The sequence below is a fragment of the Mesorhizobium sp. LHD-90 genome, from assembly GCF_030929505.1.
In the GTDB taxonomy this organism is placed as follows: Bacteria; Pseudomonadota; Alphaproteobacteria; order Rhizobiales; family Rhizobiaceae; genus Kumtagia.
On record NZ_JAVFVV010000019.1, the window covers coordinates 55,885 to 109,701 of the forward strand.

Genomic DNA, 53,817 nt, shown 5'->3' on the forward strand with positions numbered 1-53,817 from the left:
CTGGCGCAAAACGGCCGGCGTGGGGAACAGGTCGCCGCCAAGGAGGATGGTGAAAAGGCTCATGCGCAAGCGCTCTATCACGCGCGCGTCTGAAAACGGAAGCCGACAAAGCCGCTTGCGCGCGACTTCGAGCGGGCCTAATGTCCGCGCCGCTCTAACGGGGTGCCGGCTGCACGATCTTGCGGACCGGCTGAGAGGCGAGACGCCAACCCGCTGAACCTGATCCGGCTCGTACCGGCGGAGGGATTAGAAGCGATCGGAACATCCGGCGCCCAATTCCCTTCAATTCGAATGATGGAGGCGCCGATGCGCAAGATTGTTACGATATTGTTCCCCGCTCTGCTCGCTTTCGGCGTCTCGCCGGCCGTCGCGCAGGAAAAAACCCTGACCGTCTACACCTATGAAAGCTTCACCTCCGAGTGGGGCCCCGGCCCGCAGGTGGAGAAGGCGTTCGAAGCCGAATGCGGCTGCGACCTCAAATTCGTCGGCGTGGCGGACGGCGTCGCGCTGCTCAACCGCGTGAAGCTGGAGGGCGCCGGCACCAAGGCCGACATCGTGCTCGGTCTCGACACCAACCTGACCGCCGAAGCCAAGGCCAGCGGCCTGTTCGCACCCTCGGGCGTCGACACGTCCGCCGTCCATGTGCCGGGCGGCTGGATCGACGACACATTCGTGCCTTTCGACTACGGCTATTTTGCCGTGATCTACGATTCGGAAAAGCTGCCCGATCCGCCGAAGAGCCTGCACGAACTGGTGGACGGCGACTCGGCCCAAAAAATCGTCATCCAGGATCCGCGCACCGCGACGCCGGGTCTGGGGCTGCTGCTGTGGGTGCGCTCGGTTTATGGCGACGAAGCGCCGGCCGCCTGGGCAAAGCTCCGGAAGCGCGTGCTGACGGTAACGCCCGGCTGGAGCGAGGCCTACGGCCTGTTCACCAAGGGCGAAGCGCCGATGGTGCTGTCCTACACGACGTCGCCGGCCTACCACATCATCGCCGAAGGCACTCAGAAGTATAAGGCCGCGCCGTTCTCCGAAGGCCACTATCTGCAGGTGGAAGTCGCCGGCATGACGACGGTTGGTGCCGCAAACCCGCTGGCGAAACAGTTTCTTGCCTTCATGACCGGGCCGAAATTCCAGGACGTCATCCCCGAAACCAACTGGATGTTCCCGGCCGGAAAGACCGACAAGCCGCTCAATGCCGCCTTCGACACGCTGGTAAAGCCGGAAAAGACGCTGATCTACAATTCCGAAGAGGTCGAGAAGAACCGCAAGGCTTGGGTCGACGAGTGGCTCTCGGCGATGAGCGAGTAAGCTTACGGGCGTATTGAGATGGCCGACCGCCGCGTTCTCGCGGGCATCGCTGCGCTAGCCTGCCTCGGCCTGCTGATCGGCGGAGCTTTCCTTGGCCTCGTACTGGAAGGCGCCGGCGATTGGTCCGGCGCGTTGGCCGCCTCGGACGCCTACCTGCTGCGTGTGAGCCTGTTCACGCTGTGGCAAGCGGCGCTCTCCACGCTGTTGTCGGTCGCGCCGGCGATGCTTGTCGCCCGCGCCTTGTCCCGTCATCCCTCGTTCCTCGGACGTGCATTGATCCTGCGTCTGTTCGCATTGCCGCTGGCGCTGCCGGCAATCGTCGCCGCGCTCGGACTTCTCGAGTTGTTCGGCCGCGCCGGCTATCTCGCCGGTGTTCTCGGCTGGCTTGCGGGTGGCGACTGGCCCGGCATCTACGGCCTGTCCGGCATTCTCGTCGCGCATGTGTTCTTCAATCTGCCACTGGCGACACGCCTGTTCCTCGAAGCGCTGGACACCGTGAGCGCCGACCAGTGGCGGTTGGCGAGCCAACTCGGCATGCGTGCCGCGCCATCTTTCCGCTTCATCGAGTGGCCGGTGCTGCGTGCGTCACTTCCTGGTGTCGCCGGCCTGGTCTTCATGCTCTGCATCACCTCTTTCACGCTGGTGCTGATGCTGGGTGGTGGCCCGCGCGCCACGACGCTGGAGGTCGCCATCTACCAGTCGCTGCGCTTCGATTTCGACCCGGCGCGCGCCGTGATGCTGACCGTGTTGCAGATCGGGCTCACCGTCGCGGCCGTGTACGCGCTGTCGCGCCTGGGGGCCAACATGACCGGCGACGCCAATCTCAGCGTGGCGTCGCCACGCCCGCCGGCGGCGGGTCCTGGTGAGACGGCCTTCAACGCCATCCTGCTCGGCGCGGCGCTGCTGTTTGTCGCAGGACCACTGGCCGCGACGGTCGCCTCCGGCTTGCAGGCCGATCTGGCGCGCCTTGCCTCCGAGGCAACCGTGCGGAAGGCGACGGCGACGAGCCTCGTGCTGGCGCTGGCGGCGTCCGTGTTGGCGGTGGCGCTCGCCTGGTCGCTGGTGGCGGCGCGCCGTGCGCTGGCGGCGTCCAGGCGCTCCGGCTCGCTGCTGGAGCGGGCGATGGACACCGGCGCCGGCTTCGTGCTCGTGGTGCCGCCGATCGTCATCGGGGCGGGCTGGTTCATGCTGGTGCGGCGCTATGCCGACGTTTTCGCCATCGCGCCGGCAATGGTCGTCACGGTCAATGCGGCGATGGCGATGCCGTTTGCGGTGCGCGCCATCCGGCCCGCCTATGACGCCGCCGCCGACCGTCACGACAGGCTCTGCGCCGCGCTCGGCATTACCGGCTGGACGCGGCTGACGCTGATCGACTGGCCGGTGCTGAAACGCGCGCTGGCGACGGCTGGCGCCTTCGCCATGGCTCTGTCGCTGGGCGATCTCGGCGTTGTTGCGCTGTTCGGCAGCGATTCCGTGCAGACCTTGCCCTATCTGCTGCTCGCGCGCATGGGCAGCTACCGCACCGCCGACGCCGCCGGCGTAGCGCTGCTGCTCGGACTGCTCTGCCTTGCCTTGATGATGGTGGCCGACCGGTTCGGCCGTGGAACCGTGCGATGAACGAAACGCTATCCGGCATCGCTCTTGAGGACGTGCGGTTTCGCTATCCCGACATGGAGATGCACTTCGACATAGCCATTCCGCCGAATGCGATCACCGCCGTCATGGGGCCGAGCGGTTCGGGAAAGTCGACGCTGCTCGATTTCATCGCCGGTTTTCGCGCGCCGGAAAGCGGGCGCGTCCTGATCGGCGGCGCGGACGTCACCGGATTGCCGCCGGACCGCCGGCCGGTGTCGATGGTGTTCCAGGAAAACAACCTGTTCGCTCATCTCGACGTAGCGAAAAACGTCGGGCTGGGGCGATCGCCATCGCTCAAACTGTCCGCCGCCGACCACGAGGCGGTGGCGGATGCTCTGAGACGAACCGGCTTGACCGGGAAGGAAAGACGGCTGCCGCGCGAGCTTTCCGGCGGCGAACGCCAGCGCGTCGCGATCGCGCGTGTCCTGGTCCGCAACAGGCCGGTCCTGCTGATGGACGAACCCTTCGCGGCGCTCGGACCGGCCCTGCGCGAGGACATGATGGAACTCATCGCCACGCTTCAGGCCGAGCGCGAGCTGACCGTCGTGCTGGTTACGCACCATCCGGAGGACGCCCGCCGCGTCGCCAGCCACATCGCCTTCGTCGAGAACGGCACGGTCGCGGCGTCTGGCCCGGCCGCCGATTTTTTTGCACCCGATGGACCCGAGGCGTTCAGGCGCTATGTCGGAGAAGCGGTTTCTGCTGGCGATTTGCCGAGATTCGCCCGGAAGCCGACATAATTGCGAGGCAGACGGGGTCACGGCCACATTTTGCGCACGTCGCGGCTGGACCATAATGGCGTGTACGCGCGACGCCTGAAAGGCGATACACTCGGGCCAACGAATCGAAAGGAAGCGACCCTGCCGGACGTCCTGAACAGACGCGACAATTCGTGCTGGTTTGTGGGTGCGAATGCCCGGCATCTGGCGGCGCTGGCTCTGGCGGTCTTCCTGGCCGGCTGCGAGAGCTTTCCGTCGAGCGTCGCGGAATCGAACTTCCAGCCATCCGACAAGCCGATCACCGTCGACACCGTTACCCGCAACGACCGGATGGCCGCGCTGGCGCGGGCCCAGCATCCGCGCATCCTCGCCACCTATGGCGGCGAATATTCCGATCCGAAGCTGGAACGCATGGTCGCCAAGGTGGTCGGCAGCCTGACCACGGTCTCGGACAATCCGACCCAGAGCTACCGCATCACCATCCTCAACTCGCCAAACGTCAACGCCTTCGCGCTGCCGGGCGGTTATCTCTACGTGACGCGCGGCCTTCTGGCGCTCGCCAACGATTCGGCGGAACTTGCGGCCGTCATCGCTCACGAGATGGGCCACGTCACCGCCAATCACGGGCTGGCGCGCCAGCAGAAAGAGGCGGAGGAAGTGCTTGCCAACAAGGTGGTGAGCGACGTGCTCGGGGAGACGCCGGTCGCCAAGGTGGCGCTGATCAAAGGCAAGCTCAGGCTGGCGCAGTTCTCGCGCAACCAGGAGCTTGAGGCGGACGCCATCGGCATCAAGACCAGCGGGCTCGCCGGCTACGACCCCTATGCGGCCGCGCGTTTCCTGCAGTCGATGGCCGACTACAGCAATTTCCGCTCCATCAGCGGCGCGACCGACCCCAGCCTCGACTTCCTCGCCAGCCACCCGAACGCGCCGCAGCGCATCGAACTGGCGCGTGCGCATGCCCGCCAGTTTGGACAGCCAGGCACCGGCGCGACAGACCGCACCTCCTTCCTGGCCGGCATAGACGGACTGCTCTACGGCGACACGCCGGAAGAAGGTTATGTGCGCGGCAACACCTTCCTTCATCCCGGACTGGGGATTTCCTTCTCCGTGCCGTCGAACTTCGTGATCGACAACAGCGCAGCCGCGGTGACCGCAACCGGGCCGGGCGACATGGCGATCCGTTTCGATGGCGTGTCGCTCGACCGCAAGGTTTCGCTGGCGGATTATATAAGTTCGGGCTGGGTGACCGGGCTCGACCCATCCAGCGTTCGCAGCGAAAAGATCAACGGCAACGAGGCGGCGATCGCCAGCGCGCGCGCCGAAGGCTGGCAGTTCGACATCACGGTGATCCGCGTCGGCGCCCAGGTCTATCGCCTGCTGACGGCCGCGCCGGTGGCCAATACGACCATGAATGTGGTGGCGCGGCAGGTCGGATCCAGTTTCCGGGCGCTCAGCGCCGGCGAGAAGGCGGCGCTGAGGCCGCTGCACGTGAAGGTGATCGCGGTGAAGCCCGGCGACACGGTCGGCACGCTGTCGGCCAAGATGGAAGGTGTCGACCGCAAGCTCGACCTCTTCCGCGTGCTCAATGCGCTGTCGCCGGTTGCCTCGGTTTCGGCCGGCGACAAGGTCAAGATCATCACCGACAAGTAGGGCAGTCTCAGGCAAGGAAAGCGGCGTTCTCGCTGACCAGCGCGACACGCAGCTTCTCCAGCGCGCGGCTTTCGATCTGGCGCACGCGTTCCTTGGAGATGCCAAGCGACGCGCCGAGCGATTCCAACGTGGCGCCATCGTCCTGCAGCCGGCGTTTGGCGATGATCTGTCGCTCCCGCTCGGTGAGTACGCCCAGCGCCTTGCGCAGCCAGCCGGAGCGCCGCTCGACATCGATGGTCTCGCCCACGATCTCGTCTGGAAGCGGGTCGTCGGATACGAGAAAATCCATGCGGTCGGCCGATCCCGCACCTTCGTCGCCCACTGGCGCATTCAGCGAGGAATCCGGGTTGGAGAGGCGGCAGTCCATCAGCGCCACATCGGCCTCCGACACGCCCAGTTCCGAGGAGATTTCCTTGTAGAGCGCCGGCCCGGACAGCATGCGGTCGCCACTCGCCAGCCGCGCCCTGAGGCGACGCAGGTTGAAGAACAGGGCCTTTTGCGCGGAGCTGGTGCCGCCGCGCACGATCGACCAGTTGCGCAATATGTAGTCCTGCATGGAAGCGCGAATCCACCATGTCGCGTAGGTAGAGAAGCGCACATCGCGCTCCGGCTCGAAGCGGGCGGCTGCTTCCAGCAGGCCGACATGGCCCTCCTGGATCAGATCGCCCATCGAGAGACCAAAATGGCGGAACCGCGCGGCCATGGAGATGACCAGCCGCATATGGGCGATGGTGATGCGGTGCATGGCGTCCTGATCTTGATGATCGCGCCATCGCTGCGCCAGGGCGCGTTCCTCGGCGCGCTCGAGATAGGGGGCGGCCATCGCCGCATTGATCATCGACCTTCTGGCTTTGTCGTCCATGACCGTCGTCCCGAAAAAGAGGTCGTCCCCGCCCCCGGAAATCTAGAACTGGCGGATCGGGAAGGTTCACGGGCCGGACGAAATCACGTTGGCGTGAGGCAATACGCGCGCGCCGGCCCGGAGTTTTTCATGCTCCGCACTAATCCCAAAACGCTGGGTTTCCGCCTTGGTTCCGGACTTTGCGTCGCACGACTTCGTGAACAGCGGTACCTGCCGGACGAGACATAGCGAGCGCGAGTTCGCCCCCGAACGGTCAATGCCGGCGCGACAATTCCCTGGTCGCCGCGTCGAGACCGGCAAGCGTGAGCGGATACATGCGGTCGGCGAAGGTTGCGCGGATCAGCTCGATCGAGTGGGTATAGGCCCAGTGCTTTCGCTGCACCGGGTTCAGCCACACCGCGTTCGGCCATTGCCCGAGGACGCGGCGCAGCCAGACCGCGCCGGCTTCCGGGTTCCAGTGCTCGACCGAGCCGCCCGGCAGGGAGATTTCGTAGGGGCTCATCGAGGCATCGCCGACGAAGATTGCCTTGTAGTCGTGGCCGTATCGGTGCAGCACGTCGAAGGTCGGGATCACTTCGGAGTGGCGGCGACGATTGTCCTTCCACACGCCTTCGTAGAGGCAGTTGTGGAAATAGAAATATTCGAGCTGGCGGAACTCCGCCCGGGCCGCGGAGAACAGCTCTTCGACGATACTGATGTGGTCGTCCATGGAGCCGCCGACGTCGAAGAACATCAGGAGCTTGACCGCATTGCGCCGTTCCGGCCGCGTCTTCACGTCGAGATAGCCGTGCTCGGCGGTGGCGTGGATGGTGCCGGGCAGGTCGAGCTCCTCCTCCGCGCCCTCGCGCACCCAGCGGCGCAGGCGCTTCAGCGCCACCTTGATGTTGCGGGTGCCGAGCTCGACCGAATCGTCGAAGTTCTTGAACTCGCGCTTGTCCCACACCTTGACGGCGCGGCGGTGGCGGCTTTCGTGCTGGCCGATGCGTATGCCTTCGGGATTGTAGCCATAGGCGCCGAACGGCGAGGTTCCGGCGGTGCCGATCCATTTCGAGCCGCCCTGGTGGCGGCCCGTCTGCTCCTCCAGGCGCTTTTTCAGCGTCTCCATCAGCTTTTCCCAGCCACCGAGCGCCTCGACCAGCTTCTTCTCGTCATCGGTGAGGTGCTTTTCGGCGAGCCGCCGCAGCCATTCCTCGGGCAATTCCGCGACATCGATCGCCGCCTCGCCCGTCAGAACCTCCACGCCCTTGAAAACATGCGCGAAAACCTGGTCGAAGCGGTCGATGTGGCGCTCGTCCTTCACCAGTGTCGAGCGCGCCAGGTAATAAAAGCCTTCGACGTCATAATCGACGAGGTGTGCTTCCATACCTTCGAGCAGCGTCAGATACTCGCGCAGCGAGACCGGAACTTTCGCGGCTTTCAGTTCGAGGAAGAAGGGGAGGAACACGGCCAGGCTCAGTCCTTCGCTGCCATATCGGTTCGCCCTGCGGAAACCAGCCGCGCAATCCAGAAACCGATGAACATGGCGGCAAGGAACACCAGCGCGCCGGGCTGGCCGAGACCGAGCGCCGTCAGCGCCGGGCCGGGACAGAAACCGCCCAGGCCCCAGCCGATGCCGAAAACCGCTGCGCCGCCCAGAAGGCGGCCATCGATCGCGGTTTTCGTCGGCACCTTGAAACCGTCTGCCATCAGCGGCCGGTCGCGGCGCAGAACCACGCGATAGCCGATGAAAGCGACAAGCACCCCGCCTCCCATCACGAAGGCCAGCGAGGGATCCCAGGTCCCCGCGAGATCAAGGAAATTCAGCACCTTGTCTGGATCCGACATGCCGGAGACAACCAGGCCGATACCGAACAGTAGCCCGAGCAACACATTCACGATGAGAGACATCTTCAGGCCCCCACAACGTGACGGACGACGAAAACGGTCAAGAATGCCGTTGCCATAAACGTGACAACCGCCGCCAGAGACCTCGGCGAAAGGCGCGACAATCCGCAGACGCCATGCCCGCTGGTGCAGCCGCTCCCCAACGCCGTGCCGAAGCCGACCAGCAAGCCGGCGGCTCCCATCAACGGCAGATTCGAGGAAACGGTTTGAACGATCGGCACGCCCGTCACTGCCATTACAGCAAAAGGCGCGGCCACGAGTCCCATGACGAAGCCGAGGGGAGCGAGTGGCAGTCCACCGCGAAAGGGCGGCAGCAGCCGCGCGGCAATGCCGCTGACGCCGGCCACGCGGCCCTCGATGGCCATCAGCAACACTGCGGAAAGGCCGATCAGAGCGCCGCCAATCAATGACGCCAAAGGCGTGAACTCAGTCATCGTGCAATCCTGGGTGGGAGGTGGCGAGTCGCGTCCGCATCACCGCCATATCGGCCTACAAAAGGTCGTACTCGATGAACCCCGTGCGGCGCGCGACATGGTCGTAGAGCCGCCGCGCGGTGGCATTGGTTTCGTGGGTCATCCAGTAGACGTTGGTGACGCCCTTTTCGGCGGCGGCTTGGCGCACCGCTTGGATCAGCGTAGCGCCGACGCCCTTGCCCCGGACCTCCGGGTCGGCGAACAGATCCTGCAAATAGCAATTGTCCGCCTCGGCCCAGCAGGAGCGATGAAATAGGTAGTGGGTCAGCCCCACCGGCTTGCCGTCCAGAAGGGCGAGAAGGCCTTTCGGCTCGAACACGCCGCCATCGAAAAGGCGCTGCCAGGTCGACGCATAAACCTGTTCCGGAAGGACGGTATTGTAGAAGGTCAGGTAGGCGGTCCAGAGGCGGCGCCAATCCGGATGGTCCGACTGCTGGAGAGGGCGAACGACGATGGGGGACATGCTTTCTCGCGATCCTTCAGGACAGGTTCTGGACCTTATAGGCGCTGCCGCTCGCCGCGACGATAGTGCAGCCGCATCATATCGTTGCCATCTACACGTTCACGTCCGGCCTCTGCGGAAGAACGCTCGCTTCGGCAAGCGGGCGTGGACACGGTCAGATGGCACCCTTCGGCGCGGCCAAGGCTTTTTTGATGGCCGGCAGGAAACGTTCGACCATCAGGTCAACGCCGGCAGGATTGGGGTGCATGCCGTCTTCCAGTTGCAACTGCCTGTTGCCGGCAACGCCGTCGAGAAAGAACGGATAAAGCACCAGGCCGTATTTCGCTGCGAGATCGGGATAGATCGCATCGAAGGCGGCCTGATAGTCGGCCCCGAGATTGGGCGCGGCGCGCATGCCGGCAAGCAGCACCGTGATGCCGCGCTTCTGCAATCGCATGATCATCTGATCGAGGTTCTTGCGGGTGATGTCGGGCGTTATGCCGCGCAGCATGTCGTTGGCGCCGAGTTCGAGGATGACGATCTCGGTCCCGTCCGGCACCGACCAGTCGAGCCGCGCCAATCCGCCGCTGGAGGTGTCGCCGGAAACCCCGGCATTGGTGATCACGACATCGTGACCTTTTGCCTTCAGCGCCGCTTGCAGCCTGTCGGTGAAGCCGAGGCCGGTATCCAGCATGTAGCCGGCCATCAAACTGTCGCCGAAACCCACGATTTTGCGCGGCTCGGCCCATGCCGGTGCAAGACCTATCACCGCCGCCATCATCGCCGCGGCGACAAAAAGCATGAAACGTTTGAAAGCCATGCACAAAAGCCCATATGACGAAAACGTGCCGCCGATTTCCCACCGAATATAGGGCTATTCCGTGACCGCAGAAGCCGTCATCGAACTTCGCGACGTGTCGTTGACGCTGGGCGAAGGCGCCTCCTCAGTGCATGTGCTGAAAAACATCAGCCTCGATGTGGTGGCCGGCGAGACCGCCGGCATCGTCGGCCCGTCGGGTTCCGGAAAATCAACGCTGCTGATGGTGCTGGCAGGCCTCGAGGGCGTTGACAGCGGCACGGTGCGCATTGCCGGAAAGCTGCTCAACGGCAAGAGCGAGGACGAGATCGCAGCCTTCCGCGGCCGCACCATCGGCATCGTCTTCCAGTCCTTCCACCTGATCCCCAACATGACGGCGCTGGAAAACGTCGCGGTGCCGCTGGAGCTGGCGGGCCATGCGGATCCGTTCGGCTGGGCGGCGCGTGAACTCGCGGCTGTCGGCCTGAGCGAGCGGCTGACGCATTATCCCGGCGAACTGTCCGGCGGCGAGCAGCAGCGTGTGGCGATCGCCCGCGCGCTGGCGCCGTCGCCGCGCATCCTGATCGCCGACGAGCCGACTGGCAATCTCGACCAGGCGACCGGGAGGCAGATCGCCGACCTGCTGTTTTCCGAGGCCGCCGAGCGCGGCACCACGCTGGTGTTGGTCACCCACGATCCGTCGCTCGCCGCCCGCTGCTCGCGGCAGATTTCCATGCGCTCGGGGCGCATCGAAGCGGGTGCGCCTCGGCTCGCGGTGTCGGCGTAAGAGTTGGACCGATGGCGGCTATCGTCCAGCAAGGTATGGCTCGCGACCAGCGGTCGACAATGCCGCTGCGCAATCTCAAGCTCGCCCTGCGCTTCGCGCTGCGCGAGATGCGCGGCGGCATGTCCGGCTTCCTGATCTTCCTGACCTGCATCGCGCTGGGCGTGGCGGCGATCGGCGGCGTCAACTCGGTGGCGCAGGCGATCACCGCTGGTGTTGCGGCGGAAGGCCAGGCGTTGCTCGGCGGCGATATCCGCTTCGAACTCAACCAGCGCGAGGCGACCGAAAGCGAGGCCACTTTCCTGAACGGGCTGGGCACGCTCGCCGTCAGCGCCAACATGCGCTCCATGGCCCGGCTGGAGGACGGCTCCGATCAGGCGCTGGTGGAGGCCAAGGCCGTTGACGGCGCCTATCCGCTCTATGGCGAGCTGGTCACGGAGCCGGCGCAGTCGCGGCAGGATCTGTTCGGCGAGAAGGACGGCGTGTTCGGTGCGGCCGCGCCCGACCTTCTGTTCGAGCGGCTCGGCTTGCAGCCGGGAGACCGGATAAAGCTGGGCAACGCCACCTTCGAACTGCGCGCAAAACTGACAGGCGAGCCGGACGCCATCTCCGACGGTTTTGGTTTTGCGCCGCGGCTGCTGCTTTCCATGGAGGGGCTCCGCGCGTCCGGCCTGGTGCAGCCGGGCAGTCTTGTCGAGCATGCTTACAAGATCCGGTTGCCCGCGGGGACGAGCGATGCGCGACTGAAGGAAATCCGCGAGGAAGCGACGAAAAAATTCCCGGAAGCCGGCTGGAGCATCCGCACTCGCAGCAACGCCGCGCCGGCGTTGTCCTCCAATATCGAGCGCTTTTCGCAGTTCCTGACGCTGGTCGGGCTGACCGCGCTGGTGGTGGGCGGCGTCGGCGTCGCCAACGCCGTTGGCGCCTATCTCGACGGCAAGCGCGGTGTGATCGCCACCTTCAAGAGCCTCGGCGCGTCCGGCGGTTTCGTCTTCACGCTGTATCTGGCGCAGATCATGATCATCGCGGCGATCGGCATCGCTTTGGGTCTCGTGCTGGCGGCGCTGATGCCGTTCGCGGCGAGTGCGGCACTTTCCTCGCTGATCCCCGTGCCGACCGAAGGCGGCATCTATCCAGGTGCGCTGGCGCTGGCCGCCGTGTTCGGCGTGCTGGTGACGCTGGCCTTCGCCATCCTGCCGCTGGGACGGGCGCGTGACGTGCCGGCGACCGCGCTGTTCCGCGAGGCGGGCATCGGCGGACGCGGGCTGCCGCGCTGGATCTATCTGGCGACGACGCTCGGCATCGCAGCACTTCTGGCCGCCCTGTCGGTCTGGTTCGCGACGGACCGGCGCATCGCCGCGATCTTCGTCGGCGCGGCGCTGTTCGCCTTCATCGTGCTGCGCGCGGTCGGGCTGCTCGTGCAAGGACTGGCGCGCCGCGCCCCGCGCGTGCGCTCCACCGCGCTCAGGCTGGCGCTGGGCAACATCCATCGGCCGGGCGCGCTGACGCCGTCGGTGGTGCTGTCGCTCGGCCTCGGCCTGACGCTGCTGGTGACGCTGGCCCTCATCGACGGCGATCTGCGCCGGCAGATTTCCGGAAGCCTGCCCGAGCGCGCGCCGAACTTCTTCTTCGTCGACATCCAGGCGGCTGACGTCGACGCCTTCAGCACTCTGGTCGGCACGCTGTCGCCCGAGGGCAAGCTGATGCGGGTGCCGATGCTGCGCGGCCGCATCATGGCGCTGGACGGCGTCGACGTGCAGCAGGTCAAGGTGCCGCCGGAAGGGGCCTGGGTGCTGCGCGGCGACCGCGGCATCACCTATTCCGCGACGGTGCCTGAAAACGCCACGCTTTCCGAAGGCGAATGGTGGCCGCAAGATTATGCCGGCGAGCCGCTGGTGTCCTTCTCCGCAGAGGAAGCGCGGCAGATCGGCCTGAAGATCGGCGATACGGTTACCGTCAACGTGCTCGGCCGCAACGTCACCGCAAGAATCGCCAGCCTGCGCGAGGTGAAGTGGGAATCGATGGGCATCAACTTCGTCATGGTGTTCTCGCCCAACACCTTTGCCGGTGCGCCGCACGCATGGCTGGCGACTCTGACCGCCCGCGACGCACCGCCCGCGGAGGAGGCGCGTATCCTCAACCAGGTGACGCGGGCCTATCCGGCGGTGACCACCGTTCGGGTGAAGGATGCGCTCGACATCGTCAACCGGCTGGTCGAGCAACTCGGCACCGCGATCCGCGCCGCGGCAAGCGTAGCGCTGATCGCCTCGGTGCTGGTGCTGTCGGGGGCGCTCGCCGCCGGCAACCGGGCGCGCATCCACGATGCGGTGGTGCTGAAGACGCTGGGCGCGACACGCAAGACGCTGATCGCCGCCTTCTCGCTGGAATACATGCTGATCGGGCTGGCGACGGCGGTGTTCGCGCTGGCCGCCGGCGGCGTGGCGGCCTGGTTCGTGGTGGCGCGCATCATGACCCTGCCGTCGAGTTTTTCGCCGGCAGTGGCGGCGGGCACCGTAGCGGTCGCGCTGGTGCTCACCGTCGGCATCGGCCTGATCGGCACCTGGCGGGTGTTGGGGCATAAGGCGGCGCCGGTGTTGAGGAATCTGTAGGGGAGTAGGGGAGTAGGGGAGTAGGGGAGTAGGGGAGTAGGATGGACAGGTCTCCCCGAACCGAAAAGCACTTTGTGATCGATCAGCATCCCTACTGCCCTATTCCCTTACTCCCCTACTCCCTTGGCGCCGCCGCAGGCGGCACCCCATCAAATTCGTATGAGATCGTAGAAAATCGTTGCCTCACGCGGGGTTTCAGCCGGTAACGGCTCTTGTCCTTCGCCGCGAGACGCATCATATTCTGCCCTAGGCATGCTGGAGCCCCGCCAGCGGCGCCTGGGCGTGACCACGCCTGACACCCGACGGGGCAGAAGCAACAGAGGAAATCTATGGCTGACCTTCGCAACTATCAGGCGCGCGTCGCGGCGGGTTCCCGCGCTGACGCAGCCATCGACGAGGGCCTGCGCGCCTATATGCTCAAGGTGTACAACCTGATGGCGCTGGGCCTCGCGATCACCGGCTTCGCCGCGCTCGGCATCATCATGATGACCACCACCAACGATCCGGCTGCTGCCGCCGCCACCCTCGGCAACGGCAAGATGCTGACCGCGTTCGGCGTCACCTTCTTCACCTCGCCGCTGAAGTGGGTGGTCATGCTCGCCCCGCTCGGCATGGTGTTCTTCCTGAGCGCCCGCGTCCATACGCTCAGCGTTTCGGCCGCGCAGACCTCGTTCTGGATCTTCGCCGCGCTGATGGGTCTGTCGCTGTCGTCGATCTTCCTGGTCTACACGGCGCAGAGCATCACGCAGACCTTCTTCATCACCGCGGCCGCCTTCGGCGCGCTGTCGCTGTTCGGCTACACCACCAAGCGCGACCTGACCGGCTGGGGCACGTTCCTGTTCATGGGCATGATCGGCCTGCTCATCGCCATGGTGGTGAACATTTTCCTGGCGTCGCCGGCCCTGCAGTTCGCCATCTCGGCGATCGGCGTGCTGGTGTTCGCGGGCCTCACCGCCTACGACACGCAGAAGATCAAGGAGATGTACTGGGAAGGCGACGACACGCTGGTGGCCGGCCGCAAGGCGATCATGGGTGCGCTGACGCTCTACCTCGACTTCATCAACCTGTTCACCTTCCTGCTGTCGTTCCTCGGCAATCGCGAGTAGTCGCGCCGATACGCAGTCCGGACTGGACCAAAGGGCGGCCGCGTGGCCGCCCTTTTCTTTTGCGCGCGACCGCTCTATCCGTAGGCATCTTTGGAGTGTGCCTAGATCATGAGCAGTATCGTGCTGAGGGATGCCGTCGAGGCGGACCTCGATACCATCACTGAAATCTATGCCGACGCTGTCATCCACGGCACCGCTACCTATGAACTGGAGCCGCCGACCCGCGCCGAGATGGACGCCCGGTTCGCGACGCTGCAAGGCGGCGGCTTTCCCTACATCGTCGCCGAGACGCCGGACGGCATCTGCGGCTATGCCTATGCCGGCCCGTTCCGGCCGCGCCCGGCCTATCGTTTCATCGTCGAGGACTCGATCTACATGGCGCCGGCCGCCAAAGGGCAGGGCGTAGGCGCGCTGCTGCTCAAGGAACTGATCGCGCGCTGCGAGGCGCTCGGCTTCCGCCAGCTTGTCGCCGTGATCGGCGACGGCAGGCCGGAAAGCCCGTCGGTGCGGCTGCACGAAAAGCTGGGATTCCGGCATTCGGGCAAGCTCGACGGGTCGGGCTACAAGCACGGACGTTGGCTGGATACGGTCTTCATGCAGCTTGCCATGAATGGCGGCGCGGACCGGGGGCCGGACGCGGAGTCGTGGCCGGAGCGGCGGTTTGGAGGGGAATAGGGGGAGTAGGGGAGTAGGGGAGTAGGGGAGTAGGGGAGTAGGGGAGTAGGGTTATGAACTCGATGAAAGTTTGCGGATGAGAAGCCGAAGAAGCTTTCCGACACTTTCAGCACTCGTGAGCAAGGTGTCCGTTGTTGCCTTTGGCGCAACGCCTGTACGCTCAGCAATCAGCAGATGTGTCTCCAACTCCTTCAACGATCCTTGAGCGATTCGGAGAAATTGCTGGTAGGAACCACGAATTTCGCGACCATAACCTTCTGCGATATTCGCGGGAATCGAACTCGCGGCGCGCCGCACCTGACTGGTAAGGCCATACATTTCTTCTTTAGGCCAGGATTTGGTCGCACCGTAAACTGCCACCGCAAGATCCATGGCTTGATTCCAGACGAGTAAATCCTTGTAGGAGCCGGTTTTCTCCTCCATCTGCCTACTCCCCTACTCCCCTACTCCCCTACTCCCCTACTCCCCTACTTTCACGCCCCGACCAACCTGAGCTTGCTGTCGAAGAAGCCGAGCACCCGCGCCAGCTCGTGACCGCGCTTCAGCACCGCGCCGGTGGCGGCGACGACGGAAAACATGCCCTGCTTGCGCGCCAGCCTCGGATCCTTGACGATCTGGAACAGCGGCACGTCAAGGGCGCGGCGGTAGACCGAGAAAACGGCGCGCTCGTGCAGATGGTCGATGGCGTAGTCGCGCCACTCATTGGCGGCGACCATGCGACCGTAGAGCCTGAGAATCTGGTCCAGTTCGCGTCTGTCGAACGATACCGGGATGTCCAACCGCTCACGCCTTGCCGCGTGGAGCGGAATCAATATTGCGGATTCGTCCCCACCCTCCCATCCGCTGCGATCGGTCATCCGGATTCGCCTTTCATGACGGTTTCACGACATGAAAAACTCGCGCGTTCGCGGCGAAATTGCAAGGCCGTCGAATCGCGGGGAAAACCGCTTGCGAAGTAAAATCACATTGTATCACGAATTATATCGTAATGTTACGATTGGTGAAGTTTCGCCACATTCTCGCCATTTTTTATCCAAGCTGACGCCCCATTGTCCGACGAATTTAACCCCGTTGCCTGAGACGGTTCGGTCCGGCACCGGCTCGTAACCCCAAGCCCCCCGCCCACGGGCCTGCGTCGGATCGAACCAACCTCGGCTGTCCGCCATGGATGGGCCAGGTAACGATCCCAAATCTGAAACCGGTGTCGGTCTACGGCGCCGGTTTTTTCGTGTCGGGGCCCGACAAGGGGCTGCCTATGGACGTTCCGCGCCGCAAAAAATCTTGCCTGTGCGGAAACATGAGCTTCGCTCGGGTGCCTACTTCGTCGATGGAGGTTCCGGATTGCGAATCACCGTCGCGCCGAGAATCGCGCCAGGCAAACCGTCCTTGGTGACTTCCTGCAGCAGCGCCGCGGCGCCGCCTTTCTTCGCAATCTCGCTGGCGGGCAGTTCGAAGCGGGCGGCCTCGCCATGCCACATTCCGGCCGTCTGCACCTCGGTGACGGCGTTCCAGTAGGTGATGGTGCTGCCGTTATTCTCGCCGCGCTCGATCGACACGGGATTGGCGCCGTCGAAATAGACCAGCACAAGATGCGCCTTGCTGCGGGCCGGCCCTGAACCTGTCTGGATGACGATGCTTTCGCCCTGCTGCTTGGCCTTGATGTCGACCAGCATGCCCTTGCCGGAATTGCCGAGCGTCTCCAGCGTTCCTTTCACAGCGGCTTTCTTGGCGCCGTTGACGTGGACGCGGCCGTTGATGACGGCCTGCGGCGTATAGACGGATCGGATGCCGAAGGCGCGGCCATAGTCGCGCTGACGCTGCGTATTCTCGGGCTTCGCCAAAGTGTCGCGCCAGCCGAGATAGTCCCAGTAGTCGACATGATAGGCGAGCGCCACCACTTCGCCCTTGCGGACCAGTTCCGTGAAGAATGCATCGGCGGGCGGACAGGAATTGCATCCCTGGCTGGTGAACAGTTCGACGACGCCGAGCGGCTTGCGTGATTCGGCAAGCGCCGTCCCGCCGACAAGGGCAAAGCCCATCACCACCAGCGCGAACGCCGCCAGTTTGGTCAGTTTTTCGCGCTTCATGGCGATTCCAGAGGTTTTCGCCAGTGGCACCGGCTTATCTTTTTCTTCATCAAACAATAGGCAGATGCATATTTCAACGGGAAGTCACGTTGCGGTGAGATACGGGCAGGCCGATGGACTTCACACACGTCGCGCATGTCGACCTCTACTGCGAGCGAACCGGGCCTGAATTCTGGTCGGAGCCGACCAACGCGCTGACCAATCTGGCTTTCGTCGCCGCCGGCGTCTGGGGCGTCTACACGGTTCGGCGGCGCCGCGCCGGCACGTTTTCCGAGGTACTCGCCTGGTGGGTCGTGGTGATCGGCATCGGCTCGGCGCTGTTTCACACCTTTGCCAACGCGGTCACAATCTGGTTCGACATCCTGCCGATCGCCGGCTTCACGCTGGCCTACACGCTATTCAACCTCAGGCGCTTCGTCGGCATGCCCTGGGGCAAGGCACTCGCCATTTTTGTCGGCTTCTATGTGGTGGTCGGCGCTATCACCGCGCTGGTGCCAGCCTGGCTGCGCGAGGCCAGCAATGGCACGACGGGTTACCTGCCGCCGTTCCTGGCGCTTATCTTCTTCGGCATATTGGTCGTGCGGGCGGGCAGCCCGGCCGGCTGGTACAACATCGCCGCCGCCTGCATCTTCGTCGGCTCGGTCGTCTGCCGGGTGATCGATCCGCTGGTGTGCGAATCGTTCCCGCTCGGCACGCATTTCCTCTGGCACCTGCTCAACGGCCTGATGCTCGGCGTACTGCTGGCGGCCGTCGCACGCTATGGCGCGCCGCCAAAAGAAAACCCGCGGGCGCATCTCGCGCCCGCGGGTTGACATTCGACGAAACCTAAGCGTCAGGCGGCCAGGTCGCGCAGCACGTACTGCAAGATGCCGCCGTTCTTGAAATAGTCGAGTTCGTCGACCGTATCGATGCGGCAGAGGATCGGCACTTCTTTCACCGCACCGTCGGCCGACGTCACCTTCGCCACCATCTTCTGGCGCGGGCGGATAGTTTCCAGCCCATCGATCTCGACGGTCTCGTCGCCCTTCAGCCCAAGCGAGGCCCAGGACGTGCCCTCCTCGAAGGTGAAGGGAATGACACCCATGCCGACCAGGTTGGAGCGGTGGATGCGCTCGAACGACTGAGCGATGACAGCCCTGACACCGAGCAGGTTGGTGCCCTTAGCTGCCCAGTCGCGCGACGAGCCATTGCCGTATTCGACGCCAGCGAAGATCACCAGCGGCACGCCCTGATCCTTATATTCCATCGCGGCGTCGTAAATCGGCATCTCCTCCTTCGAGGGGTAGTGGATCGTGTAGCCGCCTTCGCGCCCGTTCTCGCCCAGCATGTGGTTGCGGATGCGGATATTGGCGAAGGTGCCGCGCATCATGACCTCATGGTTGCCGCGCCGCGTGCCGTACTGGTTGAAGTCAGCGACGCCGACACCATTGTCGGTAAGGTACTTGCCCGCCGGCGAGGCGGCCTTGATCGAACCGGCCGGCGAGATGTGGTCGGTGGTGATCTTGTCGCCGAACAGGCCCAGGATGCGGGCGCCCTTGATATCGCTGACCCGGCCATACGTCTTCTTCATGTCTGCAAAGTAGGGCGGGTTCTGCACGTAGGTCGAGGAATCGTCCCAGGCGTAGGTCTGGCCTTCCGGCACCTTGACCTTCTGCCAGTTCTCGTCGCCCTTGAACACGTCGGCATATTTGCGCGCGAACAGTTCGCGCGTCACGTTCTCCTCGATGAAGGCGTTAATCTCGGCCGTCGTCGGCCAGATGTCCTTAAGGTAGACCGGCTTCCCGTCGCGGTCCTCGCCGATCGGCTCGGTGGTGAGATCCTTGGTCACCGTTCCGGCCAGCGCATGGGCGACCACCAGCGGCGGCGAGGCGAGGTAGTTCGCCTGCACGTCGGGCGACACGCGGCCCTCGAAATTGCGGTTGCCCGAGAGCACGGCCGCGGCGATCAGACCCTTGTCGTTGATGGTTTTCGAGATCGGCGCCGGCAGCGGGCCGGAATTGCCGATGCAGGTGGTGCAGCCGAAGCCGACGAGGTTGAAGCCGATCTGGTCGAGCTCCTTCTGCAGGCCCGATTTTTCCAGATATTCCGCCACGACCTGCGAGCCCGGCGCCAGCGAGGTCTTCACCCAGGGCTTCTGCTTGAGCCCTAGCCGGTTGGCGTTGCGGGCAAGCAGCCCGGCGCCGATCAGAACCGACGGATTCGAGGTGTTGGTGCAGGAGGTGATGGCGGCGATCACCACGTCCCCGTGGCCGAGATCGAAATCCTCGCCCTCGACTTCATAGCGCTTATGCGTGTCGACCGTCCTTTTGTAGTCCTTTTCCATGGCGGCGGCGAAACCGGCGGCGATGCCTTCCAGCGCTACGCGACCCTCCGGACGTTTCGGCCCGGCCATCGACGGCACGACATCGCCCATGTCGAGTTCGAGCAAGTCGGTGAACACCGGATCCGGCGAGGTGCGGTCGCGCCACATGCCTTGCGCCTTGGAATACTCCTCGACCAGCGCGATGCGCGCCTCGGAGCGGCCGGACATGGTGAGATAGCGGATGGTCTCGGCGTCGACCGGGAAGAAGCCGCAAGTCGCGCCATATTCCGGCGCCATGTTGCCGATCGTGGCGCGGTCGGCCAGCGTCATGTTGGACAGGCCGGGGCCGAAGAATTCCACGAACTTGCCGACCACGCCCTTCTTGCGCAGCATCTGCGTGACGGTGAGCACCAGGTCGGTGGCGGTGACGCCTTCCCGGAGCCGGCCGGTGAGGCGGAATCCGATGACCTCCGGCAGCAGCATCGATACAGGCTGACCGAGCATCGCGGCTTCCGCCTCGATGCCGCCGACCCCCCAGCCGAGCACGCCGAGGCCGTTGATCATGGTGGTGTGGGAATCGGTGCCGACGCAGGTGTCGGGATAGGCCGTGGTTTCGCCGCCCTCGCTGTTGGTCCACACCACCTGGCCAAGATATTCGAGGTTGACCTGGTGGCAGATGCCGGTGCCGGGCGGCACCACGCGGAAATTGCGGAACGCCTGCTGGCCCCATTTCAGGAACTTGTAGCGCTCCTGGTTGCGCTCATATTCGAGCTCGACATTGCGGGCGAAAGCCATTGGCGTGCCGAACTCGTCGACGATGACGGAATGGTCGATGACGAGGTCGACCGGCACCAGTGGATTGATCTTTTGCGGATCGCCGCCGAGCGCGGCGATGCCGTCGCGCATGGCCGCAAGGTCCACGACTGCCGGCACGCCCGTAAAATCCTGCATCAGCACGCGGGCCGGGCGATAGGCGATCTCGACGCCGGCGGCGCCCTTGTCGTTCAGCCAGGCGGCAACCGCCTTGATGCTGTCCTTGGTGACGGAGCGGCCGTCCTCGTTGCGCAGCAGGTTTTCAAGCAGCACCTTCATCGAATAGGGCAACTGCGAGGCGCCGGCGAGGCCGTTCTTCTCGGCTTCGACCAGGCTGTAATAGACATACTCCGCCCCGCCCGCGGTCAGGGTGCGGCGGCAATTGAAACTGTCGAGAGATTTGGACACGGATGACCCCATCTAGTCTGTTCTGCCTTCGAGGGAACGGACTCCGATGGGCATGCAATCACGCGCAAAGGTGCGGGTACGGCCATTTCCGCTGTCCGCTCCCGAGCGCCCGGCCGTTGAGAACGGCGCGAATGCTGGTCCGGCACATATAAGGTTGCCTTCCCCGACCGCTGGGGTTGGTAATCCGCATATAGAGAAATTCGTGGAATAGTTCTAGACACGCAGATGCCATTTTTGCTGCGCCGCACATGCTGGCGGCCCAGGCTCCGGACGAAAGAAGAAAAATGCGGCTGATCGCCGACAATCTTGGCGGCGAACGCGGCGGCGAAATGGTGTTTTCCGATGTTTCCTTCGGGCTCTATGAAGGCGGTGCGCTGATCGTCACCGGGCCGAACGGGTCGGGCAAATCGACGCTGCTCAGAATTGTCGCCGGGCTGCTGCCGGTCGCCACAGGGGTGGTGGCGATCGAAGCCGGCGAAGCATTTCCGACAGTCTCCTCCGCCTGCCACTATCTCGGCCACCAGAACGCGATGAAGACGGCGCTGACCGTCGAGGAGAACCTTCACTTCTGGCGCGATTATTTTGGGACGCCGCGCCTTCCGCCGGATGACGCGCTGGAACAGGTCGGACTGGGCGGGTTGGGCCACCTGCCGTTTTCCGTCTTGTCGACCGGGCAGAAGCGCCGTGCGGCTATCGCCCGGCTGCTGGTCTCCTACCGACCCGTCTGGCTGCTCGACGAGCCGACCGCCGGGCTGGATGCGGCTTCGGAGGCGCGATTCGCCGAGCTGATGGCCACTCACCGAGGCGATGGCGGCATCGTGATCGCCGCCACGCACCTGCCGCTCGGGCTAGAGGGTGCGCAGGAACTGCGGATGGGCCAGCCATGTTAGCCCTCTTCCTCCGCGACCTGCGTCTCGGCATCCGCGCCGGCGGCGGGGCGCTAACCGGCATCGTGTTTTTCCTGGCGCTGGTGGCGACCATCCCCTTCGGCGTCGGCCCGGACCTCAACCTGCTCGCCCGCATCGGCCCGGCGATCCTGTGGATCGGCGCGCTGCTCGCCTCGCTGCTGGGGCTCGACCGGCTGTTCCAGGCCGACCGCGAAGACGGCTCGCTGGACCTGTTGCTGCTTGCCGAGGACCGCCACATGCTGGCTTTGACCGTATTGGTGAAATGCCTGGCGCATTGGACGGCGAGCGTCCTGCCGCTGGTTGTCGCCTCGCCGCTGCTTGGGCTGTTCATGAATGTCGAGCCGGCCGGGCTCGGCGCCGCCGCGCTGACGCTGCTGGTCGGCACGCCGGCCATCACCTTCGTCGGCGCGGCGGGTGCTGCCGTCTCCGTGGCGCTGCCGCGCGGCGGGCTGATGATCTCGGTGCTGGTGCTGCCGCTCACTATCCCCGTGCTGATCTTTGGTGTGTCGGCGACCTACGGCGCCGTGGCCGACCCGGCCCCGTTCCTGCAACCTTTCCTCATCCTCTGCGCGCTGACGCTGTTTCTCGCCGTCGTCGGGCCGCTGGCGGCCAGCGCGGCGCTGAGGCATGCGGACTGAGGGCCAATCCGCCGCACTTTGGGCGAATTGATGCAGTTGGGTCGAGCCGCTAGGGTGCGTCCTTCCAAGCTCGTCCGCTCAGGCTTGCGCCTGAACTTCAGTCGCCCCTGCGGGCTCGCACCTCGGAATGAGGACCGTCAGTGACCGCCCACGCGCTTTATGTGACCGCCGCCTACTCCGCCTCGGCGATCGTGCTGGCCGGCCTGATCGGCTGGATCCTGCTCGACGGCCGGGCGCGCCGGCGCGAGCTTGCGGCGCTGGAGGCGAGCGGCGTCCGGCGGCGCTCCGACAAGGCCGCGCCGTGAGCCTCGACCGTTCGGAAACGACGAGCGCAGGGCCGCGCCAACCTGCCGAGACGGATCAGGCGGAGCAAAAACGGCCACGAAAACTGCTGGCGCTACTGCCGTTGGCGATCTTTCTCGCGCTGGCCGCGATCTTCTTTTCACAACTGCTTTCGGGCCGTGACATCGGCACCGTGCCGTCGGCGCTGATCGGAGCGCCGGCGCCGGCGACGAACCTGCCGCCCGTCGACGGGCTCGGCCTGCCGGGACTGGACAACGCCGCCTTCGCAGGCAAGGTCACGGTGCTGAACGTCTGGGCGTCGTGGTGCGCGCCTTGCCGCCAGGAACATCCGATATTGATGGCGCTGTCGCAGGACAAGCGGTTTCAGATCGCCGGGCTGAACTACAAGGACGCGCCGGAAAACGCCCGGCGTTTCCTCGGCGACCTCGGCAATCCGTTCGCGCTGGTCGGCGCCGACCAGAAGGGCCGCACCGCGATCGACTGGGGCGTTTATGGCGTGCCGGAAACCTTCGTCGTCGGCCGCGACGGCAAGATCCTTTACAAGCATGTCGGCCCACTCGACGCCGAGGGCGCGCAAAAGACGCTCCTGCCGGAAATCGAGAAGGCGCTGGCCGCCGGACAGTAGGCCAAAAGCAAACGGCCGCCGGTTGACCGACGGCCGTTGTTTGACGCGACTGTTACGCGGGACTCGAGCCCCGAAAGCCCGTCGCGGGCCTTTTCAGCGGCCGTACACTTCCTTGTAGGCGTGATGCAGCATGTCGGCGCGGTTGCCGTTGATGTCGGCGAGGTCGCGATGCGTCATGCCCATGATCTCGTCGACCATCTGGTTGTAGCGGCGACGCTTGGCGATACGGTCACGGGTGTTGTTGATCAGCGTGGAAAACATTTGCGAGGATCCCTTGCTAGGCCGCCTTGCGGCGACCGGGTTGTTCCTCCCTCACGCCGCATAGATTGGCATGTCGCGCGTGCATTGCAACATTCTATGCTGCATTGCAGCAATGCATGTCATGCATGGCGCAAAATACTGAAATCACGGGCTTTTCAATCTTGCCGGATGAATTGAACGAAGCCGGCAAGGCAGTTTGCTATTGCCTGCCGCCATTTTGCGTCGTCGAGAACGGTCGCGTATTCGGCCAGCTTCTTCCCGAGCAGCGGCACCTCGAGTTCGGGTGCGGCAAATATCCGGAAGGACATCGTGCGCAGCACCTCCCGCAATGCTTCCCGCGAAACCAGGGAGCGGTGCGAGGCATGGACGAGCATGACCGGCTTGCCGACCGCGGCCGGCCCGGACACCAGCCAGTCGAGCGCGTTCTTCAGGCCGCCTGGAATGCCGTGTGCATATTCGGGGCACGAGATGACTAGGCCGTCGGCGGCGCAAACAGCCTCGTTCCAACGCGCGGCTGCCGCCGGCGTGCGTTCGCCTTCGTTGTCAGGATTGTAGATCGGCAGGCCGCCTAGCTGGTCATGGAGGTCAAGCCTACAGCCCAGTGGCATCTCGTGTTGCATAGCGCGAAGGAGCGCGGTGTTGGTGGAGACAGCACGAAGGCTGCCGGAAAGGCCAAGCAGTTTCACCGATGAGCCCGGTTGCGGCTCACCACATGGACTGGCGATAGGCGTCGTCCAGCCAGCGGTCGGTCTGCTCGGCGGTCTCGGCCAGCGCAAGCTGGTCCTTGAGAATCTCGCCCAGCGTCGGCATTTCGGCGCGGGGCCGCCACTTTTCCGGCGCCCACAAGTCGGAACGCATGAATGCCTTGGCGCAGTGCATGTAGACTGCGCGGGCCTTCACCACGATGACGCTCTGCGGCGCCTTGCCGTCGACGGCGAGCCGCTCGCGCAGGGTTGCGTCCAGCGTGATGCGTGCCTCACCGTTGATGCGCAGCGTCTCGTTCATGCCGGGAATGAGGAACAGCAGGCCGATCGCCGGGTTGTCCAGGATGTTTTCCAGCGTGTCGAGCCGGTTGTTGCCCGGCCGGTCGGGGATCGCCAGCGTAATCTCGTCGAGAACGGCTACGAAGCCGGGCTTGTCGCCTTTCGGCGTCACGTCGGCATTGCCCTTGCCGTCAGACGAGCCGATCAGCACGAACGGGCTCTTGGCAATGAAATTGCGGCAATGGGGGTCGAGTATGCGCAGTTCCTTGCGCAGCGCCCCTTCCTGCGCCGGCTTGTACTGCTGGCGCAACTGCTCGCGCGTGGTGATGAATTCCATCGGCTCCCCCTATTTGCCCGGCGTCTCGTCCAGCGAATGCCGCATGATCAGCGGCATCTGCGATAGCGTGAAGACCAGAGTGATCGGCATGATGCCCCAGACCTTGAACGCCACCCATGTGTCAGTCGAGAAATTGCGCCAGACCACCTCGTTGGCGATCGCCAGGAACAGGAAGAACAGACCCCAGCGCAAGGTGAGCTTTCGCCAGCCGTCGGCGTCGAGCTTGAAGGCGGAATCGAAGACATAGCCAAGCAGCGATTTTTGGAACAGAAGCCCGCCGAGCAGAACGCCGCCGAACAGCGTGTTGACGATGGTCGGCTTCATCTTGATGAACACGTCGTCCTGCAGATAGAGCGTCAGCGCACCGAAGATGAAGACAACGACGCCGGAAACCAGCGGCATGATCGGCAGGGTGCGGGTCAGCAGCCAGGACGCGGCGAGGGCGATGGCGGTTGCCACCATGAACAGGCCGGTGGCGATGAAGATCGGCCCGCCAAGTTCCGCCAGCGCCGGGAATTTCTGCGCCAGCCATTCGCCGCGTGTGTTGGCGAAGAAGAAGACGACCAGTGGCCCGAGCTCCAGCGCGAGCTTGAGCAGCGGGTTGATTTCTTTCTTGCGCGGATCGCTTGGGTCGCGTTCGAGGATGTGCTTGCTCATGGCTACCCCACCCCCGCGATCGCCTTGGCGAAATCGCTCGCGGAAAACGGTTCGAGATCGTCGACCTGCTCGCCGACACCGATGAAATAGACCGGCAGTCTATGCTTCGCCGCAATGGCGACAAGGATGCCGCCGCGCGCCGTGCCGTCCAGCTTGGTCATCACCAGCCCGTTGACGCCGGCGACGTTGCGGAAAATCTCGACCTGGTTGAGCGCGTTCTGGCCGGTCGTGGCGTCGACTGTCTGCAACACGGTGTGCGGCGCTTCCGGATCGTGTTTTCCCAACACGCGAACGATCTTTTCCAGCTCGGCCATCAGCTCGGCCTTGTTTTGCAGGCGGCCGGCAGTGTCGATGATCAGCACATCGGAGCCGGCTTCTTTTGCCTTTTCGAAGGCGTCCCAGGCGAGGCCGGCGGCATCGGCGCCGAGTTTCGAGGAAACCACGGGCGAACCGGTGCGCTCGCCCCAGATCTTCAGTTGCTCGATCGCCGCGGCGCGAAACGTGTCGCCGGCCGCGAGCATGACCGACAACCCGCCCTGCCGGAGCTTCGCCGCGAGCTTGCCGATGGTCGTGGTTTTGCCCGTGCCGTTGACGCCGACAACCAGGATGACATGTGGCTTGTGGGAAAGATCGAGCTCCAGCGCCTTCGCCACCGGCGTCAGCACCTTTTCGACCTCCTGCGCCATGATGGCGCGCACTTCCGTGTCGGAGACGTCCTTACCGTAGCGCGACGAGGCCAGCGTGTCGGTGACGCGGAGCGCCGTCTCCATGCCGAGATCGGCGCGGATCAGCACGTCCTCCAGTTCCTCCAGCGTCTCCTCGTCGAGCTTGCGCTTGGTAAAAATGCCGGCGATCGAGCCGGTCAGTTCGCGCGACGAACGCGACAGGCCGTCGCGCAGCCGCTGGAACCAGGTCTTTTTCGGTTCGGGCGTGGGGGCAGAGGGCGCGGGTTCCGCCTTGCGTTCGACCGATTTGGCGACGGTGACTTTGCCCGCGGGAGCGATGGGAGTTGGCGGAACGGCCGGGCGCGGCTCCTCTCCCCCCTCGAGGGGGAGATGGCCCGAAGGGCCAGAGGGGGTTGTTGCGGCAGTGCTCGGCGCTTCTTCTTTAACATCGCGCACGGCGGTGACGAGAGGGTCGCGCACTTCATCTGCGACCCCACCCCGCCCAGCCTCGATCGCGTTGATCTCGTTGCGGACGTCCGGACCAACCGAGTCGCGATCGAGGCTGGGCGACCCTCCCCTCAGGGGGGAGGGGAGCGTCGCGCTTGGCTTCGGCGGCGCGGGAACCTCGACCGGAGGAGCCTCCGGAACTTCGACGGGTACGGAAGGAGGAATTTCTACCGGCGCAGGCTGGGGCTGTTCGGCCGGTTGCGGCGGAACTTCCGGGGCGGGCGTCGCCGGCCGTTCCGGAACCGCTGGCTCGTGCGGGATTTCGGGAGCGGGTTGCGGGACCGGTTCGGGCTTGGCCGGCTCCTCGGGGATTTCCGGCGGAGCCGGGGCAGGTTCCGGCGCAGGTTCCGGTTCGACTTCCGGCGCGGGTGTCTTTGGCTCGGGTTCCGGCGCGGGAGACGGGATCGGCTCCGGAGCGGGCGCCGGAACGTCCGGCTCCGCAGGTTTAGGTTCGGTTGGTGCCGGCTCTTCTCCCCCCTTGAGGGGGAGATGGTCCGAAGGACCAGAGGGGGTCGCCTCGGCAGTGCTCGGCGTTTTTTCTTCGATGTCACGCCCGGCTGGAGGCGAGGAGCCGCGCACTTCATCGGCGACCCCTCCCCGCCCAGCCTGGATCGCGACAGCCTCGTTGCGGACGTCCGGACCGCCAGCGTCGCGATCCAGGCTGGTCGACCCTCCCCTCAAGGGGGAGGGATACGTTGGCGCTGCCGGCGCAAGCTCCTTCAGCGCGTCGAGGTTGAGCGGCGCAAGCGGCTCATCCTCCGCCGGGCGCTGCTCGACCTCCTTGCGGCCGAACGAAAAGACCTTTTTCAGAAAACCCAGCGCCATGCGGAAATCAGGCCGCCTCAGCCGTGGCCGGCGCGGCGATCAGCCGCTCGCCGTCATGTCCGGAAATTGTCGCGCCGACGATCTCGCCCGCCGCGCCCACATCGATCGCCACCAGCGTGAAGCCCTCTGTGCGGCCAAGACCCGGCCGCTCCACCAGCACGCGCTGCGCGGTGCCCGCGAGGGAGGCAAGATGGCGTCGATAAGCGGCGTCGCCTGCTGCCCTGAGCCGCGCCGCGCGTATCTTGATCGTCGCGCCGTCGACCTGCGGCATGCGCGCCGCAGGCGTGCCTTTTCGCGGGCTGAAGGGGAAGACGTGGAGATGCGTCAAGCCGCATTCCTCTATGATTTTCAGCGTGTTGTCGAACATCGCCTCGGTTTCGGTCGGAAATCCCGCGATGATGTCGGCCCCGAACACGATGTCCGGCCGGATTTTTCGGACTTCGGCGCAGAAGCGGATGGAATCGTCGCGCAGATGCCGGCGCTTCATGCGCTTCAAAATCATGTCGTCGCCGGCCTGCAGCGACAGGTGCAGATGCGGCATCAGCCGGCGCTCGGTTGCGATCGCATCGATCAGATCGGGGTCGGCCTCGATCGAATCGATGGAGGACAGCCGCAGGCGCTTCAGGTCCGGCACCTGCCGCAGCACGGTCTTGACCAGACGCCCCAGCTTCGGCGCACCGGGCAGGTCTGCGCCGAAACTGGTCATGTCGACGCCGGTCAGCACCACCTCGGCATAGCCGTTGCCGACCAGCCGCTTCACCTGCTCGACCACCGCGCCCATCGGCACCGAACGCGAATTGCCGCGGCCGTAGGGGATGATGCAGAAGGTGCAGCGATGATCGCAGCCGTTCTGCACCTGCACGAAGGCACGCGCCCGGCCCTCGATGGCGTCGACCATGTGGCCGGCCGTCTCGCGCACCGAAAAGATGTCGTTGACCCGCGCCTTCTCGAAGTCGTTGACGCCGAAGTCCGGCAGGGCGCGATAATTGTGGCGGTGAAGCTTTTCCTCGTTGCCGAGCACGAGGTCGACCTCATCCATGCCGGCAAAGGTGTCCGGCTCGGTCTGCGCGGCGCAGCCGGTGACGATGATGCGCGCTTGGGGATTGTCGCGGCGGGCCTTGCGGATGGCCTGCCGCGCCTGCCGCACGGCCTCGCCGGTGACGGCGCAGGTGTTGAAGATGACGGCTCCGCCCTTCAACTCGCCGAGGCCTGCGGCTTCCGCCTCGCGCCGCATCACCTCGGACTCGTAGGTGTTCATGCGGCAGCCGAAAGTGACGACGTCGATGGCCTTGGTGAGGGGCGCCATCAGGCCGCGCTTTCTTCGCTGTCGCGCGACCAGGCGCCGGTGGCTGGGTCGAATGATCCGGAAAACTCCCACTCGGCCGGGCCGGTGAGCACGACATGGTCGTCGGCGCGCCATTCGATCTTGAGCGGCCCGCCCGGCGCGATGATCGAGACGATGCGCCCCGTCCTGCCGGTACGCGCCGCGGCGACGGCGGAGGCGCAGGCGGCCGAGCCGCAGGCCCTGGTCAAGCCTGCGCCGCGCTCCCAGGTGCGAATGGTGAGTTGGTCGCACCCAGTCACCTGCGCGATGGTGATGTTGGCGCGCTCGGGAAAGATCGGGTGGTTTTCCAGCAGCGGGCCGAAACGCTCGAGGTCGTAGGACCAGACGTCGCGATCGACCCAGAAGACGGCGTGCGGATTGCCCATCGACAGCGCCGACGGAGAATGCAGGATAGGCGCGTCGATCGGGCCGATCTGCAGTTCGATGGCGCGGGTGTCGCGGAACTCTTCCGCCAGCGGGATCTCGTGCCAGCCGAAGCGCGGCTTGCCCATGTCGACGGAAATGGCGCCGTCCGCATGTTCCTCGGCGTTCAGGATGCCGGCGACGGTCTCGAAGGTGAACACCTTCCTGCCGGTTTCCGCAGCCAGCGCCTGGACGACGCAGCGCATGCCATTGCCGCAGGCCTGCGCCTTGGAGCCGTCGGAATTCAGGATGTCGACGAACCAGTCGGTGCCGGGCGTGCGGGCGTCGTGGATCGCCATGACCTGGTCGAATTTCGTCGCCGGATCGGCATTGAGCGCGATCGCCGCGTCCGCCGTCACCCGGTCGGCGCGCGAACGCATGTCGGCAACGATGATCTCGTTGCCGAGCCCGTTCATCCTGGCGAAGGGGGCGCGCGCGTTCATGCGAGGCTATATGGCGGAAAGGCGGGGGAATTACCAGTGTGCCGAGCCATGCTTGCGCCTGGGCAGACCGGCTACGCGATGGCGATGACGCCAAGAATGACCAGCAGGAACAGGATCAACACGAGGGCGATGAGAATGCGCACGCCGGTGGCGGCGGCGCCCGCCAATTTGTGGAAGCCGAGAAGGCTCGCCACCGCCGCAACCACCAAAAGAATGAGTATCCATTTGATCATGAAGGCGTCCTCGCCGGCCATGAACGCCATGGCTGCCGCTTCGTTCCCGCACGCGTTCACAGCATGAGACCGCTCCGTTTCCCGCAAAGCGCCACCAAGCGCCCTGGAGGACCGCCCGGACCTTCGTGGCGCATTATCGGCCACCGCCAACGCCTCTAAGGTTGCGGTCTACGGAAAGCGGAGGAGGGTGGCATGAAAAAGCGTACCGGAACGCCCTGGATGGATGCCGACGCGTTCGGCCGCTCGCTGCCGCGCGGCGTCGGGCTCAACCTGCTGGTGCCGGAAGTCGCGGAGATGGAGGCCTTCTGCCGCGACGTGCTGGGCGGAAGAATCGTCTATTCGGATGTTGATTTTGCAGTGGTAGAGTTGCTCGGCTCGGTGCTCATGCTGCATGCCGACCATACCTATCTCGACCATGCGATGATCGGGGTGATCGACGGCGTCGAGTTGCGCGGGCTGGGCATGGAGATCAGGCTCTACGGCGCCGACCCGGACGCGGTCGAGGCGAGGGCGCGGGCAGCCGGTCACACCGTGCTCGCCGGTTCGCTCGACAAGCCGCACGGCATCCGCGAGTGCCATGTCGTCGGCCCGCACGGCTACATCTTCGTGCCGAGCCTGGCGCTGGGCGTATAGATCGACGGCGAGGCACGGTCGCCGCGTTCGAAAGGCGGCGGGCAACCGCATACAATCAGCGACAATTTTGCAACATTGCGCGCCGGAAACTCGATCTTAACCATGAACGGTTGAAATTTCGCCCTATTATAGCTTCAGCAAAGCTGGTGATGTGGTCGGGTGACGCGGCGGCGTCCCGCAGGAGGTCGGATATGGCATTTTCGAGAACGGGCATCCTGCTTGCGGCGGTCACGGCGCTGGCCGTGAGCGGCTGCCAGAGCTCGCGTTTCGGTTCGGTGGAAGAACGGCCGGCGCCCCTGCCGGCGGCGCCGTCGGGACCGGTCACGTCCAACAAGCTGCCGCCGCCCGCACCTGCCAACCCCGCCGCCTTCCCGACCGCGCCGACGCCGGCCGAACCGGCGGTCGCCGCCGCGCCGGCAGGCCCGCCGCCCGACGCGCCCGATCTGACGCCCTCGACTGTGGGTGGTGTCTGGAACGTCTCCGTCTCCGGCCAGAACTGCAAGATCGCCACGTCGCAGACCAAGTTCGGCCAGGGTTTTCGCGCCGGCCCGCTGCGCTGCCCGGCCCCTGTCGACGGCGTGAAATCCTGGTCTGTCGCCGGCAAGCAACTGTCGCTCTATGACGAGAACGGCGCGGTGGCGGCCCGCCTCTACTCGTCAGGTCCGGAAAAGTTCGACGGCCAGACCGAAACCGGCGTTCCGATCTCCTTCAGCCGCTGATCCGAGGCCCTGTGGGCTGAAAAATCATGCATATCCGCGACGGCATCCAGCCGCACGCCACGGTCCGCCAGCGCTACGACCATCTGGTCTCCACCGGCGCGGTCGTACGCGATCCGGCGCAGGAACGGATCGTCGGCGCGCTTGACCGGCTTCTCGACGGACTCGGAGCCAAGCGGCTGGCGCGCAAGTCCAGCGCGCTCGGCTGGCTGTTCGCCCGGAAGCCGGAAGCCTCCGGGGTCAAGGGTCTTTACATTCACGGCGGGGTCGGCCGCGGCAAGACCATGCTGATGGACATGTTCTTCGAACTGGCGCCGATGCGGCGCAAGCGGCGCGTGCATTTCAACGACTTCATGGCCGAGGCCCACGACCGCATCCAGAAACACCGGCAGGCGCGCAAGGACGGCACGGTCAAGGAGGACGATCCGATCCCGCCGGTGGCGAGAGCGATCGCCGAGCAAACGCAGCTTCTGTGCTTCGACGAGTTTTCGGTGACTGACATCGCCGACGCGATGATCCTGTCGCGGCTGTTCTCGGCGCTGTTTGCCAACGGCGTGGTGCTGGTCGCTACGTCCAACGTTGCGCCGGACGATCTCTATCGCGACGGGCTGAACCGGCCGCTGTTCCTGCCTTTCGTCGACATTCTGAAGCGGCATGCCGAGGTGATGAGCCTCGATTCCGATACCGACTACCGGATGGAAAAGCTCAACCGCATGCCGGTCTATGTCACGCCGCTGGGGTCGGAGGCGGAGCGCCAGATGGATGAGGCGTGGAAGACGATGACGCATGGCCGCCAGACGGCGCCGGATACGGTCGCGGTCAAGGGCCGCGAGATTGCCGTGCCGGCGGCGGCGGACGGCGCGGCACGGTTTTCCTTCGCCGACCTATGTGAAAAGCCGCTCGGCGCACGCGACTATCTCGCCATCGCCTCGCGTTATTCTACCATCTTCATCGACCGCATCCCGGTCCTTGCCGACGGGCGGCGCAACGAGGCCAAACGCCTGATCCTGCTCATCGACACGCTCTACGACCGGCAAATCCGGCTGGTCGCCAGCGCTGCCGTCCCGCCTGACCAGCTTTACATCGGCAAGTCGGGGGTTGAAGTTTTCGAGTTCGACCGAACGGTGTCGCGGCTGATCGAGATGCAGAGCCGGGACTGGCTGAAGGAATGGGCGGAGAGGCACGACACGTCCCGCGTTCAAGCGGCGGCCTCATGAACCAGGCGGCTGCGGGTCACAGCGATGAGAAGCGTGATCGCGCGATTGGCGCGTTTGTCGGCCTTGCGGTCGGCGACGCTGTCGGCACTACTCTGGAATTCAAGACGCGCGACAGTTTTGAGCCGATCACCGACATGGTTGGTGGCGGTCCGTTCCGCCTGAAGCCCGGCGAATGGACGGACGATACGTCGATGGCGCTTTGCCTGGCCGACTCCCTGATCGCGCGGGGAGGCCGCGTCGATGCAAAACACCTGCTGGCCAGTTTCTGGAGATGGTTCGAGTTCGGCGAAAACTCGGTGACCGGCGAATGTTTCGACATAGGCAATGCCACGCGGCGCTCGCTTGGGGCGTTCGAGCGGGACGGCTCGCTGGTGAACAATACCGAAGAGCATATGCAGGCCAACGGATCGATCATGCGATTGGCTCCGGCGGTGGTTTGCGCGACCAGTCGCGCCAACGCCCGGGAACTCGCGCAGACGCAGGGCCGTACCACACATGCCGCCCCTGTGCCGGATCGCTGTTGTGCGGAACTGGCGGAGACGTTGTGGAATCTGATCGAGACCGGCATTCTTCCGGAGTCCGTCATCGCCCTACACTACAAAAGGCGCGACGAGATCGTCAGTTCGGGCCATGCTCCCGCGACGCTTGATGCGGCGCGCTGGTGCGTGGCGACCACGTCCGATTTCCGTGAGGCCGTGCTGCTCGCTGCAAATCTCGGCGATGACGCCGACACGGTCGGCGCGGTTACCGGTCAGATCGCCGGCGCGCGCTATGGGCTTGCCGGCATCCCCGAGGATTGGCTCGCAAAGCTCGCATGGCGCGACGACATTGTTGAACGGGCCGAGCGGCTCTGGGCGCTGCGCGAAACTCAAAGCTCATAGACATACATCACGAAATCCTGTGCCGGCTCGCCGGTTTCCGGGCGGCTTTCATAGAGCTTTCGTGCCGCAAGATTGTCCGGCTCCGTGCCGACCCAGGCCTCTTCGCAGCCGAACGTCCGGCCGAGTTCGAACATGGTATCCAAACCTTAACGCAATATACACTTTGACGTTTACGTAAATACAAATCAATCTAACCGATTGAAAACATTGATATCAAAATAATCGGTTGAAAATAGTAGCGCTCGGGTCTATTGCAGCGCCGATGTCCCGGGCTATCTTACCGCCCGTCTCCAACTTCTAGCGCGTTCTCCGCGACAGTTCAAAGACAGGGATTCCTTCCGAATGGCACGCAGCAAGATAGCCCTCATCGGCTCCGGAATGATCGGCGGCACGCTCGCCCATCTGATCGGGCTCAAGGAACTGGGCGACGTCGTCCTTTTCGACATCGCCGAAGGCATCCCGCAGGGCAAGGGCCTCGACATCGCCGAATCCACACCGGTCGAGGGGGTCGACGCCCGCTATGTCGGCGTCAACGACTATGCCGGCATCAAGGGCGCCGATGTCTGCATCGTCACGGCCGGCGTGCCGCGCAAGCCGGGCATGAGCCGCGACGACCTGCTCGGCATCAATTTGAAGGTCATGGAGCAGGTCGGTGCCGGCATTGCGAAGTATGCGCCGAACGCCTTCGTCATCTGCATCACCAACCCGCTCGACGCCATGGTTTGGGCGCTGCAGAAGTTCTCCGGCCTGCCCAAGAGCCATGTGATCGGCATGGCCGGCGTGCTGGATTCTGCCCGCTTCCGCTATTTCCTCGCCGAGGAGTTCAAGGTCTCGGTCGAGGACGTGCATGCCATGACGCTGGGCGGCCATGGCGACGACATGGTGCCGCTGACCCGCTATTCCAACGTGGCCGGCGTGCCGCTGCCCGATCTCGTCAAGATGGGCTGGACCACGCAGGAAAAGCTGGACGCCATCGTCGAGCGCACGCGAAAAGGCGGCGGCGAGATCGTCGGCCTGCTGAAGACCGGCTCGGCCTATTACGCGCCGGCGGCTTCCGCGGTCGCCATGGCCGAGAGTTTTCTGAAGGACAAGAAGCGCGTGCTGCCCTGCGCCGCCTATCTGTCGGGCCAGTACGGCGTGAAGGACATGTATGTCGGCGTGCCGGTGGTGATCGGCGCCGGCGGCGCCGAGCGCATCGTCGAGATCGCCTTCGACGACGCCGAGAAGGCGATGTTCGAGAAGTCGGTGGCGGCCGTGAAGGGGCTTTGCGACGCCTGCGTCACCATCGCGCCCAGCCTGAAGTAACCGCACCCAAACGCAAGCGAGAGGCCAGCCATGAACATTCACGAATACCAGGGCAAGCAGCTTCTTAAGGGTTTTGGGCTGCCGGTGGCCGACGGCGTCGCCATCCTCAAGGCCGGCGAGGCGGAAGCTGCCGCGAAAAAACTGCCCGGGCCGCTCTATGTGGTGAAGAGCCAGATCCATGCCGGCGGGCGCGGCAAGGGAAAATTCAAGGTGCTTGGCCCGGACGCCAAGGGCGGCGTGCGGCTGGCGAAGTCGGTGGCCGAGGTGGTGACCAACGTCAATGAGATGCTTGGCAACACGCTGGTCACCAAGCAGACCGGCCCGGCCGGCAAGCAGGTCAACCGCCTCTATATCGAGGACGGCGCCGACATCGACCGCGAGCTTTATCTGTCGCTGCTGGTCGACCGCTCGGTCGGCAAGATCGCCTTCGTGGTCTCGACCGAAGGCGGCATGGATATCGAGGGCGTCGCCCACGATACGCCGGAAAAGATCATCACGCTGGCGATCGACCCGGAAGCGGGCGTGACCGCCGGGGACGTGAAAAAGATCAACGCCGCCTACGGGCTCGACGGCGATGCGGCGAAGGACGGCGAGACGGTTTTCCCGGCGCTCTACAAGGCCTTTGTCGAGAAGGACATGAGCCTCCTTGAGGTTAACCCGCTGATCGTCATGAAGAACGGCCGGCTGCGCGTGCTCGACGCAAAGGTGTCGTTCGACAACAATGCGCTGTTCCGTCATCCGGAGGTCGTGGAGCTACGCGACACCACCGAGGAGGACGAGAAGGAGATCGAGGCGTCGAAATACGACCTCGCCTATGTCGCGCTCGACGGCAATATCGGCTGCATGGTGAATGGCGCCGGCCTGGCGATGGCCACCATGGACATCATCAAGCTGTACGGCGCCGAGCCGGCCAACTTCCTCGACGTCGGCGGCGGCGCGAGCAAGGAGAAGGTGACGGCGGCCTTCAAGATCATCACAAAAGACCCGGCGGTTAAGGGCATCCTGATCAACATCTTTGGCGGCATCATGAAGTGCGACATCATTGCCGAGGGCGTGATTGCCGCCGTGAAGGAAGTCGGGCTGAAGGTGCCGCTGGTGGTGCGCCTGGAAGGCACCAATGCCGAGCTCGGCAAGAAGATCATCAATGAGAGCGGGCTGAACGTGACCTCGGCCGACGATCTCGACGACGCGGCCAAGAAGATCGTGGCGGCGGTTGGAAACGCGTAGCGTAATTTCTGACCTTGACCCAAGGCGCGGCGATGGAAACGGACAGCACCCCGGGTGTGATAGAAACAATCGTAGCTTGGCTCCCGTTCGTGATCTACGTCGGCACGTGGATTTGGGGAGTGGTCGTTTTCAAGCGGTATGCACGTAGTCGACAAAGCGCCGGAGCCGACAATAGCGCGGCGATCCGGGAGCTTGTTGAAAGCAATCGCGAGATCACGGCTGTGTTGCGCGAACTTAAAGCCGATCTGCGGCAAGGAAGATCCTGACAATGCCGCCCCGCAAGATCAATCTCGTCGCCGCCGCGGATCAGAAGATCGAAAAGGTCTTCGATCCGCATATCGCCGGCGATGTGAACGACAGCCAGGCCAAGGTCGCGAAATTCGGCAAGAGTTTCGACTGGCATGCGCATGAGAACGAAGACGAGGCGTTCCTGGTGCTGCGCGGAAGGATCGCCATCGATTTTCGCGACGGACCGGTGGAACTCGGCGAGGGTGACTTCATCGTGGTGCCGCGCGGCGTCGAGCACCGGCCGCGCTCGCTGACCGAGGAGCCGGTGGTGCTGATGTTCGAGCCGGCGACGACCCTGAATACCGGAAATACCAAGAGCGACCTGACCGTTACCGATTTGAAGCGGCTCTAGAAGATGGACATTTTACACATAATGACACATATATGAACTGTGTGATTATGTGGAGGCTATGATGAAGAATGTGACTCTAGCCATGGACGAGAAGCTTCTGGAGCAGGCACGGGCCTTGGCCGAGCGGCGCAAGACGACGCTGAATGCGATGGTGCGCTCATTGTTGGAACATGAAGTCGAGCAGGAAGATCGTGTCGCCTGGGCCAAGGCTGGAATGAAGCGGCTCATGGAGGAAGCGAGAGCCAAGGCGGCTCTTGACGACGGCGAGCCCTATGTCTGGAACAGAAGAGACGCATATGCCGACCGAGAGGATCGACTGCTTTCTCGACACGAACGTCCTGATCTACGCGGCTTCGGAGAAGAAGAGTCTTGAATCGCGCTGGACTTCAATTGCGGAACGCCTCGTGCATGACACCCTGTTCGGAACGACGGGGCAGGTCATGGCCGAATTTGTCGCCGTTGCCCGCCGCAAGAAATTGCTCGTCGACGAATCGATCGATCAATGGCTCATCTTTCTCGGAACTTGCCCTCTGGTCCCGGTGGACGATGCCTATGTCCGTGCCGGGCTGGAATTCGCGCGGCGCTACCGAATCCATTACTACGACGCCGCGTTGCTCGCCGCCGCCGAGCGCCTCGGCGCGCCGATCTTTTTTACGGAAGACCTCAACCACAACCAGGTTTACGGCTCGGTTCGCGCCGTCAATCCTTTCCTCTGAACGCTGAACACCGGGGACGAAGCGCTTCATGTCCATCCTCATCGACAAGAACACGAAAATCCTGGTGCAGGGCCTGACCGGCAACACCGGTACGTTCCACACCGAGCAGGCGCTTGCCTATCACGACACCAAAATGGTCGGCGGCATCAATCCCAAGAAGGGCGGCACCTTCTGGGACGGCAGCGTGTCGCTGCCGATCTTCGCCACCGTGGCCGAAGGCAAGGAGAAGACCGGCGCCGACGCCTCGGTCGTCTACGTGCCGCCGGCGGGCGCGGCTGCCGCGATCATCGAGGCGATCGAGGCGGAAATCCCGCTGATCGTCTGCATCACCGAGGGCATCCCGGTGCTCGACATGGTCAAGGTCAAGGCAAAGCTCGACAAGTCGAAGTCGCGCCTCATCGGCCCGAACTGCCCCGGCATCGTCACGCCGGATGAGTGCAAGATCGGCATCATGCCCGGCAACATTTTCCGCAAGGGCTCGGTGGGCGTTGTCTCGCGCTCGGGAACACTTACCTATGAGGCTGTGTTCCAGACCACGAACGAGGGCCTCGGCCAGTCGACGGCCGTTGGCATCGGCGGCGACCCCGTGAAAGGCACGGAGTTCATCGACATCCTCGAAATGTTCCTGGCCGACGATGAGACGAAATCGATCATCATGATCGGCGAGATCGGCGGTTCGGCCGAGGAGGACGCCGCGCAGTTCCTCAAGGACGAGGCCAAGCGCGGGCGGAAAAAGCCGATGGCGGGTTTCATCGCCGGCCGCACCGCCCCTCCCGGCCGTACCATGGGCCATGCCGGCGCGGTGATCTCCGGCGGCAAGGGCGGCGCGGAAGACAAGATCGCGGCGATGGAAGCGGCCGGCATCAAGGTATCGCCGTCGCCGGCGCGACTGGGCAAGACGCTGGTTGAGGCAATCAAGGGTTAAGGGAGTAGGGGAATAGGGCAGTAGGGGAGTAGGGAAAGCGCCAGCATACTCCCCTACTGCCTTACTCCCTTACTCCCCTACTCCCCTCGACAAAGGAGACGGAGCAAAGCTCCGATAGACGCTAATGGCCAGGCAGGACCAAGCCAACGACCAATTCTCGGTCACCTCGTTCCTCTATGGCGGCAACGCCGACTATATCGAGCAGTTGCAGGCCTCCTACGAGGACGATCCTCAGTCGGTGTCGCCAGAATGGCGCGACTTCTTCGGTGCGCTGAAGGACGACGCCGGCGACGTTCGCAAGAACGCCAGGGGCGCCTCCTGGGCCAAGCCGAGCTGGCCGATCGCCGCCAATGGCGAACTGGTCTCGGCGCTCGACGGCAATTGGGGCCTGATCGAGAAGGTCGTCGAGAAGAAGGTCAAGGACAAGGCCGCCGCCAACGGCAAGGTCATGTCCGACGACGAGGTACACCAGGCGACGCGCGACTCGGTGCGCGCCATCATGATGATCCGCGCCTACAGAATGCGCGGCCACCTGCATGCCGACCTCGACCCGCTGCACCTCGCCAAGCCGATCGAGGACTATAACGAGCTGTCGCCGACCTCCTACGGCTTCACCGAGGCGGACTACGACCGCAAGATATTCCTCGACAACGTGCTCGGTCTCGAATCCGCGACCATCCGGCAGATGCTGGAGATTCTCACCCGCACTTATTGCTCGACGCTCGGCGTCGAATTCATGCACATCTCCGACCCCGAGGAGAAGAGCTGGATCCAGTCGCGCATCGAAGGCGCCGACAAGGAGATTACCTTTACCAGGGAAGGCAAGAAGGCCATCCTGCAGAAGCTGATCGAGGCCGAAGGTTTCGAGCAGTTCATCGACGTCAAATACAAGGGCACCAAGCGCTTCGGCCTCGACGGCGGCGAATCGCTGATCCCGGCGCTTGAGCAGATCATCAAGCGCGGCGGCTCGCTCGGCATGAAGGAAATCGTGCTCGGCATGGCGCATCGCGGCCGCCTCAACGTGCTCACCAACGTGATGGCCAAGCCGCACCGCGCGGTGTTCCACGAGTTCAAGGGCGGCTCCTACGCGCCCGACGACGTCGAGGGCTCGGGCGACGTGAAATACCATCTCGGAGCCTCGTCGGACCGCGAGTTCGACGGCAACAAGGTGCACCTGTCGCTCACCGCCAACCCCTCGCACCTGGAGATCGTCGATCCGGTGGTGATGGGCAAGGCGCGCGCCAAGCAGGACCAACTCTACGGCCGCACCCGTGAGGAGATCGTGCCGCTCGAGGAGCGCGCAAAAGTGCTGCCGCTGCTGCTGCATGGCGACGCAGCGTTTGCGGGCCAGGGCGTCATCGCCGAGTGCCTCGGCCTGTCGGGGTTGAAGGGCCACCGGGTTGCCGGCACGCTGCATTTCATCATCAACAACCAGATCGGCTTCACCACCAATCCGCGCTTCTCGCGCTCCTCGCCCTATCCGTCGGATGTGGCGAAGATGATCGAGGCGCCGATCTTCCACGTCAACGGCGACGATCCGGAGGCCGTGGTCTACGCCGCCAAGATCGCCATCGAGTTCCGCATGCGGTTCCAGAAGCCGGTGGTGGTGGATATGTTCTGCTACCGGCGCTTCGGCCACAACGAGGGCGACGAGCCTGCCTTCACCCAGCCGATCATGTACCGCACCATCCGCACCCACAAGTCGACGCTGCAGCTCTATGCCGACAAGCTGGTCGCCGAGGGCCTGATCGACCAGGCCGAGTTCGACCGCATGAAGGCCGACTGGCGCGCCAGGTTGGAGATCGAGTTCGAGTCCGGCCAGACCTACAAGCCGAACAAGGCCGACTGGCTGGACGGCGCCTGGTCCGGCCTGCGCACCGCCGACAGCCAGGACGAGATGCGCCGCGGCAAGACCGCCGTACCGCTGAAGACGCTGAAGGAGATCGGCCGCAAGCTGACGGACACGCCGAAGAATTTCGAGGCGCACAAGACGATTTCGCGATTCCTCGAGACGCGCCGCAAGATGATCGATTCCGGCGAGGGCATCGACTGGTCCACCGCCGAGGCGCTGGCCTTCGGCGCCATCCTGCTCGACGGCAACCCGATCCGGTTGTCCGGCCAGGATTCTGAACGCGGCACCTTCTCGCAGCGCCATTCGGTGCTCTACGACCAGCGCGACGAGACCCGATACATCCCGCTCAACAACCTCTCGGCAGCCCAGGCCGGCTACGAGGTCATCAACTCGATGCTCTCGGAAGAGGCGGTGCTGGGCTTCGAATATGGCTACTCGCTCGCCGAGCCGAAGGCGCTTACGCTCTGGGAAGCGCAATTCGGCGACTTCGCCAATGGCGCGCAGGTGGTGTTCGACCAGTTCATCTCGTCGGGCGAGCGCAAGTGGCTGCGCATGTCGGGCCTCGTCTGCCTGCTGCCGCACGGCTACGAGGGCCAGGGGCCGGAACATTCCTCGGCGCGGCTGGAGCGGTTCCTGCAGCTTTGCGCCGAAGACAACATGCAGGTCGCCAACGTTTCGACGCCGTCCAACTATTTCCACATCCTACGCCGGCAATTGAAGCGCGACTTCCGCAAGCCGCTGATCCTGATGACGCCGAAGTCGCTGCTGCGCCACAAGCGGGCGGTGTCGACGCTGTCGGAAATGTCGGGCGAAAGCGCTTTCCACCGCCTGCTGTGGGACGACGCCCAGTCGGGCAGTGCGAGCACCGAGCTGGTGCGGCTGGTCAAGGATTCGAAGATACGCCGCGTCGTCATGTGCTCGGGCAAGGTCTATTACGACCTCCTCGAAGAGCGCGAGAAGCGCGGCGTCAACGACGTCTACCTGCTGCGCGTCGAACAGCTCTATCCGTTCCCGGCCAAGGCGCTGATCACCGAACTGTCGCGGTTCAGGAACGCCGAGATGGTGTGGTGCCAGGAGGAGCCGAAGAACATGGGCGCCTGGTCCTTCATCGATCCCTATCTGGAATGGGTGCTCGCCCATATCGACGCAAAACACCAGCGCGTGCGTTACGCCGGCCGTCCGGCATCCGCTTCGCCGGCGACCGGCCTGATGTCGAAACATCTGGCGCAGTTGCAGGCATTCCTCGACGACGCTCTCGGCGAATAGAACCTACAGGCATCAACGGGCAGGAACCAAATGGCCAGCGAAATCCGCGTCCCCACTCTCGGCGAATCCGTCACCGAAGCGACGATCGGCAAGTGGTTCAAGAAGATCGGCGACGCCGTCAACGTCGACGAACCGCTGCTGGAACTGGAAACCGACAAGGTGACCATCGAGGTGCCTGCGCCTGCCGGGGGTACGCTCTCCGAGATCGCCGCCAAGGACGGCGAGACGGTCGGCGTCGGTGCGCTGCTCGGTTCCATTTCGGCCGGCGGTGAAAAACCCGCTGCCAAGGCGGAAGAACCGAAGACGGTGCCGACCAAGCCCGAGGCCGTCGCCCAGGCCGCGGGTGCGGCGGGTGCAGCGACCGGCAAGGAAGCTGCCGCCAAGACCGCGGCGATCGCCGGCGAGGGACCGATCGAGAAGCGCGACATGCCGCCGGGGCCGTCGGCCGCAAAACTGCTCGCCGAGAGCAATCTGTCGGCCGACCAGATATCCGGTTCAGGCAAGCGCGGACAGGTGCTGAAGGGCGACGTGCTAGAGGCTATAGCGCGCGGCGCGGCCTCACAGCCGGCCGAGACGCCCAAGGCGCCGCCCGCCCCGGCCGCTGCCCGGGCGCCGTCGGCTCCCGAGGACGAGACCCGCGAAGAGCGCGTGCGCATGACAAGACTGCGCCAGACCATCGCGCGCCGGCTGAAGGAAGCGCAGTCGACCGCCGCCATGCTCACCACCTTCAACGAGGTCGACATGAAGGCGGTGATGGACCTCAGAACCAAATACAAGGACGTGTTCGAGAAGAAGCACGGCGTGAAGCTGGGTTTCATGGGCTTCTTCACCAAGGCCGTCACCCACGCGCTGAAGGAGATCCCGGCGGTCAATGCCGAGATCGACGGCACCGACATCATCTACAAGAACTTTGCCCATGTCGGCGTCGCCGTGGGCACGGAGAAGGGTCTGGTCGTGCCGGTGGTGCGCGACGCGGACCGTATGTCGATCGCCGAGATCGAGAAGGAGATCGGCCGCCTGGGTCTCGCCGCGCGCGACGGAAAACTGTCGGTCGCCGACATGCAGGGCGGCACCTTCACCATCTCCAACGGCGGCGTCTACGGCTCGCTGATGTCGACGCCGATCCTGAATGCGCCGCAGTCCGGCATTCTGGGCATGCACAAGATCCAGGAGCGGCCGGTGGTGGTCGGCGGCCAGATCGTCATCCGCCCGATGATGTATCTGGCGCTCTCCTACGACCACCGCATCGTCGACGGCAAGGAAGCCGTGACCTTCCTGGTGCGGGTCAAGGAAAGCCTGGAGGACCCGGAACGGCTCGTGCTGGATTTGTAATCCATGCCCACAGTGGCGGTGGTCGACGGAATTCGTATCGTCATTTTCTCGAACGATCACGACCCTCCGCACTTCCATGCGTACCTCGCAGAGCATACATTGCGCGTGGAGATCGCCTCTGGCATGGTCATGGGGCGGAAAGGACCAGCCGCCATGGAAAGCAAGCTGTCTGCGTGGACGGCGGCGCATCGCTGGGAACTGATGGAAGCCTGGACGGCAGTTCGCCAAGGCCGGGCACCGCGGAGGATCGATTGAACGATTTTCGCATCGAAAGCGCGGTTGCGCTCGACGACCATCGCATCAAGGTCCGGTGGACTGACGGACTGGAAGGTGTAGTCGATTTTTCCGACTTGATGAGCGACGGCATCTTCACCGCCCTGCGCGATCCCCGACGTTTTCGGGATGTACGGGTCGCGGAATACGGTCATACCATTTATTGGCTAGGCGACGGTGGCATCGAGATCGACATTTGTCCGGACGTCCTGCGTTCGAAAGTCGATCCCGAGGTTGCCGCTTGGATCGCTGAACAGGAACATCGTTGGCAGTCTCGTTCCGCAGCCGAGTGACCATCCGGGGGCTCGCCCCGATCGCAATCGCCTCCGGAAAGCACACGGTGTCAGATGGACTTTGCAGCCGCAGCAGCCTCATCCGAAGTCACCGTCCTCGCCTGGAGCGTCGTCCTGCTCCTCGTACAGGTGATGGCTCAGGCTCTCGCCACCTACGACCTCGGCCCCTGGTATCTGGCCGGACCGCGGGATGAGGGCCGGGTATCGAAGAACGTGCTTGCCGGACGGCTTGACCGTGCCCTGAAGAATCTTCTCGAAACCTATCCGGCCTTCGTCGCGTTGGCGCTGGCACTGGTGGTCACCGGCAAGGCCGGCGGGCTCGGCGCGACAGGCGCCTGGATCTGGCTGGCGGCGCGCGTCGTCTATCTTCCGCTCTATGCCGCAGGCGTGCCCGGGTTGCGCACCGTCGCCTGGATCGTCTCGATCGTCGGCCTCGTGCTGATGCTCTTCCAACTGGTTGCATGAGCCGTTCTTCGGCTGGCTCCCTTCATGGAAAGACCTGTCCCTTTCGTTTCCCGTGCGCTCGGCTAGAGTCGGATGCCACGGACGATACAGAAAGGTGCCGATGGCTTTCGAACCGGACATCCCGCCGATCCAGGTGCATCTCTGCGTGAAGGGCGGGCAGCAGGCGATCGCCTGGTACGAGAAGGCGTTCGGCGCGGTCGAGACTTTTGAGCAGATGGCCGACGACGGCGAACGGGTTCTGCACGCCAACCTGACCGTCTTCGGCTCCGAGATCATGCTGCACGACGAGTTTCCGGAATTCTCGCCGGACGTGATGTCGCCGCTGTCGCGCGGCGGCGCGGCGATGACGATCAGCGTCAACCTGGCTTTTCCGATCGATGTCGACCGCGCGATGAAGCGCGCCGTGGGCGCCGGCGCGGAGGTGACCATGCCGGTCGGCGATCAGTTCTGGGGCGCGCGCTACGGCAAGGTCCGCGATCCCTTCGGCCATGTCTGGGCCTTCAACGCGCCGCTGGCGAGGGCGGGATGAGGGACGGCAGCGCACATCTCTTATACGGTGCCGTCGCTGGCATACTTGGCATTCCTTCGCGCCCCCCTCTGTCCTGCCGGACATCTCCCCCACAAGGGGGGAGATTAAGCGCGGCATCTATGGCAGCCAATCTCCCCCCTTGTGGGGGAGATGTCCGGCAGGACAGAGGGGGGCAACGTAGGGCACTGAGTTTCTGCATTCTAATAGGTCTCGCGACAGCACCTTCCCCCGCCCTCGCCGCCTGCCCGATCGAGCTTTCGACCTATGGCGATGTCGAGGACGCCGCCTCGATCAACTTCCGCCCGACCGGCGACAATGCCACCGTGACCAACACTTTTCGCCTGATCATCGGCGAGGTCGTGCTCGACGGCATCGTCATGTGGAGCGACGGCGTCGGCAGGCCGAACGGCATACTGAGCTACAAATGCCCGATTGGCGATGTGACCGGCCCGGAACTGGAGGCCTGCACCGCCTGGCAGGGCGTCATCTACACGTCGGACGGCTCCGGGAATATCGGATTGCTGCCGGCCGAGGGCGAGGATGCGCCGCAAAAACTCATCCTTTCCGACCTGACCCACGCCTTGCGTTTCTCGGCGGTGCGCGAGGTCGCCGGCATCGAGAAACTTCCATGGGACGTCTTTGCGCTGAACGGTTGCCAGGAGTAGCGGGCGTCGGCGGACCATATGCCATGCATCCGACGCAGGGTGTGGCGGCCGGCGTGTTCGATTTTCCAGTTCTGCGGTTGCCAGGAGCGCGCCGCTGCGACATTGCATCTCCGGCGGGATTCCATTGCCTCGATGCAGCGGCCGCGCCGGGAAGCTGAGGGCCGCTGATAGATGCGCTTGACGGACTGCTACAATTTTCACGATTTCCGCAGGCTGGCGAAGCAGCGCCTGCCCGGGCCGATCTTCAACTACATCGACGGCGGCGCCGACGACGAGGTGACGCTGCGCCGCAACACCGAGAGTTTCGAGCGCTGCGACCTCGTTCCGGACGTGCTGCGCGGCGTTTCGGATGTCGACCTGTCGGTGACGGTCATGGGCCAGAAGCTGGCCGCGCCGTTCTACTGCTCGCCGACTGCGCTGCAACGCCTCTTCCATCACGACGGAGAACGCGCGGTGGCCGCCGCCGCCGCAAAATTCGGCACGATGTTCGGCGTGTCCTCGCTCGGCACGGTCAGCCTGGAGGAAGCGCGCAGGATCGGCGGCGGCGCACCGCAGGTCTACCAGTTCTACTTCCACAAGGATCGCGGCCTCAACGCCGCCATGATGCGCCGCGCCAAGGAGGCCGGGATCCAGGTGATGATGCTGACGGTGGACAGCATCACTGGGGGAAACCGCGAGCGGGACCTGCGCACCGGCTTCTCCATACCGTTCCGGCTCAGCCTGGCCGGCATGCTGCAGTTCGCCATCAAGCCGGCATGGGGCCTGAACTACGTGACCCACGAGAAATTCCGGCTGCCGCAGCTCGACGAGCATGTCGAGATGGGTGGCGGCACGATGTCGATCAGCCGCTATTTCACCGAGATGCTCGAGCCGTCGATGAGCTGGGACGACGTGGCCGAGATGGTCCGTCTGTGGTCCGGGCAGTTCTGCCTCAAGGGCGTGATGTCGGTGGCGGACGCAAAACGCGCGGTCGAGATCGGCTGCACCGGCATCGTCCTGTCGAACCACGGCGGCAGGCAGCTCGACGGGTCGCGTTCGGCTTTCGACCAGTTGGCCGAAATCGTCGACGCGGTGGGCGACAGGATCGACGTGATGATGGATGGCGGCATCCAGCGCGGCACGCATGTGCTGAAGGCCCTGTCGCTCGGCGCCAAGGCCGTCGGCCTCGGACGCTACTATCTCTATCCGCTCGCCGCGGCCGGCCAGCCGGGTGTCGAGCGCGCCCTCAGCTTCCTGCGCACCGAGATCACGCGCGACATGAAGCTGATGGGCCGCACGTCGATCGGACAACTGTCGCGCGACAATCTGCGCTTCAGATAGGTCCGGACCTCACCGCCAGGACGCTTCGGCGGGCCGCTTTTTTGCATCGAAGGGTTGCCAGGAATGCGCTGCTGCGGCATGGCAACGCTGCGCCCGCCATCATACGTTGAGCGCGGCGCAACGGCCCGGCAGCGACGAGGGATCAAGCACGATGGCTTACGACGTGGTGGTAATCGGATCGGGACCCGGCGGCTATGTCTGCGCCATCAAGGCGGCGCAGCTCGGCCTGAAGGTCGCCGTGGTGGAAAAACGCGCCACCTATGGCGGCACCTGCCTCAACATCGGCTGCATTCCGTCGAAAGCGCTGCTGCATGCCTCCGAAATGTTTGCGGAGGCCGATCACGGGCTGGAGGCGCTGGGCGTCGAGGTCGGCAAGCCGAAGCTCAACCTCAAGAAGATGATGGAACACAAGGACACGACGGTTGCCGCCAACGTCAACGGCGTCGCCTTCCTGTTCAAGAAGAACAAGATCGACGGCATTCGGGGCACCGGCCGCATCGTCTCCGCCGGCAAGGTTCTGGTGACCGCCGAGGACGGCGGCACGCAGGAGCTCGAGACCAAGTCGATCGTCATAGCGACCGGGTCGGACGTCGCCGGCATTCCGGGCGTCAAGGTCGACATCGACGAGAAGGTGATCGTGTCGTCCACCGGCGCGCTGGAACTCGCCAAGGTCCCTGGCCATCTCGTCGTGGTCGGCGGCGGCGTCATTGGGCTGGAACTCGGCTCGGTCTGGGGCCGGCTCGGTGCAAAAGTCACGGTGGTCGAATATCTCGACACGATCCTCGGCGGCATGGATGGCGAGGTGGCGAAACAGTTTTCGCGCATGCTCGCCAAGCAGGGTTTTGACATCCGCCTCGGCTCGAAAGTCACCGGCGTGGAGAAGACGAAGAAGGGCGCAAAAGTCACCTTCGAGCCGGTCAAGGGCGGCGACGCCGAGACCATAGAGGCCGACGCCGTGCTGATCGCCACCGGCCGCCGCCCCTATACCGACGGTCTCGGCCTTGCCGAGGCCGGCGTCGCCGTGGACGAGCGCGGCCGGGTGAAGACCGACGGGCATCTCCAGACGAACGTGCCGGGCATCTATGCTATCGGCGACGCCATCGCCGGGCCGATGCTGGCGCACAAGGCCGAGGACGAGGGCGTGGCGGTCGCCGAGATCCTTGCCGGTCAGAAGGGCCACGTGAACTACGACGTGATCCCCAGCGTGGTCTACACCAGCCCCGAGATCGCCTCGGTCGGCAAGACCGAGGAAGAACTGAAGAAGGCCGGCATCGACTACAAGGTCGGCAAATTTCCTTTCACCGCCAATGGCCGGGCGCGGGCCATGCTGCACACCGACGGTTTTGTCAAAATCCTGGCCGACAAGGCGACGGACCGGGTTCTCGGAGGGCATATCGTCGGCTTCGGCGCCGGCGAGATGATCCATGAGATCGCCGTGCTGATGGAGTTCGGCGGTTCCTCCGAGGATCTGGCCCGCACCTGCCATGCGCACCCGACCATGTCGGAAGCAGTCAAGGAGGCGGCGCTCGCGACCTTCTTCAAGCCCATCCATATCTGAGTGTCGCGTGAGCGCGTGGCTTCAGCAGAACTTCATCCGGGTAGGCATCATCGCCCTCGTTGTAGATCTCTCCTCGCGTTTCTACTTCCAGGTCGGAATGTCCTGGCTGACGGAGAAGGCAATAGAATCGGGGTGGACATTCGATCAAACAACCAAGCTCGCGCATGTGTCGACGGCCTTGGATTTGACCGCCACATTGCTTTGGGGACTATTTACTCTGGGCTTTGCAATCAGAGTTCTCTCCGAGCTTCGCCGCCGATAAGCAAACGGCCCGCCGAAGCGGGCCGTGCCGTCCTGGGAGACTTTCCCGTGCTTGTTACTGCGCCGGGGCAGGTTCCGCAGGCGCGGGCTGCGCCGGGGCAGGAGCCGGCTCGGCCGGAGCCGTGGCATCTGGAGCCGTCGGTGCGGTCGCATCCGGAGCAGGCGTCGCGGGCGCCGTGGCGTCAGGCGCCGGTGCGGGAGCCGTCGCATCCGGGGCAGGCTGGGCCGGGGTCGCCGGCGAAGCGGGCGCGGTTGCGTCCGGAGCGGTCGCGTCCGGCGCCGGGGTGGCCGGTTCGGTGGTCACCGGCTGGTCGGGCGTACCGGGCGTGTTGGACGTGCTCGGTGCAAACAAGAAATAGGCGATGACGGCAAGCACCAGCACGACCGCCGCGATCAGCACGCCGCTGCCGCTGCGGCGTTCCTGCACGACGGTGCGGTTGTCGCGATAGGGCTCCTGCGTGTTGGCAGGGGTCAGGCGAGGATCAAGCGGGTCTACGCCGGACGGCGGCACCGGATTCAGCGGATCTTCGCGCGGATCCGGCACGCGGTTAGGGTTGGCCATTTCTGTCCTCCATCGGTTTCGATGGCTGGACAACGCACAACAACCGATTAGGTTTCACGAGGCCGTGACACCACCTGCACGGCGCGCACGAATCTGGGCGGCCTGTCGCCTGGAGCGGCGTGCACAAAGCCCGTGCATGGTTCGAGCCATGCACGGCCGGGCGCGATACGGAAGCGGCGGCGGGGCCTCTATTCGGCGGCCGGCGCGACCTGCTGCGGCGTCTGGGCCGAGGCCTCCGGCAGGGTCACCGGCTCGGACTGCGGTGTGGCGACGCTGGCGACCACCGTCTTGTCGACCTGGCCGGCCTGGGCGGAGCGTTGGTATTCGCAGGCCTGGGCGCTGGAGGCGGCAAGGCCGAAGGCGGCGGCAATCAGCAGTATTCTGGTCATCCGCATGTTCCTCTCTCTAGGCGAGGGAGCAACGCTAACAAAAGGTTGAGCCGGCACCAAATCACGCTTTGCGTGAACGGCAGCCTGTTTTCGGAAGCGGCAGGCTGCCGCCGTCAGCCCTAGAGCGTGTCGCGCCCAATCGGGTTCATTCTGTTTCTCGTTTGGCGGGCGCCCACTTCGTCAGGCCGCTCGGCCGATGAACCACATCGACCTTCTCGACCTTCCTTGTGGATCGCCTCGCCAAACGAGAAACAGAATGAACCCGATTGGGCGCGACACGCTCTAATCGGCGCGCGACACCGTGTAGCCTGCCTTGCGCAGCAGCTCGACCAGTCCTTCCGGTCCCGGCAGGTGCATGGCTCCGACCGCAATGAAGGCGCCGCCGGCATCGACGATCGGCCCGGCACGCTTGGCCATCGTATGGTTGCGCGCGGTGATCATCGCCTTCTCAAACATCACGTCGTTCTCGCCGGAAGGCAGGACCGACCGGAGCAGCGGCCAGACCGTGCCGATCTCGCCTTGCGTATAGAGCACCACCATCGTTTCGATGACATCGTCCATGCGGTCGCCGATCTTCAGCGTGTCGATCAGCCCCCTTATGTGGAACTCGATCGGCAGCGAGGCCATCGCCTCCATCTGCTCCACCGCCGTCTCCAGTCCTTCCAGCCTCTTGCCGCCGGCAATGGCATCCTGCGCCAGCTTGGCGTCGAGCACGGGCGCCCCGCCGGCCTTTCGCTGCAACTCGCAGGCCGGCAGGGAGAGCATGGTGGTGATCACCCAGGGTTTCATCTTGGCGACGCTGGTGGGCGGGATGCCACGTTTTTCCAACGCCTTGTTGACGAAGTCGGCCTCGCCGGCGGGCAGCAGGGAGGCCAGCGTCGTCTGGTCGGTGAACATCATCAGCTCCGGCTTCTGCATGATCGAAGCCATCATCTTCTGCTGGTCCAGCACTTCCGTGGTCTCGATCACGACGGTGCCGGAGGCGTCGTAGGCGGCCTGCGCGGCTGATGTCAGCGTGGTCACGCGCGGATCGGTGACATGCATGGTGCCGAATAGCCAGGACGGCTGGGCATCCGCCTTTTCGATCTTCCACAGCAGGCCTTCGCCATTCGCGACCTTGGCGGCCTCGGCCTCCACGGCGGCGTATTTTGTGGGATCGCTGTGCCGCAGTTCGGCCAGCATGTCCTTGCCGGTGCAGGCGGCGGACTCGGCATTGGCGCGCTCCACCGCCACAGCCAGCGTCAGGGCGAAGGCGAGCAGCAGCAGATGGTTGACCGCTGCCAGCAGCTTGAGCAGCGGCAGCGCGGCGCGGTCGGCGAAAGGGATCCAGCGGGTCATGCCGCGAGACTAGCGGCGAAATGCGGTGAAACCGTTAAATCGCTCGTGAAAACACGCCTTATCGGCTCAAGCCCTCGGATGCGCGGCATCGTAGATTTCGAGCAGCCGCGCGGTGTCGACGCCGGTATAGACCTGCGTGGTCGACAGGCTGGCATGGCCGAGCAGTTCCTGGATGACGCGCAGGTCGCCGCCGCGTCCGAGCAGATGCGTGGCGAAGGAATGGCGCAGCGCGTGCGGCGTCGCCGTGTCCGGCAGGTTGAGCGCGCCGCGCATTTTTCGCATCGCCCGCTGCACGATCGCCGGGTTGAGCGGCCCGCCGCGCGCGCCGCGGAACAAGAGCCCTTTCGGATCGAGATGATAGGGGCACAGGCGCCGGTATTCCGCCACGGCCTGCAGCGCAACCGGCAGCACCGGCGTCAGCCGTGTCTTGCCGCCCTTGCCGGTCACCCGCAACACGCTTTCGCCGGGAGAGGCCAGCACCGAGGCCGAAAGGCCCAGCGCCTCGGAAATCCGCAGGCCGGAGCCGTAAAGCAGCGTCAGCACCGCCGCGTCGCGCGCCGCCACCCATGGTTCCTCAGCCAGTTGCTCCTCGGCCGAGACGACGCGGCGCGCATCCGGCGCGGTCAGCGGCTTAGGCAGCGATTTCGGCTGCTTTGGCGCACGCAGTGCCGCCGCCCCCGCCGCATTGACCAGCCCCTTGCGTTCGAGGAAGCGTAAAAGCGAGCGCACGCCGGCCAGCCCGCGCCCCAGCGTGCGGGCGCCTGCGCCATCCTTGCGCCGCGCGGCCAGATAGGCGCGCAGGTCGGCGGGCCGAAGATTGGCAATGTCGGCGATCCCCGGCGCGCCGCCGTCATGGCCGGTCAGGAACTGAAGGAACTGCCGTGTGTCGCGTTCATATGCCTCGACGGTCAGAGGCGACAGCCGGCGTTCCCTGGCCAGCATCCTCAGCCAGTTTTCACGCGCCGCCTGGAGGTCGGGCCTCGCGGCTATGAGGAATTCCTGCATGACATGATTCCATTGTGCGCAGCATGCTCGCCCGCGGCCGGTTAGCAAGGCGTGAACGGCGCAGTGGCCGAAGGGGGCTCGTCCGACCGATGAGCCGGGCTGGTGCGGCATGGCACAAGATGATGAGCGGACCGCATTTGGTCCAACACCCCTCGTCCGGATCGCTACCGCAGGCGCGTGTCACCATCTGTCAGGATAATTTTCCCAGGAGTTATCCCCCTCCCTCCGACGTGGGCGATAATCCTCGTCGCCTGTGCTGGAAGGAGGCGGTGGCGATGGAGGTAAGTCCGGCGATCGACAAGAACTGGCAGGCGTTGAAGCGCCTGCTGGCCATGCTTGTCGGCATGGCGGAATTGGGCGATGGGATCACCCTGCCGCGCCATCTCCACCGCGCCATTTTGCGGTTGCTGCGACCGGCCGAATCCGCGGCGCGGCGCCTGATCATCGCGGCGGCGCGCGGCATCGTCGTGACCCTGCCGCCGGTGCGCCCGCGCAAGCCGAAGCCTAAGTCCGTGGAGCCCGTCCTGCGCAGCCTCGGCATCGCCGTCACCATGTCGAATGCCGATTTTGCGCGTGCCGAAGCGGCGAAGCGAGCCGCCGCCAGGCGCGCCGCTCGCCCGCGCACCATGAACCTGCCGCTGCTCGATCCGCTGAAGAACCCGTTCCGCATCCGTCGCCGCTACGTGCCCGCACATGCCGTTCCGCGCATCAGGTCGCTCGATGACAGCGCATCCTGCCGCCCCTTGCCTGCGCCGCCATCGCCCGACGATCCGGTCAGCGCATCGCGGCTGGCCCTGCGGCTGGAGGCACTGGGCCGCGCGCTCGACGACCTGCCGGGCCAGGCCAAACGCTTTGCCCGCTGGAAGGCGCGCCACGACGCCGCACGTGCACGGGACAGGCAAGCCCGCGCCGCCGCGGGCACGCAAAACCAGCAACGCCGCGAGGCGGTGCGCTTCAGGCGCATCTCGCCGCTGCGGCGCGGCCGTCCGCCCGGCGGACGGCTGTCGCGCTACGACCCGACCGCGACCCATCCCCGCAACATCCGCGAGATCGACGAAATTCTGGCGCATGCCCACGCGCTCGCCGTCTATGCGCTGGAATCCCCCGACACGTCATGAGACGCCCCGCGTCGTACCCCCACCCCTAACCCCTCCCCACAAGGGGGAGGGGAACTTGCCGGCCGCCATGCCGCGCAAGATCGTCGGCGATTGGGACTACACTGAGATGCCGCCGGGACCTTTGCTGAATCTGTTGGCGAAGCTGACCAAACCAGCTTAGAGCATCTTGCTGGAAACCGGGACCGCGAGCGTGAAAAAGCCTGTCCAGATGGCCGTGATCGGCGCCGCGCACGGCATCCGCGGCGAAGTGCGGGTCAAAACCTTCACCGGCGATCCGCTGGCGCTGGGCGACTACGGGCCGCTGCATGCCGCCGACGGCCGATCCTTCAAGATTCTCGACATCAGGCCGGCGGGCAATGTCGTGGTCGTGCGCTTCAAGGGCATCGCCGACCGCAACGCTGCCGAGGCGCTGAACGGCGTCGAGCTGTTCGTCGACCGTTCGGCGCTGCCCGACGACGGCGAGGACGGGGAATTCTATCACGCCGACCTTGTCGGGCTTGCGGTGCGCGACGAAAACGATGCCATGCTGGGACGGATCACGGCGATCCAGAATTTCGGCGGCGGCGATATTCTTGAGGTCGACCTCGCGGGCTCCAAGGATCTGCTCATCCCGTTCACCCATGCGGCGGTGCCGGTCGTCGACGTCGCGGCCGGTTTTGTCCGCATCGACAGCATTGCCGCCGGCCTTGTCGACGACGGCGAGGAAGGGCCGGCGCCGGAAGGGCAAGCGGGGCAGGGTCGGCGTGGCTTCGACGCGGCGCGGCGGCCGCGCGGGCCGAAGGGCGCCGGGGGCAACCGGTGAGTTTTCACGCCAGCGTGCTGACGCTCTATCCCGAAATGTTCCCGGGGCCGCTTGGCCTGTCGCTCGCCGGGCGGGGGCTGGCGGAAGAGGCATGGTCGCTTGAGACCGTCCAGATCCGCGACTTCGCACTCGACAGGCATCGCAGCGTCGACGACACGCCGGCCGGCGGCGGCGCCGGCATGGTGATGCGCGCCGACGTGCTGGCGCGCGCCATCGACCACGCCTCGCCGCAAGGCGATAGCCGCCCGCGCCTGCTGATGAGCCCGCGCGGACAACCGCTCACCCAGGCGCGCGTGCGCGAGCTGGCTGCCGGCCCTGGCGCCGTGATCCTCTGCGGGCGCTTCGAGGGCGTCGACCAGCGTCTCATCGACACGCGAGGGCTGGAAGAAGTCTCCGTCGGCGATTTTATCCTGTCGGGCGGCGAGCCGGCGGCGATCGTGTTGCTGGACGCCGTGGTGCGGCTGCTGCCGGGCGTCATGGGCAATGCGCAGTCCGGCGACGAGGAGAGTTTCGAGAACAGCCTGCTCGAGCACCCGCATTATACACGGCCGCAAGAGTTCGAGGGCGTGCCCATTCCGGACGTGCTGAACTCGGGCCATCATGCAAAAATCGCAGCCTGGCGGCGCGAGCAGGCGGAGAGACTGACAAAGGAACGGCGGCCGGATCTGATCGCCGCCAGGCCTCAGTCCGTCCAGAAATAATACCCCGCCAACAACAGGCCGACGGCGATGACAAACCCGCGCAGGATGGGCTGCGGCACACGCCTGGCCATCCACACGCCGGCGTAGCCGCCGAGCGCCACGGCCGGGATCATAACGATCGCCTGCGGCCAGGCGATCAC

Annotated in this window: 62 protein-coding genes and 1 riboswitch (2 of these 63 cut by a window edge); of the genes, 37 read left to right on the plus strand and 25 right to left on the minus strand. The window is 64.9% G+C overall.

The window, feature by feature from the left end; genetic code table 11:
* Nucleotides 1-63: the 5' portion of a thiamine diphosphokinase gene (locus tag RB623_RS23520; RefSeq protein WP_308059461.1), read on the minus strand. It extends 585 nt beyond the left edge of the window; only the first 63 of its 648 coding nucleotides appear in the window; it begins with the start codon at nucleotides 61-63; its stop codon lies beyond the left edge, outside the window.
* Between the two features lie 85 nt (nucleotides 64-148).
* Nucleotides 149-263: riboswitch (TPP riboswitch) on the plus strand.
* 43 nt (nucleotides 264-306) lie between these two features.
* Between RB623_RS23520 and thiB the strand changes: the two genes are divergently transcribed.
* The 4 genes from thiB to RB623_RS23540 all read left to right on the plus strand — a co-directional run bounded on the left by thiB (nucleotide 307) and on the right by RB623_RS23540 (nucleotide 5,315).
* Nucleotides 307-1,311: a thiamine ABC transporter substrate binding subunit gene (gene thiB, locus RB623_RS23525; protein ID WP_308059462.1), complete on the plus strand. Its 1,005-nt coding sequence runs from the start codon at nucleotides 307-309 to the stop codon at nucleotides 1,309-1,311.
* A gap of 18 nt (nucleotides 1,312-1,329) precedes the next feature.
* The gene (gene thiP, locus RB623_RS23530) at nucleotides 1,330-2,928 is read left to right on the plus strand and encodes a thiamine/thiamine pyrophosphate ABC transporter permease (RefSeq protein WP_308059464.1); all 1,599 of its coding nucleotides are present in this window, start codon (nucleotides 1,330-1,332) and stop codon (nucleotides 2,926-2,928) included.
* Entirely contained in the window at nucleotides 2,925-3,686 is a 762-nt protein-coding gene (thiQ, locus tag RB623_RS23535) for a thiamine ABC transporter ATP-binding protein (RefSeq protein ID WP_308059465.1), read from the plus strand. Before thiP ends, thiQ begins: the two co-directional genes overlap by 4 nt.
* 162 nt (nucleotides 3,687-3,848) lie before the next feature.
* Entirely contained in the window at nucleotides 3,849-5,315 is a 1,467-nt protein-coding gene (locus tag RB623_RS23540) for a M48 family metalloprotease (protein ID WP_308059466.1), read from the plus strand.
* 7 nt (nucleotides 5,316-5,322) lie between these two features.
* Here the strand turns inward: RB623_RS23540 and RB623_RS23545 are convergent, their stop codons facing one another.
* The 6 genes from RB623_RS23545 to RB623_RS23570 form a co-directional block, all read right to left on the minus strand.
* Nucleotides 5,323-6,177, minus strand: a complete 855-nt coding sequence (locus tag RB623_RS23545) for an RNA polymerase factor sigma-32 (protein ID WP_308059467.1) — start codon at nucleotides 6,175-6,177, stop codon at nucleotides 5,323-5,325.
* A 253-nt stretch (nucleotides 6,178-6,430) separates the two neighbouring features.
* Nucleotides 6,431-7,621: a VWA domain-containing protein gene (locus tag RB623_RS23550; protein ID WP_308059468.1), complete on the minus strand. Its 1,191-nt coding sequence runs from the start codon at nucleotides 7,619-7,621 to the stop codon at nucleotides 6,431-6,433.
* Nucleotides 7,622-7,629: 8 nt separating this feature from the next.
* Entirely contained in the window at nucleotides 7,630-8,064 is a 435-nt protein-coding gene (locus tag RB623_RS23555; protein WP_308059469.1) for a DUF6691 family protein, read from the minus strand.
* Nucleotides 8,065-8,066: 2 nt separating this feature from the next.
* Nucleotides 8,067-8,495: a YeeE/YedE family protein gene (locus RB623_RS23560; RefSeq protein WP_308059470.1), complete on the minus strand. Its 429-nt coding sequence runs from the start codon at nucleotides 8,493-8,495 to the stop codon at nucleotides 8,067-8,069.
* A 55-nt stretch (nucleotides 8,496-8,550) separates the two neighbouring features.
* The gene (locus RB623_RS23565; RefSeq protein WP_308059471.1) at nucleotides 8,551-8,997 is read right to left on the minus strand and encodes a GNAT family N-acetyltransferase; all 447 of its coding nucleotides are present in this window, start codon (nucleotides 8,995-8,997) and stop codon (nucleotides 8,551-8,553) included.
* Between the two features lie 154 nt (nucleotides 8,998-9,151).
* Entirely contained in the window at nucleotides 9,152-9,796 is a 645-nt protein-coding gene (locus RB623_RS23570) for an arylesterase (RefSeq protein WP_308059472.1), read from the minus strand.
* A 61-nt stretch (nucleotides 9,797-9,857) separates the two neighbouring features.
* On the opposite strand from RB623_RS23570, the gene RB623_RS23575 reads away from it, so the two are divergent.
* The 4 genes from RB623_RS23575 to RB623_RS23590 all read left to right on the plus strand — a co-directional run bounded on the left by RB623_RS23575 (nucleotide 9,858) and on the right by RB623_RS23590 (nucleotide 14,946).
* Entirely contained in the window at nucleotides 9,858-10,559 is a 702-nt protein-coding gene (locus RB623_RS23575) for an ABC transporter ATP-binding protein (RefSeq protein WP_308059473.1), read from the plus strand.
* Between the two features lie 11 nt (nucleotides 10,560-10,570).
* On the plus strand, nucleotides 10,571-13,165 hold the full coding sequence (locus RB623_RS23580; RefSeq protein ID WP_374121732.1) for an ABC transporter permease: 2,595 nt from the start codon (nucleotides 10,571-10,573) through the stop codon (nucleotides 13,163-13,165).
* Nucleotides 13,166-13,494: 329 nt separating this feature from the next.
* The gene (locus tag RB623_RS23585; RefSeq protein ID WP_308059474.1) at nucleotides 13,495-14,271 is read left to right on the plus strand and encodes a Bax inhibitor-1/YccA family protein; all 777 of its coding nucleotides are present in this window, start codon (nucleotides 13,495-13,497) and stop codon (nucleotides 14,269-14,271) included.
* A gap of 108 nt (nucleotides 14,272-14,379) precedes the next feature.
* Nucleotides 14,380-14,946, plus strand: a complete 567-nt coding sequence (locus RB623_RS23590) for an N-acetyltransferase family protein (RefSeq protein ID WP_308059475.1) — start codon at nucleotides 14,380-14,382, stop codon at nucleotides 14,944-14,946.
* Between the two features lie 51 nt (nucleotides 14,947-14,997).
* Here the strand turns inward: RB623_RS23590 and RB623_RS23595 are convergent, their stop codons facing one another.
* From RB623_RS23595 to RB623_RS23605, 3 genes are all read right to left on the minus strand, one after another.
* Nucleotides 14,998-15,369 (minus strand): four helix bundle protein, encoded by a 372-nt coding sequence (locus RB623_RS23595; protein WP_308059476.1) that lies wholly within the window; start codon nucleotides 15,367-15,369, stop codon nucleotides 14,998-15,000.
* A gap of 50 nt (nucleotides 15,370-15,419) precedes the next feature.
* Nucleotides 15,420-15,803: a DUF2794 domain-containing protein gene (locus RB623_RS23600; protein WP_308059477.1), complete on the minus strand. Its 384-nt coding sequence runs from the start codon at nucleotides 15,801-15,803 to the stop codon at nucleotides 15,420-15,422.
* Nucleotides 15,804-16,262: 459 nt separating this feature from the next.
* Entirely contained in the window at nucleotides 16,263-17,033 is a 771-nt protein-coding gene (locus RB623_RS23605; RefSeq protein WP_308059478.1) for a thioredoxin family protein, read from the minus strand.
* A gap of 113 nt (nucleotides 17,034-17,146) precedes the next feature.
* Here RB623_RS23605 and RB623_RS23610 point away from each other — a divergent pair, with 113 nt between their 5' ends.
* Nucleotides 17,147-17,845, plus strand: coding sequence for a ceramidase domain-containing protein (locus RB623_RS23610; protein WP_308059479.1), 699 nt, complete (start codon nucleotides 17,147-17,149; stop codon nucleotides 17,843-17,845).
* 20 nt (nucleotides 17,846-17,865) lie between these two features.
* Here the strand turns inward: RB623_RS23610 and acnA are convergent, their stop codons facing one another.
* Nucleotides 17,866-20,556 carry an aconitate hydratase AcnA gene (gene acnA, locus RB623_RS23615; protein WP_308059480.1) on the minus strand — a complete coding sequence of 897 codons (2,691 nt, stop codon included), beginning with the start codon at nucleotides 20,554-20,556 and terminating at the stop codon, nucleotides 17,866-17,868.
* 284 nt (nucleotides 20,557-20,840) lie between these two features.
* Between acnA and ccmA the strand changes: the two genes are divergently transcribed.
* The 4 genes from ccmA to RB623_RS23635 all read left to right on the plus strand — a co-directional run bounded on the left by ccmA (nucleotide 20,841) and on the right by RB623_RS23635 (nucleotide 23,030).
* The gene (gene ccmA / locus RB623_RS23620; protein WP_308059481.1) at nucleotides 20,841-21,446 is read left to right on the plus strand and encodes a heme ABC exporter ATP-binding protein CcmA; all 606 of its coding nucleotides are present in this window, start codon (nucleotides 20,841-20,843) and stop codon (nucleotides 21,444-21,446) included.
* Nucleotides 21,440-22,102, plus strand: a complete 663-nt coding sequence (gene ccmB / locus RB623_RS23625; protein ID WP_308059483.1) for a heme exporter protein CcmB — start codon at nucleotides 21,440-21,442, stop codon at nucleotides 22,100-22,102. Before ccmA ends, ccmB begins: the two co-directional genes overlap by 7 nt.
* A gap of 140 nt (nucleotides 22,103-22,242) precedes the next feature.
* Nucleotides 22,243-22,407, plus strand: coding sequence for a heme exporter protein CcmD (gene ccmD, locus RB623_RS23630; RefSeq protein ID WP_308059484.1), 165 nt, complete (start codon nucleotides 22,243-22,245; stop codon nucleotides 22,405-22,407).
* A gap of 83 nt (nucleotides 22,408-22,490) precedes the next feature.
* Entirely contained in the window at nucleotides 22,491-23,030 is a 540-nt protein-coding gene (locus RB623_RS23635; protein ID WP_308059564.1) for a DsbE family thiol:disulfide interchange protein, read from the plus strand.
* 93 nt (nucleotides 23,031-23,123) lie between these two features.
* Here the strand turns inward: RB623_RS23635 and RB623_RS23640 are convergent, their stop codons facing one another.
* From RB623_RS23640 to RB623_RS23675, 8 genes are all read right to left on the minus strand, one after another.
* Nucleotides 23,124-23,291, minus strand: a complete 168-nt coding sequence (locus RB623_RS23640) for a hypothetical protein (RefSeq protein ID WP_308059485.1) — start codon at nucleotides 23,289-23,291, stop codon at nucleotides 23,124-23,126.
* Between the two features lie 155 nt (nucleotides 23,292-23,446).
* Entirely contained in the window at nucleotides 23,447-23,977 is a 531-nt protein-coding gene (locus RB623_RS23645; protein ID WP_308059486.1) for an NADPH-dependent FMN reductase, read from the minus strand.
* Nucleotides 23,978-23,996: 19 nt separating this feature from the next.
* Nucleotides 23,997-24,611, minus strand: a complete 615-nt coding sequence (locus RB623_RS23650; RefSeq protein WP_308059487.1) for a pyridoxamine 5'-phosphate oxidase family protein — start codon at nucleotides 24,609-24,611, stop codon at nucleotides 23,997-23,999.
* 9 nt (nucleotides 24,612-24,620) lie between these two features.
* Nucleotides 24,621-25,268 (minus strand): septation protein A, encoded by a 648-nt coding sequence (locus RB623_RS23655; protein WP_308059488.1) that lies wholly within the window; start codon nucleotides 25,266-25,268, stop codon nucleotides 24,621-24,623.
* A gap of 2 nt (nucleotides 25,269-25,270) precedes the next feature.
* On the minus strand, nucleotides 25,271-27,265 hold the full coding sequence (gene ftsY, locus RB623_RS23660; protein WP_308059489.1) for a signal recognition particle-docking protein FtsY: 1,995 nt from the start codon (nucleotides 27,263-27,265) through the stop codon (nucleotides 25,271-25,273).
* A gap of 7 nt (nucleotides 27,266-27,272) precedes the next feature.
* Nucleotides 27,273-28,571 carry a tRNA (N(6)-L-threonylcarbamoyladenosine(37)-C(2))-methylthiotransferase MtaB gene (mtaB, locus tag RB623_RS23665; RefSeq protein ID WP_308059490.1) on the minus strand — a complete coding sequence of 433 codons (1,299 nt, stop codon included), beginning with the start codon at nucleotides 28,569-28,571 and terminating at the stop codon, nucleotides 27,273-27,275.
* Nucleotides 28,571-29,455 carry a diaminopimelate epimerase gene (gene dapF / locus RB623_RS23670; protein WP_308059491.1) on the minus strand — a complete coding sequence of 295 codons (885 nt, stop codon included), beginning with the start codon at nucleotides 29,453-29,455 and terminating at the stop codon, nucleotides 28,571-28,573. Before dapF ends, mtaB begins: the two co-directional genes overlap by 1 nt.
* 71 nt (nucleotides 29,456-29,526) lie before the next feature.
* Nucleotides 29,527-29,688, minus strand: a complete 162-nt coding sequence (locus tag RB623_RS23675; RefSeq protein WP_308059565.1) for a DUF1328 family protein — start codon at nucleotides 29,686-29,688, stop codon at nucleotides 29,527-29,529.
* 192 nt (nucleotides 29,689-29,880) lie between these two features.
* Here RB623_RS23675 and RB623_RS23680 point away from each other — a divergent pair, with 192 nt between their 5' ends.
* The 4 genes from RB623_RS23680 (at nucleotide 29,881) to RB623_RS23695 (ending at nucleotide 33,135) form a co-directional block, all read left to right on the plus strand.
* Complete coding sequence (locus tag RB623_RS23680; RefSeq protein WP_308059492.1) at nucleotides 29,881-30,321, plus strand: hypothetical protein; 441 nt, start codon at nucleotides 29,881-29,883, stop codon at nucleotides 30,319-30,321.
* Nucleotides 30,322-30,512: 191 nt separating this feature from the next.
* Nucleotides 30,513-31,040 carry a protease inhibitor Inh/omp19 family protein gene (locus RB623_RS23685; protein ID WP_308059493.1) on the plus strand — a complete coding sequence of 176 codons (528 nt, stop codon included), beginning with the start codon at nucleotides 30,513-30,515 and terminating at the stop codon, nucleotides 31,038-31,040.
* A 26-nt stretch (nucleotides 31,041-31,066) separates the two neighbouring features.
* Complete coding sequence (gene zapE / locus RB623_RS23690; RefSeq protein ID WP_308059494.1) at nucleotides 31,067-32,254, plus strand: cell division protein ZapE; 1,188 nt, start codon at nucleotides 31,067-31,069, stop codon at nucleotides 32,252-32,254.
* A complete protein-coding gene (locus RB623_RS23695; protein ID WP_308059495.1) occupies nucleotides 32,251-33,135 on the plus strand; it encodes an ADP-ribosylglycohydrolase family protein in 885 nt (294 codons plus the stop codon). The genes zapE and RB623_RS23695 overlap by 4 nt, the downstream gene beginning before the upstream one ends.
* Here RB623_RS23695 and RB623_RS23700 read toward each other — a convergent pair.
* On the minus strand, nucleotides 33,123-33,269 hold the full coding sequence (locus RB623_RS23700) for a hypothetical protein (RefSeq protein WP_308059496.1): 147 nt from the start codon (nucleotides 33,267-33,269) through the stop codon (nucleotides 33,123-33,125). The two genes, RB623_RS23695 and RB623_RS23700, sit on opposite strands and share 13 nt — an antisense overlap.
* A gap of 208 nt (nucleotides 33,270-33,477) precedes the next feature.
* On the opposite strand from RB623_RS23700, the gene mdh reads away from it, so the two are divergent.
* From mdh to RB623_RS23785, 17 genes are all read left to right on the plus strand, one after another.
* Entirely contained in the window at nucleotides 33,478-34,440 is a 963-nt protein-coding gene (mdh, locus tag RB623_RS23705; protein WP_308059498.1) for a malate dehydrogenase, read from the plus strand.
* Nucleotides 34,441-34,470: 30 nt separating this feature from the next.
* Entirely contained in the window at nucleotides 34,471-35,667 is a 1,197-nt protein-coding gene (gene sucC, locus RB623_RS23710; protein WP_308059500.1) for an ADP-forming succinate--CoA ligase subunit beta, read from the plus strand.
* A gap of 32 nt (nucleotides 35,668-35,699) precedes the next feature.
* Nucleotides 35,700-35,933: a hypothetical protein gene (locus RB623_RS23715; RefSeq protein WP_308059501.1), complete on the plus strand. Its 234-nt coding sequence runs from the start codon at nucleotides 35,700-35,702 to the stop codon at nucleotides 35,931-35,933.
* Nucleotides 35,934-35,935: 2 nt separating this feature from the next.
* Nucleotides 35,936-36,307 (plus strand): cupin domain-containing protein, encoded by a 372-nt coding sequence (locus RB623_RS23720; protein WP_308059502.1) that lies wholly within the window; start codon nucleotides 35,936-35,938, stop codon nucleotides 36,305-36,307.
* Between the two features lie 82 nt (nucleotides 36,308-36,389).
* Nucleotides 36,390-36,680 (plus strand): hypothetical protein, encoded by a 291-nt coding sequence (locus tag RB623_RS23725; RefSeq protein WP_308059503.1) that lies wholly within the window; start codon nucleotides 36,390-36,392, stop codon nucleotides 36,678-36,680.
* The gene (locus tag RB623_RS23730) at nucleotides 36,604-37,023 is read left to right on the plus strand and encodes a PIN domain-containing protein (RefSeq protein ID WP_308059505.1); all 420 of its coding nucleotides are present in this window, start codon (nucleotides 36,604-36,606) and stop codon (nucleotides 37,021-37,023) included. The genes RB623_RS23725 and RB623_RS23730 overlap by 77 nt, the downstream gene beginning before the upstream one ends.
* A gap of 28 nt (nucleotides 37,024-37,051) precedes the next feature.
* Nucleotides 37,052-37,948: a succinate--CoA ligase subunit alpha gene (gene sucD / locus RB623_RS23735; RefSeq protein ID WP_308059506.1), complete on the plus strand. Its 897-nt coding sequence runs from the start codon at nucleotides 37,052-37,054 to the stop codon at nucleotides 37,946-37,948.
* 124 nt (nucleotides 37,949-38,072) lie between these two features.
* Nucleotides 38,073-41,066 carry a 2-oxoglutarate dehydrogenase E1 component gene (locus tag RB623_RS23740; protein WP_308059507.1) on the plus strand — a complete coding sequence of 998 codons (2,994 nt, stop codon included), beginning with the start codon at nucleotides 38,073-38,075 and terminating at the stop codon, nucleotides 41,064-41,066.
* A 30-nt stretch (nucleotides 41,067-41,096) separates the two neighbouring features.
* Complete coding sequence (odhB, locus tag RB623_RS23745) at nucleotides 41,097-42,398, plus strand: 2-oxoglutarate dehydrogenase complex dihydrolipoyllysine-residue succinyltransferase (protein ID WP_308059508.1); 1,302 nt, start codon at nucleotides 41,097-41,099, stop codon at nucleotides 42,396-42,398.
* 3 nt (nucleotides 42,399-42,401) lie between these two features.
* A complete protein-coding gene (locus RB623_RS23750) occupies nucleotides 42,402-42,653 on the plus strand; it encodes a DUF4160 domain-containing protein (protein ID WP_308059509.1) in 252 nt (83 codons plus the stop codon).
* Nucleotides 42,650-42,964: a DUF2442 domain-containing protein gene (locus RB623_RS23755; protein WP_308059510.1), complete on the plus strand. Its 315-nt coding sequence runs from the start codon at nucleotides 42,650-42,652 to the stop codon at nucleotides 42,962-42,964. The genes RB623_RS23750 and RB623_RS23755 overlap by 4 nt, the downstream gene beginning before the upstream one ends.
* A gap of 54 nt (nucleotides 42,965-43,018) precedes the next feature.
* Nucleotides 43,019-43,429 (plus strand): MAPEG family protein, encoded by a 411-nt coding sequence (locus RB623_RS23760; protein ID WP_308059511.1) that lies wholly within the window; start codon nucleotides 43,019-43,021, stop codon nucleotides 43,427-43,429.
* Nucleotides 43,430-43,529: 100 nt separating this feature from the next.
* A complete protein-coding gene (locus tag RB623_RS23765) occupies nucleotides 43,530-43,958 on the plus strand; it encodes a VOC family protein (RefSeq protein WP_308059512.1) in 429 nt (142 codons plus the stop codon).
* A gap of 119 nt (nucleotides 43,959-44,077) precedes the next feature.
* Nucleotides 44,078-44,623: a hypothetical protein gene (locus RB623_RS23770; RefSeq protein ID WP_308059514.1), complete on the plus strand. Its 546-nt coding sequence runs from the start codon at nucleotides 44,078-44,080 to the stop codon at nucleotides 44,621-44,623.
* 171 nt (nucleotides 44,624-44,794) lie between these two features.
* Entirely contained in the window at nucleotides 44,795-45,943 is a 1,149-nt protein-coding gene (locus tag RB623_RS23775; protein ID WP_308059516.1) for an alpha-hydroxy acid oxidase, read from the plus strand.
* Between the two features lie 151 nt (nucleotides 45,944-46,094).
* Nucleotides 46,095-47,501, plus strand: coding sequence for a dihydrolipoyl dehydrogenase (gene lpdA / locus RB623_RS23780; protein WP_308059517.1), 1,407 nt, complete (start codon nucleotides 46,095-46,097; stop codon nucleotides 47,499-47,501).
* A 7-nt stretch (nucleotides 47,502-47,508) separates the two neighbouring features.
* The gene (locus tag RB623_RS23785; RefSeq protein WP_308059518.1) at nucleotides 47,509-47,763 is read left to right on the plus strand and encodes a hypothetical protein; all 255 of its coding nucleotides are present in this window, start codon (nucleotides 47,509-47,511) and stop codon (nucleotides 47,761-47,763) included.
* 54 nt (nucleotides 47,764-47,817) lie between these two features.
* Here the strand turns inward: RB623_RS23785 and RB623_RS23790 are convergent, their stop codons facing one another.
* The 4 genes from RB623_RS23790 to RB623_RS23805 all read right to left on the minus strand — a co-directional run bounded on the left by RB623_RS23790 (nucleotide 47,818) and on the right by RB623_RS23805 (nucleotide 51,056).
* Complete coding sequence (locus RB623_RS23790) at nucleotides 47,818-48,324, minus strand: hypothetical protein (protein ID WP_308059519.1); 507 nt, start codon at nucleotides 48,322-48,324, stop codon at nucleotides 47,818-47,820.
* A gap of 188 nt (nucleotides 48,325-48,512) precedes the next feature.
* On the minus strand, nucleotides 48,513-48,713 hold the full coding sequence (locus RB623_RS23795) for a hypothetical protein (protein WP_308059520.1): 201 nt from the start codon (nucleotides 48,711-48,713) through the stop codon (nucleotides 48,513-48,515).
* Between the two features lie 282 nt (nucleotides 48,714-48,995).
* A complete protein-coding gene (locus tag RB623_RS23800) occupies nucleotides 48,996-50,051 on the minus strand; it encodes a TraB/GumN family protein (RefSeq protein ID WP_308059521.1) in 1,056 nt (351 codons plus the stop codon).
* A 66-nt stretch (nucleotides 50,052-50,117) separates the two neighbouring features.
* Nucleotides 50,118-51,056, minus strand: a complete 939-nt coding sequence (locus tag RB623_RS23805; protein WP_308059522.1) for a tyrosine recombinase XerC — start codon at nucleotides 51,054-51,056, stop codon at nucleotides 50,118-50,120.
* Between the two features lie 275 nt (nucleotides 51,057-51,331).
* Here RB623_RS23805 and RB623_RS23810 point away from each other — a divergent pair, with 275 nt between their 5' ends.
* The 3 genes from RB623_RS23810 to trmD all read left to right on the plus strand — a co-directional run bounded on the left by RB623_RS23810 (nucleotide 51,332) and on the right by trmD (nucleotide 53,677).
* Nucleotides 51,332-52,174: a hypothetical protein gene (locus tag RB623_RS23810; protein ID WP_308059523.1), complete on the plus strand. Its 843-nt coding sequence runs from the start codon at nucleotides 51,332-51,334 to the stop codon at nucleotides 52,172-52,174.
* 208 nt (nucleotides 52,175-52,382) lie between these two features.
* On the plus strand, nucleotides 52,383-52,976 hold the full coding sequence (gene rimM, locus RB623_RS23815) for a ribosome maturation factor RimM (protein ID WP_308059566.1): 594 nt from the start codon (nucleotides 52,383-52,385) through the stop codon (nucleotides 52,974-52,976).
* On the plus strand, nucleotides 52,973-53,677 hold the full coding sequence (gene trmD / locus RB623_RS23820) for a tRNA (guanosine(37)-N1)-methyltransferase TrmD (RefSeq protein ID WP_308059524.1): 705 nt from the start codon (nucleotides 52,973-52,975) through the stop codon (nucleotides 53,675-53,677). Before rimM ends, trmD begins: the two co-directional genes overlap by 4 nt.
* Here the strand turns inward: trmD and RB623_RS23825 are convergent.
* Nucleotides 53,659-53,817, minus strand: partial view of a sulfite exporter TauE/SafE family protein gene (locus RB623_RS23825; protein ID WP_308059525.1) — the 3' portion only. Its footprint extends 594 nt past the window's final position; 159 of the gene's 753 nt are visible here — the last part of the coding sequence; its start codon lies beyond the right edge, outside the window; its stop codon occupies nucleotides 53,659-53,661. The two genes, trmD and RB623_RS23825, sit on opposite strands and share 19 nt — an antisense overlap.

What these genes read in the sequence shown, in the direction of transcription:
- thiQ (WP_308059465.1), top strand. Translation starts at nt 2,925, where the DNA reads ATGAACGAAACGCTATCCGGCATCGCTCTTGAGGACGTGCGGTTTCGC.
- RB623_RS23720 (WP_308059502.1), top strand. Translation starts at nt 35,936, where the DNA reads ATGCCGCCCCGCAAGATCAATCTCGTCGCCGCCGCGGATCAGAAGATC.
- RB623_RS23650 (WP_308059487.1), bottom strand. Translation starts at nt 24,611, where the DNA reads ATGGAATTCATCACCACGCGCGAGCAGTTGCGCCAGCAGTACAAGCCG.
- RB623_RS23750 (WP_308059509.1), top strand. Translation starts at nt 42,402, where the DNA reads ATGCCCACAGTGGCGGTGGTCGACGGAATTCGTATCGTCATTTTCTCG.
- RB623_RS23605 (WP_308059478.1), bottom strand. Translation starts at nt 17,033, where the DNA reads ATGAAGCGCGAAAAACTGACCAAACTGGCGGCGTTCGCGCTGGTGGTG.
- RB623_RS23570 (WP_308059472.1), bottom strand. Translation starts at nt 9,796, where the DNA reads ATGGCTTTCAAACGTTTCATGCTTTTTGTCGCCGCGGCGATGATGGCG.
- RB623_RS23715 (WP_308059501.1), top strand. Translation starts at nt 35,700, where the DNA reads ATGGAAACGGACAGCACCCCGGGTGTGATAGAAACAATCGTAGCTTGG.
- RB623_RS23580 (WP_374121732.1), top strand. Translation starts at nt 10,571, where the DNA reads ATGGCGGCTATCGTCCAGCAAGGTATGGCTCGCGACCAGCGGTCGACA.
- dapF (WP_308059491.1), bottom strand. Translation starts at nt 29,455, where the DNA reads ATGAACGCGCGCGCCCCCTTCGCCAGGATGAACGGGCTCGGCAACGAG.
- mdh (WP_308059498.1), top strand. Translation starts at nt 33,478, where the DNA reads ATGGCACGCAGCAAGATAGCCCTCATCGGCTCCGGAATGATCGGCGGC.
- RB623_RS23590 (WP_308059475.1), top strand. Translation starts at nt 14,380, where the DNA reads ATGAGCAGTATCGTGCTGAGGGATGCCGTCGAGGCGGACCTCGATACC.
- RB623_RS23810 (WP_308059523.1), top strand. Translation starts at nt 51,332, where the DNA reads ATGGAGGTAAGTCCGGCGATCGACAAGAACTGGCAGGCGTTGAAGCGC.
- zapE (WP_308059494.1), top strand. Translation starts at nt 31,067, where the DNA reads ATGCATATCCGCGACGGCATCCAGCCGCACGCCACGGTCCGCCAGCGC.
- RB623_RS23700 (WP_308059496.1), bottom strand. Translation starts at nt 33,269, where the DNA reads ATGTTCGAACTCGGCCGGACGTTCGGCTGCGAAGAGGCCTGGGTCGGC.
- RB623_RS23555 (WP_308059469.1), bottom strand. Translation starts at nt 8,064, where the DNA reads ATGTCTCTCATCGTGAATGTGTTGCTCGGGCTACTGTTCGGTATCGGC.
- RB623_RS23545 (WP_308059467.1), bottom strand. Translation starts at nt 6,177, where the DNA reads ATGGACGACAAAGCCAGAAGGTCGATGATCAATGCGGCGATGGCCGCC.
- RB623_RS23730 (WP_308059505.1), top strand. Translation starts at nt 36,604, where the DNA reads ATGCCGACCGAGAGGATCGACTGCTTTCTCGACACGAACGTCCTGATC.
- RB623_RS23565 (WP_308059471.1), bottom strand. Translation starts at nt 8,997, where the DNA reads ATGTCCCCCATCGTCGTTCGCCCTCTCCAGCAGTCGGACCATCCGGAT.
- RB623_RS23655 (WP_308059488.1), bottom strand. Translation starts at nt 25,268, where the DNA reads ATGAGCAAGCACATCCTCGAACGCGACCCAAGCGATCCGCGCAAGAAA.
- RB623_RS23640 (WP_308059485.1), bottom strand. Translation starts at nt 23,291, where the DNA reads ATGTTTTCCACGCTGATCAACAACACCCGTGACCGTATCGCCAAGCGT.
- mtaB (WP_308059490.1), bottom strand. Translation starts at nt 28,571, where the DNA reads ATGGCGCCCCTCACCAAGGCCATCGACGTCGTCACTTTCGGCTGCCGC.
- RB623_RS23695 (WP_308059495.1), top strand. Translation starts at nt 32,251, where the DNA reads ATGAACCAGGCGGCTGCGGGTCACAGCGATGAGAAGCGTGATCGCGCG.
- odhB (WP_308059508.1), top strand. Translation starts at nt 41,097, where the DNA reads ATGGCCAGCGAAATCCGCGTCCCCACTCTCGGCGAATCCGTCACCGAA.
- RB623_RS23560 (WP_308059470.1), bottom strand. Translation starts at nt 8,495, where the DNA reads ATGACTGAGTTCACGCCTTTGGCGTCATTGATTGGCGGCGCTCTGATC.
- rimM (WP_308059566.1), top strand. Translation starts at nt 52,383, where the DNA reads ATGGCCGTGATCGGCGCCGCGCACGGCATCCGCGGCGAAGTGCGGGTC.
- sucD (WP_308059506.1), top strand. Translation starts at nt 37,052, where the DNA reads ATGTCCATCCTCATCGACAAGAACACGAAAATCCTGGTGCAGGGCCTG.
- RB623_RS23795 (WP_308059520.1), bottom strand. Translation starts at nt 48,713, where the DNA reads ATGACCAGAATACTGCTGATTGCCGCCGCCTTCGGCCTTGCCGCCTCC.
- RB623_RS23685 (WP_308059493.1), top strand. Translation starts at nt 30,513, where the DNA reads ATGGCATTTTCGAGAACGGGCATCCTGCTTGCGGCGGTCACGGCGCTG.
- RB623_RS23725 (WP_308059503.1), top strand. Translation starts at nt 36,390, where the DNA reads ATGGACGAGAAGCTTCTGGAGCAGGCACGGGCCTTGGCCGAGCGGCGC.
- RB623_RS23775 (WP_308059516.1), top strand. Translation starts at nt 44,795, where the DNA reads ATGCGCTTGACGGACTGCTACAATTTTCACGATTTCCGCAGGCTGGCG.
- RB623_RS23800 (WP_308059521.1), bottom strand. Translation starts at nt 50,051, where the DNA reads ATGACCCGCTGGATCCCTTTCGCCGACCGCGCCGCGCTGCCGCTGCTC.
- thiB (WP_308059462.1), top strand. Translation starts at nt 307, where the DNA reads ATGCGCAAGATTGTTACGATATTGTTCCCCGCTCTGCTCGCTTTCGGC.
- RB623_RS23790 (WP_308059519.1), bottom strand. Translation starts at nt 48,324, where the DNA reads ATGGCCAACCCTAACCGCGTGCCGGATCCGCGCGAAGATCCGCTGAAT.
- RB623_RS23675 (WP_308059565.1), bottom strand. Translation starts at nt 29,688, where the DNA reads ATGATCAAATGGATACTCATTCTTTTGGTGGTTGCGGCGGTGGCGAGC.
- thiP (WP_308059464.1), top strand. Translation starts at nt 1,330, where the DNA reads ATGGCCGACCGCCGCGTTCTCGCGGGCATCGCTGCGCTAGCCTGCCTC.
- ftsY (WP_308059489.1), bottom strand. Translation starts at nt 27,265, where the DNA reads ATGGCGCTGGGTTTTCTGAAAAAGGTCTTTTCGTTCGGCCGCAAGGAG.
- ccmB (WP_308059483.1), top strand. Translation starts at nt 21,440, where the DNA reads ATGTTAGCCCTCTTCCTCCGCGACCTGCGTCTCGGCATCCGCGCCGGC.
- RB623_RS23770 (WP_308059514.1), top strand. Translation starts at nt 44,078, where the DNA reads ATGGCAGCCAATCTCCCCCCTTGTGGGGGAGATGTCCGGCAGGACAGA.
- RB623_RS23595 (WP_308059476.1), bottom strand. Translation starts at nt 15,369, where the DNA reads ATGGAGGAGAAAACCGGCTCCTACAAGGATTTACTCGTCTGGAATCAA.
- RB623_RS23610 (WP_308059479.1), top strand. Translation starts at nt 17,147, where the DNA reads ATGGACTTCACACACGTCGCGCATGTCGACCTCTACTGCGAGCGAACC.
- RB623_RS23600 (WP_308059477.1), bottom strand. Translation starts at nt 15,803, where the DNA reads ATGACCGATCGCAGCGGATGGGAGGGTGGGGACGAATCCGCAATATTG.
- ccmA (WP_308059481.1), top strand. Translation starts at nt 20,841, where the DNA reads ATGCGGCTGATCGCCGACAATCTTGGCGGCGAACGCGGCGGCGAAATG.
- RB623_RS23585 (WP_308059474.1), top strand. Translation starts at nt 13,495, where the DNA reads ATGGCTGACCTTCGCAACTATCAGGCGCGCGTCGCGGCGGGTTCCCGC.
- RB623_RS23740 (WP_308059507.1), top strand. Translation starts at nt 38,073, where the DNA reads ATGGCCAGGCAGGACCAAGCCAACGACCAATTCTCGGTCACCTCGTTC.
- RB623_RS23760 (WP_308059511.1), top strand. Translation starts at nt 43,019, where the DNA reads ATGGACTTTGCAGCCGCAGCAGCCTCATCCGAAGTCACCGTCCTCGCC.
- RB623_RS23805 (WP_308059522.1), bottom strand. Translation starts at nt 51,056, where the DNA reads ATGCAGGAATTCCTCATAGCCGCGAGGCCCGACCTCCAGGCGGCGCGT.
- lpdA (WP_308059517.1), top strand. Translation starts at nt 46,095, where the DNA reads ATGGCTTACGACGTGGTGGTAATCGGATCGGGACCCGGCGGCTATGTC.
- RB623_RS23765 (WP_308059512.1), top strand. Translation starts at nt 43,530, where the DNA reads ATGGCTTTCGAACCGGACATCCCGCCGATCCAGGTGCATCTCTGCGTG.
- RB623_RS23680 (WP_308059492.1), top strand. Translation starts at nt 29,881, where the DNA reads ATGAAAAAGCGTACCGGAACGCCCTGGATGGATGCCGACGCGTTCGGC.
- sucC (WP_308059500.1), top strand. Translation starts at nt 34,471, where the DNA reads ATGAACATTCACGAATACCAGGGCAAGCAGCTTCTTAAGGGTTTTGGG.